Consider the following 57,259-nt stretch of genomic DNA (forward strand, 5'->3'; position numbering starts at 1 on the left):
ATTATGCTTCATTTACCTTGCTGCGATCCGAGGCGGCCCGCCTCGTCGTGCTTCGCGCAAACAAAGCAAGCTCAAGGGCCTGGGTGCGACGGTGAAGTGGTTGTGAGGTGCTCCGGCCTGCATGACAACATGACGGAGGCAACCCATGGCGGTTCTCGACAGCGCATCCACGGGCAGCAGCGCGCCCCAACGCGGCATCACCAGGGAGGAGCGCAAGGTCATCTTCGCCTCGTCCCTGGGCACGGTGTTCGAATGGTACGACTTCTACCTGTACGGCTCCCTGGCGGCAATCATCGCCAAGCACTTCTTTGCCGGGGTCAATGAAACCACTTCGTTCATCTTCGCCTTGCTGGCCTTTGCCGCCGGCTTTGCCGTCCGACCGTTCGGCGCCATCGTGTTCGGTCGCCTGGGCGACATGATCGGGCGCAAGCACACCTTCCTCATCACCATCGTCATCATGGGCCTGTCTACGGCATTGGTGGGCCTGCTACCCAGCTACAATGTGATCGGCGTGGCTGCGCCGATCATCCTGATCACCTTGCGTTTGCTGCAGGGCCTGGCCTTGGGTGGCGAATATGGCGGCGCGGCCACGTATGTGGCTGAACATGCACCCAAGGGCCGACGCGGCTTTTTCACCGCCTGGATCCAGACCACTGCCACGTTGGGGCTGTTTCTGTCTTTGCTGGTGATCATGGCATGCCGCACGGCCATGGGCACGGAAGTGTTCGAAGCCTGGGGCTGGAGGGTGCCGTTCCTGCTGTCCATCCTGTTGCTGGCGATTTCGGTGTACATCCGCATGCAGCTCAATGAGTCGCCGGTGTTCATGAAGATGAAGGCCGAAGGCAAGGCATCCAAGGCCCCGCTGACTGAGTCGTTTGCCCGCTGGGACAACCTCAAAGTGGTGATCATGTCGCTGTTGGGCGGTACCGCAGGGCAGGCCGTGGTGTGGTACACCGGGCAGTTCTATGCGTTGTTCTTCCTGTTGCAGATGCTCAAGATCGATCCGCAGACCGCCAACCTGCTGATTGCCGGCTCGCTGCTGATCGGCACGCCGTTCTTCATCATTTTCGGTAGCCTGTCCGACCGGATTGGCCGCAAGAAAATCATCATGGCCGGCTGCATCATCGCCGCACTGACCTATTTCCCGATCTTCAAGGCGCTGACCGAGTACGGCAACCCGGATGTATTCGTTGCCCAGGAGCAGAACCCGGTGGTGGTGGTGGCCGACCCGGGCCAATGTGCGTTCCAGTTCGACCCGGTGGGCAAGGCCAAATTCACCAGCTCCTGCGACATTGCCAAGAGCCTGCTGGCCAAGCGCGCCATCCCCTATACCAATGAAGCGGCGGAGCCCGGCAGCGTGGCACAGATCCGCATTGGCGAACGGGTATTGCCGAGCTTTGATGGCAGCAGCCTGGCGGCGGCCGACTTCAAGGTGCAAAGCGAAGCGTTTACCGCAACCCTGAGTGGTGCATTGAAAGAGGCGGGCTACCCGGAAAAGGCCGACCCGGCGAAGATCCACTACCCGATGGTGCTGTTGCTGCTGACCATTCTGGTGATCTACGTGACCATGGTCTACGGGCCGATTGCCGCTTGGCTGGTGGAGCTGTTCCCGGCGCGCATCCGCTACACCTCGATGTCGCTGCCTTACCACATCGGGAATGGCTGGTTCGGTGGCTTCCTGCCGACCGTGGCGTTTGCCATGGTGGCAGCGACCGGGGATATCTATTACGGCTTGTGGTACCCGATCGTGATTGCCGTGATGACGGCGGTGTTGGGGATCTTCTTCCTGCCGGAGACCAAGGATCGGGATATCACTCACACCTGAAGGTCGAGTTTGCCTGTGCTGGCCCCTTCGCTGTAGGAGCGGGTTCACCCGCGAAAGGATCAGCACAGGCCTCGAATGCAGTGTAGGAGCGGGTTCACCCGCGAAGAGGCCGGCACAGGCGATCAATCAGTCGAAGTAGCCACGAAGCCCGAATGCATACCCGGTATCCACAGCTGTCGCCTCACCCCGGCTCCAGCGCTTCTTCAGCACGAACTCGAATGCCGGCTCGTACAACCCGTCGCGCACCAGTGCCCCCGCCAGCACCTCCACGTCGTACCAGCCATTGTCCAGTTCGATGATCGGCCGCCCTGGCACCTGGTAACGTGCCATCAGGTCACCCAGGGTCTTGGGCGTGAAGTGCTGCAGGATGCGCCAGGTGTACAGCATCAGCGCACCGTGCTCGACCCGCAGTACATAGCCATTGCGCCGGTGCTTCAGGCGGCTGCCGGCCTCGCGCAGGGCCGGGGTGTGGTTATCGAGGGTGAACAGGATGCGGTAGGGCAGGTTGTCGACACCGGCCAGCGGCAGCACGATGCCTTCGCGCACCGCCTGGTCGCCGCTGTCACCGTGGGTGAACGCACCGGCCAGGTCGTCGGGCAGTTGATGGTCTTGCTTGAAGCGCTCGAGCAACTGGATATCGCCGAGCAGAAAGTAGTCGACCAGGTCGTTGAGCACTTCGCTGAATTCGTGGCGCATCTTTTTTCCTTGTGGGTGCGCATTGGGGTAAGGGCAACCGGCTAGTGCTTCTGGGCAATCTGGATCAAGTTGCCGCACGTGTCATCGAACACCGCCACGGTAACCGGCCCCATTGGGGTTGGTGGCCGGATGAACTGCACACCGGCTGCACAGAGCCGGGTGTATTCGGCCTGGATATCGCGCACGCCGAACGAGGTGGCGGGGATGCCATCCTGCTTGAGCGCGGCCTTGTATACCTTGGCCGCCGGGTGCGCGTCGGGTTCCAGCAGCAGTTCGACGCCATTGGGGTCGTTGGGCGAAGTCAGGGTCAACCAGCGGTGCCGGCCCATGGGGATGTCGTGTCTTGGCTCGAAACCGAGTACGTAGTGGTAGAAAGCCAGGGCCTTGGCCTGGTCGTCGACGAGGATGCTGGTGACCACGATCTTCATAAGCACACACCGTTTACCTGGGGCCGATGACTATCAGTAAAGACGTTCGGGCGTTTTTGACCAGTGGTTGCAGTGCCACGGGGGCCCGTTACAGGTGCAAGCGTGGTGCGGCGCCGGTTTGCGCAGGCCTGTGAGACGAGGTACTGGCAGACCCTACAAAAAACCTGTTCAAGGCATAGGTAAATCCTTCAGCGCTCAGCGCCCGCAGAGCGGCAGCCAAGGGTAAAGTGTGAGGCATGATCCCAGCCTGCCAAGACCCGCGTCAGAGAGGTACCCTGTGGCTGCCTATACCTTGCGACAACTGAAGTACTTCGTCACCACCGTGGAAGCGGGCAGTGTGGCCGAAGCGTCACGCCAGCTGTACATCGCCCAGCCGTCCATCTCCACGGCCATCAAGAGCCTGGAGGAAAGTTTCGGTGTGCAGCTGTTCATCCGCCACCACGCCCAGGGCGTGTCATTGACACCCAGCGGCAAACGCTTCTACGCCAAGACCAAGTCGCTGCTGCAGATGGCCCATGAGTTCGAACAGAATGCCCTGGCCGACAACGATACCGTCGCCGGGCAAATCGACATTGGCTGTTTCGAAACCGTGGCGCCACTCTACCTGCCGCGCCTGATCGCCGGTTTTCGTCAGCGCTACCCGGGTGTGGACATTCGCCTGCGCGACGGTGAACAGCAGGACCTGATCCAGGGCCTGACCGCTGGAACATTCGACCTGGCATTTCTCTATGACCACGACCTGGATGGCACCATCGAGGCCGAGCCGCTGATGCCGCCGCAGAAGCCCTATGTGCTGCTACCCGAGAACCACCGCTTTGCCGGCCAGGCCCAGGTCTCGCTGCGCGACCTGTGCCCGGAGCCGATGATCCTGCTGGACGTGGCCCCTAGCCGCACCTACTTCGTCAGCTTGTTCAACGAGATGGGCCTGGCACCGAACATTGTCTTCAGTTCGCCGTCGATCGAGATGGTGCGCGGCATGGTCGGTCAGGGTTTCGGTTTTTCGTTGCTGGTAACCCGTCCGCACTCGGAATACACCTATGACGGCCAGCGCCTGGCAATGCTCGACATTGCCGAGCCGGTGGCGCTGTCGGGGCTGGCTGCGGCGTGGTTGAAGCGAGTCCAGCTAACCAAGCCGGCGCAGCTGTTCGTGGAGTTTTGCCGGGAAGAGCTGGCGAAGTTCCTGAACTGAGCACGCCATGCTGCCCCGGCAGGAGGCGCATGGCGTGGCATTGCTCAGGGGCTGACCTGATAGCCGCGCCCCTGCAGGCAACCGCTGTAGGCACTGGCATGGGCCTGGGTTTTTGCCTCGTCCTGGCCGCGCCGGTCCTGGCGCCGGTCCTGACGCTGGCGCATGCCACCGACCGCGGCCCCGGCGGCGGCCACTTCGCCGGCACGGTTCTGCCGGTATTGCTGCTTGGCATCGTCACCCACCCGGTCGTACAACGCGTCATGCTGGTTGCCGCGCACCTGCGCGCCTACAGCACCGGCGGCGGCACCCGCAGCTGCACCGCGAACCCGGCCACCGACATGGGGGTCGCTGGACGTCGCCGTGCCGTTTGCGGCATTGGTGGCGACGGTATTGCAATCGTTGATATCCAGTTGCATCTGCTGGCTGCTCTGGCCCTTGAGCGGCACCACCGACTGCGCCTGGGCGGCCGATGCTGCGCACAGCAGCATCAACAGGTAACTCCACGTGAACGTACGCATGGCACACCTCCACCGGGCAGAAAGCCCGCCTCACAGGATAGTTCGCCTTTGAGGTCGTGATGGAAGTTTTGCCCAGATGGTCTACACCGGATATCAGACGCCGTTCCGATTAGCCTCTTGGCCTGATCCAAGGCTACCTGCGGGCAAACCATGAGCCAGACGCAAGATCTGATCATCTGTGAGTATTGCGACACGGTGTACCACCGCGCACCGCTGCTCAAACATCAACGAGCCCTTTGCCCGCGCTGTGGCGGCGTGCTGTACCGGCACAGGTCACTGACCATCGAGCAGCGGCTGGCATTGAGTGTGACTGGCGGTGTCCTGCTGGTGTTCGCCAACTATTACCCGGTGATGACCATCGGCATGCAGGGGCTGACCCACTCGGCCACATTGTGGGACGCCGTGCAGATCCTCAGTCACGGCAGTATCACCTTCATCGCCCTGGTCATGGCGCTGTCGATCATTTTTGCGCCGCTGCTGCAAATTGCCCTGTTGTGCTGGGTGTTGAGTTTTGCCCTTGCCGGTCAGCGTGCCCCCGGCTTTGCCCTGTGCATGCGTGGCCTGGAAAGCCTGCGGCCCTGGAGCATGCTGGAGGTGTGTCTGCTGGGGGCGATGGTGGCGGTGATCAAGCTGGCGGGGCTGCTCGATGTGATCCCCGGTATCGGCCTGCTGGCCCTGGCCGCACTGAGCATGTTGATCATCCACATTGCCGGCAAGGACATCCGCGATTTGTGGGAACAGGTATGACTGTCCCAGCCATGGCGCACGACCTTGGCTTGTGTCTGTGCCATGGCTGTGGCCAGGCATGCGACACGCGCAGTGGCGCGCACACCTGCAACCGTTGCGGCGCCGTCATTCACCGGCGCAAGGCCAATGCCATCAGCCGTGGCTGGGCGTTTCTGCTGGCCGCACTGATTTTCTACATCCCCGCCAACCTGCTGCCGGTGATGCACACCGAAATGCTCGGCAGTGGTACAGAAAGCACCATTGGCGGTGGCGTGCTGGAGTTCTGGGAAGCCGGGGCCTGGGACATCGCGCTGATCATTTTCATTGCCAGCGTGGGTGTGCCCGCCATCAAGTTCTTTTCCCTTGGCCTGCTGCTGTTCACTGCCCAGCGTGGTTCTTCCTGGGCCTGCCGGCAGCGTTCGCAGTTGTACCGCTTCGTCGAGCTGATCGGCTATTGGTCCATGCTCGATGTGATGGTAGTGGCGTTGGTGGCTGCGCTGGTGCAACTGCGCGGGCTGGGCACCATCGAGCCGCGTGTGGGCATTCTGTTTTTTGGCATGGTGGTAGTGCTGACCATGTTCTCTGCGATGAGCTTTGATCCACGCTTGATCTGGGATAGCCATGCCAACGAGGGGAGGCCGCATTGATGGGGCAACAGACTGACAAGCGCGAGGGCCCTGGGCAGGTTGAAGTGCGCACCCGACGTTGGAGTGTGTCGCTGGTATGGATCGTGCCGATCCTGGCGATCCTGATCGGCGCTTCGCTGGTGGTGCGCAACTGGATGCAGCAAGGGCCGGTGATCACCATTTCTTTCCACAGCGGCGAGGGATTGGTGGCGCACAAGACCCAGGTAAAATACCGCAGCGTGGTGATCGGCGAAGTGACCACGGTGGACTTGGCCGACGACAATAAGAGCGTGGTGGCCAAGGTTCAGCTCTCCAACGATGCCCGTTCGTTTGCCACCCAGGGGGCGCGCTTCTGGGTGGTGCGACCGCGCATCGGCGTGGGCGGGGTTTCCGGGGTGGACACGCTGTTTTCGGGCAGTTTCATCGGGGCCGATTCCGGCGAGTCGAAGGTGCCGGAAAAGTCCTTTGTCGGCCTGGAGCTGCCACCGCCGATCACCTATGACGAAAAGGGCAAGCGTTTCGTTCTTGTCGCCAGCGACCTGGGCTCGCTGGATATCGGTTCTTCGATCTACTACCGCAAGATCCCGGTGGGCGAAGTGGTGTCCTTTGCGCTCCAGAGTGATGGCAAGGGGGTAGAGATTGGCGTGTTCGTGCAGGCGCCCTACGACACATTCGTCACTGATGACACGCGCTTCTGGAATGCCAGTGGCATCGACATGCAGATCGGTGCCAATGGCCTGAAGGTCGATACCGAATCGCTGTCGTCGATTCTGGTGGGCGGGCTGGCCTTCGGCTCGCCCGATTTCGCCGCGCAAGCCGAGCCTGCTGCCGATCAGGCCCACTTCCAGCTATTCGCCGACCGCGACATGGCGCTGTCGCCTCCGCATGGCCAGGCGCAGTACCTGCAGTTGCGCTTCGACCAGGCCATGCGGGGCCTGTCGGTGGGGGCGCCAGTGGAGTTCAAGGGTGTGGAATTTGGCCGGGTCACCTCGATCCAGCTCGATTACGATGCTACGCGGCAAACCTTCCCGGTAGTGGTCGATGCGGTGATCTACCCCCAGCGGCTAGGGCCGGTGCACCGCAAGATGCTGGCGGTGTTCAAGCACACCGAGGGCGATTTTGAAGGTGCGCGGAAACTGATTGGCACGTTTGTCGAACATGGGCTGCGGGCCCAGGCGCGTAGTGGCAACCTGATCACCGGGCAGATGTTCATTTCGCTGGACTTCTACCCGGATGCCCCCAAGGTGACCTTCGACATGGCTGCCAACCCCATCATGATCCCGACGCTGCCCGGCAGCCTTGAGCAGTTGCAGGAACAGCTGCAGCGGGTGATGGAGCGCATTGCCAAGCTGCCGCTGGAAAGCATCGCCGGTAACCTGGACGGTAGCTTGCGTGAGCTGCGCGCCAGCCTCAGGCAGTTCAATGGCCAGACGCTGCCGGAGGTGAAGGTGGCGCTGGACGAGGTGCACAAGACCCTGCGCACGGCCAACTCGGCCATTTCCGAAGATTCGCCGCAGCGCGAGCGAATGGGCGAAACACTGGACGAGCTGGAGCGCATGTCGCGGTCGCTACGTGACCTTGCCGACTACCTGGGCCGCCACCCCGAGTCGCTCATTCGTGGCCGGCCGAAAGCGGCCGGGCCCGCAGACCTTGAACCCTGAGGAGACAGCCGATGCAACGACTGCGCAATGTATGTGTGGCCAGCCTGCTGGTGTGGCTCGGGGGCTGCAGCAGTACGCCGAACAACTACCACACGTTGGTACCGAGCGACCCGGTACGTGACAGCGGCCAACGCATCCAGGTGGTCAGGGTGGCTGTGCCGCCCCAGGTCGACCGCCCACAGTTGGTGGTGCGGCAAGGGCAGAGCGGCCTGGCCATCCTGGAGACGGAGTGGTGGGGCGCCAACCTGGTGGATGAATTCCGCAGCGCCCTGCAGGACCTGTTGGGCGGCCCGGCGGGCGGTGGCAAGGCGTCGCTGCGGGTGGATGTGCAGCGCTTCGACACGGTACCAGGGCGCTATGCCTCGCTGGAGGCGGTGTGGCGCCTGAAGCAGCAAGGGCAGGCCGAGCTGACCTGCCGAACGTCCGTGCAGACTGCCGCGGACAACAGCATCACCAGCCTGGTGAATGCACACCAGGCCAACCTGCGCAAGTTGGCCGAGGCGGTGCGGGGGAGTGCCCTGCAGGGTAGCTGCCGGGCATGAACCGGCCTTATTACTGCCGGGTGCTGGCTGTTTCCTGTGCCCCGTCGGCCTTGTCCTGCGGCAGCTGATCGAACTCGCGCAAGCCATCCTTGCGGTACGGATCGCCGATCCAGCGTGGTGCTGCCACGAACTGTGGGCTCACCAGGCTCTTCGCCGGTTCATAGCGGTCGTAGCTCAATCCGGCCAGGTCTGACAGGGTATGGATCAGATGCGAACTGCTGTAGGGGCGGTTGGCCATTGCCTGCAAGTCACGCGGGTGTTCGGCCTGCCAGCTAGGCGAGGTCCACAGCAGGAACGGGATGGTGTACATCGGCCGGGTCGGTGCGCCTTCATTGCGCCCCAGGCGGTCGTGGTCACCGGAGCTGTACACGTCTTCACCATGATCGGACAGGTACATCAGGAACCCGTTGGGGTTGCCTGCCGCATAACGCCTGATCAGGGTCGACACCACATAGTCGTTGTAGCGCACCGCGTTGTCATAGAAGTTGTAGGTTTCTACCTGGTCCGCCGTCAGCTTGGCTGGCACACCTTGCTTGTCGTTGAAGTGCGCATAGTCGTCCGGGTAGCGGTAGCGGTAGTCCATGTGCGTGCCCAGCAGGTGCACGATGATGAACTTGTTGGGCGCAGGGTCTTGCAGGGCTTTTTCGAACGGTGCCAGCACCACGTCATCGTATTGGCTGGCATTCTGGTTGCGCTGGTTGTTCAGGTACACCGGCGCGTCTGTTTGCTGCGAGAAGGTGGTGAGCATGGTGTTGCGCTTGGTCAAGGTCTGCTGGTTGGTGATCCAGAAGGTCTTGTAGCCTGCCTGTTTCAGCAGGTTGATCAGCGACGGGTCGCTGAGGAAGCGGTCCGGGTTCTGCTCGTCGCCGAACGTGAGAATCTGCTGCATCACTTCGATGGTGTACGGGCGCGGCGATACCACGTCGCGGAACACGGTCAGGCCCTTGTCGCTGGCGGCCAGCGCGTCGAGGTTGGGCGTGGTATCGCGGTTATAGCCATACAGGTGCATGTGCTCGCGGGTGGTCGACTCGCCGAGCACCAATACCAGAGTGCGAGGCGCTGTACCACTGCTGTCTCGCAGGTTTTGCAGCGGTGGCAGTGCGGCATTCTGGGCCAGCAGTTTCTGCATGTTGTCCAGTTGCTGGCGGTACTGTCGGTAGCCGACCAGCAACTGCCAAGGGACGGCCGGCTCCATTCGCTGCTGCACTTTTTCGAGCGCATCGGCGAAGTTTCGCTCCTGGGTGACCATCTGCTTGTAGAACGGCATGACCAGGTTGGCCACCAGCAATAGCACGACCACCGGCAGGCGGCTGCGCAGCGGCAGGCTGACCGGGCGCACGCGCCGCCACAGCATTACCGCGACCAGCGTGTACAGCACCAGTGCCAGGCCCAGCCCCACGCTGAAGTATTGGCTGAAGTACTCACCAGCCTCGGCGGTGTTGGACTCGAACATCACAAAGATGACGCTTTGCGAAAATTCCTGGCGATAGATGCCGAAGTAGCTCAGGCCCACCAGCGATGCAGCCCACAGCACCAGACCAATGATTGCCGCGGTGGCGCGGGTGAAGCGCGGCAGCAACAGGACGGGCGCCAGCCATAGGCTGCTGAGGAATAACGCATCGCGAAAACCGGCGAAGCCGGTCGTCCCGCTGAACAGCAGCAGCGCCTGGGTTACACCGGAAAAATACCAGAAGAACAGCAAGAGCCAGCCGAGGCCGGCCCAGTCTACGCGCTTGTGCGCGGCGGGGGATGTAGTGTTTGACACGTATGCCTCGTCGTACCTTGGCGGCCAGCGGTTGTGCGCGTGACCGGAAAGGGCGTGACGCTAATCTGCGGACTGTGAAAAATACGTCAACGCGTTGAATCCTGTGACCTGCGTGGCCGTAGCAGGCATAAGCTGGGCTGTTCACTGCGTTTTCCCAGGCTGCCGGGGTATGATGGCGGCAGCGAAACGTCCTGAAAGGCCCCGTAGACTATGAACCGTCGTAAGAAGATCAAGCAGCTATTGCAGGCGCATGCCAAAAAGGCCAGTGCCAAACTGGCGCCACGCAAGCCCAAGTACATCTGCAAGGCGGACCGCTTGAAGATGGAGGCAGAGGCGGCGGGGGAGGCTCCGCAGCTGGCCGACTGACACTGCCCCTAAAACCGATTGCTTGGGCTTCAACGGCGGTAGTAATGATGCGCGTCATGATGACGCTGGCGCATGGCGCGCTCATGGCGGCGCTCCCAATCACGGCGCCGTTCCCAGTCGCGCCGCCGCTCCCAGTCCCGGCGGGCTTGTTCACGCCGCCACTGTTCGCGGCGCCAGTCGCTTCGGTGGTCGTGCCAGCGATCGTCATCATGCGCCAGGAGGGTGGCTGGCTGTTCAACGGCCACGCTGGCCACGCTCGACCAAGGGTTGCCGGCTGGCTTTAACGGTGACTGGACAGCCGGTGAAACCGGTTCGGCGGCTTTCATTTGCGTTGCCGATGCCGTGCCCACCGCCGCGAGCGAGAACAGGCCGAGCAGCACCAACCTTGCGACATGTATTTTCATGAGCGTAGCCAACCTCTGATAACGAATGAGCCATCTGGCCAGCAGGTGTGGGGCGAACCCTGTCTCGCGTTCCGCTACCTTCTGTGCCTCACACATAGACAGGGAATCAAGAAAAAGTTCGCTACAGCAACAACTTGAAGAACTTTGCCGGGGTGGTTGGCTCTGTGCAGTAGCCGCCGTGAGTGCCCCACTGGTCAGTCATAGGCCTGCAAACACCTCACGCAAATGCCGCCGGTAACTGTCGAACGCAGCAATCGCCCCTTTCACCACCTCTGCTTCTTCCTGCTCCCCCAGCACCAGGCTGTCCAGCCTGGCAACAAATGCGCGCCAATGCAGCGCTCGGCCATCCGGGTGAGGGGCCAGGTGGCGGGCGCCCTTGTCACCCTCCAGCCCAAGACGTTGCGTGTGCTTGTAGAGAAACGCCGCCCCCAGGTTGGAGCCTTCACTGCAATACAGCCATCCCAAGGCCTGGGCCGAGCTGACACAGACCGGTTGGGTGGACGTTGGCAGCGACAGGCCCAGGTCGCGCAGGTCGGCCTCAACTGCTGCAAAACGTGACAGCGCCGCCAGCCCCGGCAGTTGCTGGTTGAGCTGTTCATCCTGATACAACGCCAGCAGGCTGCCATGAAAGCGGTGCTGCACCTGCAGGAAGCGACCATAACGCTCGCGGTTCTCGAAGGGCCGCGCTGCCATTACCAGTTGATCGACGCTGTCATGATCCCTGCTGCTGGCCGCTTTCAGGCGTTTGCAGCGGCTGGGTTCGGTGAAGGGGGAAGTTACAGCGGTCATCGGCGTATCCGTGGCAATAGAGCAAGGTCCCCATGATGCTTGCCATCCTTGGCAAGCATCAAGCGTCACACGCCCGACCTGACCGAGTTCGCAATGATGGAGCGCAAGGTCGAGGCTCATTTATCATGGCGGCTGTCTTTACCATTGCCAAGGATACTTGCCATGAGCGCCCTTCAGTTCCGCACCCCCGTTCCCGCCGATGCCGAGCGTTGCTACGCCATCGAAATTGGCGCCTATGAAGGGGATGAGGCGGCCACGCTGGAGAAAATCCGCACGCGTATCACGCAGTACCCACAAGGCTTCCTGGTGCTGGAAAGCGACGGCGAGATTGTTGGTTTCATCAACAGTGGCTGCGCCCACGAGGTCGTGATGTCCGACGAGGCCTTCAAGGAGCTGGTCGGCCATGACCCGGCGGCCGCGAACGTGGTGATCATGTCGGTGGTTGTAGACCCGGCCCACCAGGGCAAAGGCTACGCCAAACTGTTGATGAACGAATTCATCGGGCGCATGCACGCGGCGGGCAAGCAGACCATTCACCTGATGTGCAAGGAGCAGCATGTGGCCCTGTACCAGAAGCTGGGCTACCGATACGTGAAACCGTCGCCGTCGGACCACGGCGGTATGGCCTGGCATGAGATGGTCATGGACCTTTGAGTGGACATGACATCGTAGTGCGCGCTACCCGCAGCTTTTCTACATGACAGCGCAGCCCAGAGGGCTGCGCATGACCTTCATTCAACCCGGCGATGCCGAGCTGATGCCTGGCCTCAAGTGCCACTGACCAGCTGATGGGCCAGCTGGTTGTGGCGTTCCAGTACGCGCGGCAGGTCGACGGTGGCCAGCTGGCCGTCTTTCACCACGACGCGGCCGTTGATCACGCTGGTATGCACCTGGGTCGGGGTGCAGAACACCAGTGCCGCCAATGGGTCATGGTGGCCGCCGGCATACGCCACATGGCCCAGGTCGAAGGCGACGAAATCGGCGACCATGCCCGGGGCCAGGGCGCCGATATCATTGCGGTTGAGCACTTTCGCGCCACCCAGTGTGGCTATCTCCAGCGCTTCGCGTGCGGTCATCGCGTCAGGGCCGAAGCCCACCCGTTGCAGCAGCAGGGCCTGGCGCACTTCACCGATCATGCTGGCGCCGTCGTTGGAGGCAGAGCCATCGACCCCCAGGCCCACCGGTACGCCGTGGTCGCGCATCTTGCGTACCGGGGCGATGCCCGAGGCCAGCCGCATGTTCGAGCATGGGCAGTGGGCGACGCCGGTGCCGGTGCGGGCGAACAGCTCAATGCCGTGCTGGTCGAGCTGCACGCAGTGGGCATGCCATACATCATGGCCGACCCAGTCAAGGTCTTCGGCGTACTCGGCAGGGGTCATGCCGAACTTCTCGCGGCTGTAGGCGATGTCGTTGACGTTCTCGGCCAGGTGGGTGTGCAGCGACACCCCATACTGGCGCGCCAGCACGGCAGCTTCGCGCATCAGGTCGCGGCTGACCGAGAACGGCGAGCATGGCGCGACCACGATACGGCGCATCGAGCCGTGGCTGGCATCGTGGTAGTCCTCGATCAGGCGTTGCGATTCCTTGAGGATGTCGGCTTCCTTTTCCACCACCGCGTCAGGTGGCAGGCCGCCTTGGCTCTGCCCCACGCTCATGCTGCCGCGCGCGGCGTGGAAGCGCATGCCGATCTCGGCCGCCGCGTGGATGCTGTCGTCGAGCTTGCAGCCGTTGGGGTAGATATACAGATGGTCGCTGGAGGTGGTGCAGCCGGACAGGATCAGCTCGGCCATGGCGGTCTGGGTCGACACCGCGATCATCTCGGGGGTCAGGCGCGCCCAGATCGGGTACAGGTTGGTCAACCAGTTGAACAGCTCGCCGTCCTGAGCTGCCGGTACCACGCGGGTGAGGCTCTGGTACATGTGGTGGTGGGTGTTGACCAGGCCTGGGATGACCACCTTGCCGGCCATGTCCAGAACCACATCGGCGTGCTGCGGGAGGGTATCGCTGGGGCCGACTTGCTTGATCAGGTTGCCTTCGATGAACAGGCCTCCGTTCTTGATTTCGCGGCGTTCGCCGTCCATGGTGACCAGCAGTGCGGCGTTTTTGACGAGGAGCGTTTTTGCAGGGTTTGTAGATGACATGGTGCAAGCCTGCGCAATACGCATCGGCGATTACCGATGTCATAGGCGCTCGGTATTGTAAGCAAGCTTTTTACTGATTGTATACAGCTCGAAGCGCCAGTGCCGGCCTCTTGGCGGCTATAGCCGCGAAGAGGCCGGCACGGGTTGCAGCCATGAAAGATCACACCGCCTCGCGGCTGCTCACACCCTCCAGCAACCGGGCAATCCCCAGCGGGTTAGCGTTTTTCAACGCATCCGGCAGCAGTGCGTCCGGGTAGTTCTGGAAGCACACCGGGCGCAGGAAGCGGTCGATGGCCAAGGTGCCGACCGAAGTGCCGCGGGCGTCGGAGGTGGCCGGGTAGGGGCCGCCATGCACCATGGCATCGGAAACCTCCACGCCGGTCGGGTAGCCATTGAGCAGCAAGCGCCCGGCCTTGCGTTCCAGCAACGGCACCAGTGAGGCAAAGGCGCGCAAGTCGTCAGGTTCGGCAATCAGGGTGGCGGTCAGCTGACCTTGCAGGTGACGCAATGCTTCGGCCAGTTGCTGGGCATCGGCCACTTCAACCACCACGGTGCAAGGGCCGAACACTTCTTCCTGCAACAGCGGGTCGCCATTGAGCAGCAGGCTCACGTCGGCCTTGAACAACTGCGGCTGAGCCTGGTTACCCGTTTGCGGTTGGCCGGCCAGATGCTGGATACCCGGGTGCGCCAGCAAGTGCTGCACAGCGTTCTGGTAGCTGCGCAGGGTGCCCGCGTTGAGCATGGTCTGCGGGCCTTGGTCGGCCATGCGTGCCACCAGCGTTTGCAGGAAATGCTCGAAGTGTGGCGACCGGATACCCACCACCAGGCCCGGGTTGGTGCAGAACTGCCCGCAGCCCAGCACCACCGAGGCGGCCAGCTCGGTTGCCACCTGTTCACCGCGAGCCTGCAGAGCCTGCGGCAGCACGATCACCGGGTTGATACTGCTCATTTCGGCGAACACCGGGATCGGCTGCGGGCGCGCTGCGGCCATGTCGCACAGGGCGCGGCCACCGCGCAGCGAGCCGGTAAAGCCGACTGCCTGGATGGCTGGGTGCTTGACCAGCGCTTCGCCCACACCGGCACCGTAGATCATGTTGAAAACGCCTGCCGGCATACCGCTGCCGGTCACTGCTCGGTCGATGGCCGCGGCCACATGGGCCGCAGTGAGCATGTGCCCGCTGTGTGCCTTGAACACCACCGGGCAGCCGGCGGCCAGCGCCGAAGCGGTGTCACCGCCAGCGGTGGAGAAGGCCAGAGGGAAGTTGCTGGCGCCGAACACGGCCACCGGGCCCACGCCGATGCGGTACTGGCGCAGGTCCGGGCGCGGCAGCGGGGTGCGCTGGGGCAGGGCGCGGTCGATGCGTGCAGCGTAAAAGTCGCCACGCCGTACCACTTCGGCAAACAGGCGCAGCTGGTTGCTGGTGCGGCTGCGTTCGCCGCGGATGCGCGCTTCAGGCAGTGCGGTTTCGCGCATCACGTCCTGGATGAAGTCATCACCCAACGCGTCCAGTTCGCTGGCGATCGCGTCGAGAAAAGCGGCGCGTTGGTCCGGGCGGGTGCTGCGGTAGCTCGGGTAGGCCACCTCGGCGGCCTGGGCGGCGGCCTCGACTTCATCGCCGGTCGCCTGGTGGAAGGCGTAGGGCAGTGCTTCACCGGTGTGGGCGTCGAGGCTGTGCAGCAGCACGTCACCGTGGCCACTGAGCTGGCCGGCGATGTGGTTCAGGCGGTGTTCGATGGACATTTCGTTTCCCGTTGGCAATGACAATCGTGGGTCAGGACTGTAGGGGGCGAACGGGGGGCTGAATAATGATTAATCCGGATCGGGTGATAACGAGCAGTTATCACCCGGGTTCTCGCGATGCCCTGCAGGAGCGGTCACGCAAGGCGTCAGGGCTCACTCGGCCATCTGCAACTCTGGCAGCTTCACGCGCAACGCCCGGGTCAGCCCCAGTAGCACCAACAGGCCCAGGCCCATCCAGCACAGGCCGATGGTGAACGACAGGCTGGTCAGGCTGCTCCATAGCCACAGCGTGCTGAGAAAGCCCAGGCCAGGAATGGCGCCGTACAGCAGGCAGTTGCGGCAACCGCGCAGTTTCTGGTCAACCAGGTAGTGCTTGACCACCGCCAGGTTCACCGCCGAAAAGGCGAACAGTGCGCCAAAGCTGATCATGTTCGCCACGGTATCCAGGGTGATCACCAGGGCGATCAGCGACAGCAGGCTGACCACCAGGATGGCAGTGGCCGGCACGCGCTTTTTCGTCACCAGCTGGCCGAATGCCCGCGGCAATGCGCCGTCACGGCCCATGGCGAACAGTACGCGCGACACGCTGGCCTGGGACACCATGGCCGAGGCGAAGCAGCCGGCCACGTAGGTCGCGGTGAAGGCGGTTACCAGCAGCTCGCCGCCCACCCGGCGCATCACGTCGACCGACGCCGAATCCGGATCGGCGAAGCTGCCCCAATCGGGGAACACCATCTGTGCGCAATAAGACACCACCAGAAACAGCAGGCCGCCGATCAACGACACCGCCAGAATCGCCACGGGAATGCGGTAGGTCGGGTTACTGGTTTCCTCAGCCATGGTCGATACCGCATCGAAGCCGAGGAACGACAGGCACAGCACGGCGGCGCCGGTCATGATCAACGGCACGCTGAAGCCTTCGTGGTGCAAGGGGGCCAGCAGCGACACCGGCTCCGCCTGTCCGCTGAGCTTGAGAATGGACAGGGCGACGAAGACGATGATGAACACCAATTGCACCACCACCAGGATCCAGTTGACTCGGGTGATCGACTCGATGCCGATCAGGTTGAGGAAGGTGACCAGGGCAATGGAGCCCGCCACCCACACCCAGGCATGGATGGTCGGGAAGTATTCCGACATGTAGATGCCGATCAGCAGGTAGCTGAGCAGCGGCAGAAAGATGTAATCGAGCAGCAGTGTCCAACCGGTGATGAAGCCGATATGGCTGCCGAAGGCCTTGCGCGTGTAGGTGTAGACCGAGCCGGAGTAGGGGTGGGCCTGGACCATGCGGCCGTAACTGTAGGCGGTCAGCAGCATGGCGGCGAGCGTGAGCAGGTAGGCGGTGGGCAGGTGCCCTTTGGTCATCTGGGTGACCAGCCCGTAGGTGGTGAATACGGCCAGGGGCACCATGTAGGCCAGGCCAAACAGCACCAGGGCGGTCATGCTCATGGACTTGCGGAAGCGGCCGGTGCTGGTGCCGGGTTGCGAGGGTGCATGCGGGGCGGGGCTATGGGCTGTACTTGTTGTTGTATGCATTGCTAACTCCTGAAAAGGGATGCAGGACACCGCGGCAGGCGAGCAGGCTCGCGACCGTTAGGTGCTGTGCAAGGAGGTCGAGCGGAAAGCTCGCAGCGCTGGGGCGGGTTGATGCTCCCACACCCTGTAGGCACCCGGAATCACCCTTTGGGGTGAGCGGCCACTGCCCTTGCCCGGCTCACCCCAAAGGGTGATTCCGGTGCCTGCGGCCCCGTGGGAGTATCTGCTCAACGACGCACCGCACTGGCGGCGGTGCCACTGAGAAGAAACGGCAGGCTTACAGTGACTAATCAATTGCTTTCAGCACAATGGTTCGAGCACCAGGCCAAGGTCACCGAGGCGATCGGCCGGCCGGGCTTTGCCGCCAGCCTGTTTGCTGCATTGAGTGTGATACGGCCGATCCAGGCGACCACGGTGTACCTGTACCCGCACGACGGCATGCCCTGTGCGCTGTTCGAGCAGGATGACAAGGCACCTTGGCAGCCCGAAGGCAATGTCAGCCGCTACCTGTCGGGCTTCTACCTGCTTGACCCGTTCTACGGTGCTTGTGTGGAACAGGTCGAATCCGGCTGCTACGGCCTGTTCGAAGTGGCGCCCGATCACTTCGAGGTCAGCGAATACTACCAATCGTTCTACCGCCACTCGCACCTGGAGGACGAACTCAACTACATCCTGCAGGTGGCGCCCGGGCAAAGCCTGGCGGTGTCGCTGGCCTTCACCGACAAGCTGGATGGGCAAAGCCGCACGCGGTTCGGGCTCATCACGCCTTGGGTGCTGGCGGTACTCGGCAAGCATTTTGCCGGGCTGGACAGCCGCGCAGGCCGCTTCGAGAACATCCTCGAGCAACGTATCCATGCCGCGCTGAACAACTTCGGCAGCTCGCTGCTGACCGAGCGTGAATGCCGTATCGCCCAGCTGATCCTGCGTGGTCACTCGACCAGGTCGCTGGCCGAGCGGCTGGGGGTGTCGGAAGACACCATCAAGTCGCACCGCAAGAACGTCTACGTCAAGCTCGACATCGGCACCCAGTCCGAACTGTTCTCCCTGTTCATCGACGCACTGGCCAATGCCCAGGGCGTGCTGGGCAAGGACCCGCTGGAAAGCTACATGGGCAAGCTGCGCTGAGCGCCAGCTGCCCTGCAACCCCACCGCAAAGGAAAACCAACAATGAACGCGCCTTTCGCCCCGCAACGCCAGACCCGTGACTACCAGGCAGCCGATGCCGCCCACCACATTCATGCCTTCCTCGACCAGAAGGCGCTGAACGCCGAAGGGCCGCGGGTGATCGTCGGGGGCGAACGCCTGCACCTGTGGGACAGCGAGGGCAAGCGTTACCTGGATGGCATGTCCGGCCTGTGGTGCACCCAGCTCGGTTATGGCCGTCGTGACCTGACGGCCGCCGCAGCCACGCAGATGGATCAGCTGGCCTACTACAACATGTTCTTCCACACCACCCACCCGGCGGTGATCGAACTGTCCGAGTTGCTGTTCAGCCTGCTGCCGGGGCACTACAGCCACGCGATCTACACCAACTCCGGCTCCGAGGCCAACGAGGTACTGATCCGCACCGTGCGCCGCTACTGGCAGGTGGTTGGCCAGCCAGGCAAGAAGGTCATGATCGGCCGCTGGAACGGCTACCACGGCTCGACCCTGGCGGCCACGGCGCTGGGCGGGATGAAGTTCATGCACGACATGGGCGGGCTGATTCCGGATGTGGCACACATCGACGAACCTTACTGGTACGCCGAGGGCGGTGAACTGACCCCGGCCGAGTTCGGCCGCCGCTGCGCCCTGCAGCTGGAGGAAAAGATCCTCGAACTGGGTGCCGAGAACGTTGCCGGCTTCATTGCCGAACCCTTCCAGGGGGCCGGCGGCATGATCTTCCCGCCGGAAAGCTACTGGCCGGAAATCCAGCGTATCTGCCGCCAGTACGACGTGCTGCTGTGCGCCGATGAGGTGATCGGTGGCTTTGGCCGCACCGGCGAATGGTTCGCCCATGAATACTTCGGCTTCGAGCCCGACACCCTGTCGATTGCCAAGGGCCTGACCAGCGGCTATGTGCCCATGGGCGGCCTGGTGCTGAGCAAGCGCATTGCCGAGGCGTTGGTGGAGCGCGGCGGGGTATTTGCCCACGGCCTGACCTATTCCGGCCACCCGGTGGCGGCGGCAGTGGCCATCGCCAACCTGAAGGCGCTGCGTGACGAAGGCATCGTGCGCCAGGTGAAGGACGACACGGGGCCGTACCTGCAGCGCATTCTGCGCGAAGTGTTTGCCGATCACCCATTGATCGGCCAGGTGCAAGGGGCCGGGCTGGTGGCGGCGCTGCAGTTTGCCGAGCACAAGCCGACGCGCAAGCGCTTTGCCAACGAGAACGACCTGGCCTGGCAGTGCCGCACCTTTGGTTTCGAGGAAGGGGTGATCATTCGCTCGACCCTGGGCCGGATGATCATGGCCCCGGCCTTGATCGCCAACCACAGCGAGCTGGATGAGCTGGTGGAGAAGACCCGGATAGCCGTAGACCGCACGGCGAGGCTGGTCGGCAAGCTCTAAGCCTTCTGGGGGCGCTTCGCGCCCCGACCGCGACGCAAGGCCGCTCCCACAGCAATCGCGTCGCTTGCAGGGGCAACGCTGTTCTTGTGGGAGCGGCCTTGTGTCGCGATTGGGCTGCAAAGCAGCCCCGGCGATTCATCCGTGGGACGACGCCCCCATCCAAAAGATTGCTCCCATGTTTACCAGGAGTACACATGTATACCCTCGAATTCTGGCAACAGCGCGCTTCGGATCTGTACCTGCCATCCCAGGCGCTTATCAGCGGCAAACCCGTCAACGCACAGGATGGCGCCACCTTCGCAGCCATCAACCCCGCCACCCACAACTTAATGGCACAGGTTACCGCCTGCGGCCAGGCCGAGGTCGACCTGGCTGTCGCCAGCGCCCGTCGAGCCTTCGAGCAAGGCCCCTGGCCGCGCATGGCGCCGGGCGAGCGCAAGAAGGTGCTGCTGCGCCTGGCCGAGCTGATCATGGCCCATCGTGAAGAACTGGCATTGCTGGACTCGCTGAACATGGGCAAGCCGGTGATGGACGCCTACACCATCGACGTGCCGGGCTCTGCACATGTGTTCGGCTGGTACGGCGAAGCGCTGGACAAGCTGTACGACCAAGTGGCGCCCACGGCGCCCACGGCGCTGGCCACCATCACCCGCGAAGCACTCGGTGTGGTCGCGGCTGTGGTGCCGTGGAATTTCCCCCTCGACATGGCCGCCTGGAAGCTGGCCCCGGCGCTGGCTGCCGGTAACAGCGTGGTACTCAAGCCCGCCGAGCAATCACCGTTTTCGGCCCTGCGCCTGGCCCAACTGGCGCTGGAAGCGGGGTTGCCGGAAGGCGTACTGAACGTGGTGCCGGGCCTGGGCGAGCAGGCCGGGCAGGCGCTGGGCCTGCACCCGGATGTGGACTGCCTGGTATTCACCGGCTCCACCCAGGTGGGCAAGTACTTCATGCAGTATTCGGCGCAGTCCAACCTCAAGCAGGTGTGGCTGGAGTGCGGCGGCAAGAGCCCAAACCTGGTGTTCGACAACTGCCAGGACCTGGACCTGGCGGCGGAAAAGGCCGCCTTCGGCATTTTCTTCAACCAGGGCGAGGTGTGTTCGGCCAACTCGCGGCTGTACGTGCAGCGTGCCATCCACGATGAGTTCATCGAGCGCCTGCAGGCCAAGGCTCGCCAGTGGCTGCCCGGTAACCCGCTGGATCCGGCGAGCCGCGCCGGGGCCATTGTCGATGCCGAGCAGACCGGCCGCATCGAGGCCGCCATCGTGCGTGCCGGGCAAGAGGGCGCGCGATTGGTGTGTGGCGGCCGACGCCTGACCGTCGAAGGTTCGGACAACTACATCGAGCCGACCATTTTTGCCGGTGTCGACGGCCGCATGAGCCTGGCGCGGGAGGAGGTGTTCGGCCCGGTGCTGGCGGTCAGCGCCTTCGACACCGAAGAAGAAGCGGTGCGCCTGGCCAACGACAGCATCTATGGCCTGGCAGCCTCGGTGTGGAGCGACGACTTCAACCAGGTGCACCGGGTAGCGCGGGCGTTGAAAGCCGGTACCGTATCGGTGAACACGGTCGATGCGCTGGATGTGACGGTGCCGTTCGGTGGGGGCAAGCAGTCGGGGTTTGGCCGTGATCTGTCACTGCATTCGTTCGACAAGTATTCGCAGCTCAAGACCACCTGGTACCAGTTGCGCGACTGATTTCCTGATCATGGCCCACGTCGCCTGCGTCGCGGTACAAAGCCTTGCACGATCGTCTGTAAACGTGTTGCCGACCCGGCAGAACGCTCACATGCACTCTACACTGCTGCAGACATCAGCCAAGGCAATGTGCCGCACATGGAGTACCTGGGATGGGCTGCGTGTCGACGGGGCGTGTCGTTGGCAATAGAGGACGTGGTATTTCACTGCAGTGGCTGGTGGCGCTGGCCATCGTGCTGGGCATGCTGCTGCTCGGCGCTGCCCTGGCCTGGCAGGGGTACCGCGGTATTCGCCAAACCCTTGTGGCTGCTGCTGGCGATGCCGCCCAGCAGGTTGCCAAGACGATCGACGAGCGCGCCAGGCGCCTGATCGAGCCTGCGCAAAGCAGCATTCGCCTGCTTGCCCACAACCCGACTGTGCACACCCAGGCACAGCGCCTGGATCGGCTGCCACAACTGGTGGAAATGCTGGACGCCAACCGCATGCTCAGCGCCGCCTATCTGGGTTACCCCAGCGGCGAGTTCCTGCTGGTGCGTCGCCTGCATGACCCGCAGCTGATGCAGCGTTTCGCCGCTCCACCGGGCACGGCATTTCTGGTGCAGAGCGTCAGCCATGGCGAGGGCGCCAAGGTGCAGGGAGAGTGGCGTTTTTATGATCGGGCGCTGAACCTGTTGCAGGCCCAGGCCAAACCTGACTATCGCTACGATCCACGCCTGCGCCCCTGGTTCGCTGAAGCCACGGTACAACCCGCTACTGTACTGACCCGCCCTTATGTGTTCTTCACCACCCGCGAGGTCGGCTTGACCATGGCCCAACGTAGCGTCGACGGTGGCGCCGTGATCGGCCTGGATGTCTCGGTCAACGACTTGGCCAGCGAGGCTCAGGACCTGCGCATGACCCCGGGTACCGAGATCGTGGTGGTCGATGACCAGGGCAACGTTGTGGCCTATCCGGACCCGCAGCGGGCAATCGTGCACGAAGGGCAAGGCGTGCGCCTGTCGCGTGTCGCCGAGCTGGGCGCTCCCAGCCTGGCGCGGCTATACGCTGACCTGCCCAAGGGCAACCAGCCTCAGCCTTATCAGGTGGATGGCCAGACCTGGTATGGCATTCGTGTGCATCTGACCACCCTGGCCGGGCACGACTTGTACGTGCTGATTGCCGTACCCGGCCACGAGTTACTGGTGGGGGCGCGCAAAGTCTTGTACGAGCAGTTGCTCTGGACCGTGGCGCTGATGGCCGTGCTGCTGGTGCTCGGCGGTGTGCTTGGCCGGCGCATTGGCCGCCCGCTGCGGCTGTTGCGCGAGCAGGTTCAAGGCTTGGCCAGTTTTGATTTCAGCCGTGAGGTGGGCGTGCACTCGCGGGTTTCCGAGGTGCGTGAGCTGAGCCGCGTGCTGAGCCGCATGTCCGGTACCATTCGTCACTTTCAGGCGATTACCCTTACGCTCAGCCGTGAGCGAAACCTGGAGCGCATGCTCGACGGCGTGCTGAACCATCTGGTAGAAGCTGCCGGGGGCGACGCCGGCGGGGTTTACCTGTATGACGCTGAACAGGCTTTGCTGCGCCTGGCCGCCTCGTGCCGCGGTGAACACTACCCAAGCGAGCTGGCAGTGGATGAGGGCGCCCGGCAGCACTTGGCTGTAACAGTGACCCAGGCCCTCGGCCTGCATGAGCGCAGTCTGGCCGTGGTGCTGAATGACCGTAGCCAGGCACTGTTGGGCATCCTGGTCCTGCAAATGGACGAAGAGCAGGCGCAGGAGCGGGTGGGCGAGGCATTCCGGCGCTTTGTCGAGGAATTGTCCGGAGTGGCTGCGGTGGCTATCGAAACCCGCCAGTTGGTCGAAGCCCAGCAACGCCTGCTGGACGCCATGATCAAGCTGCTGGCAGACGCCATCGATGCCAAGAGCCCCTATACCGGTGGCCACTGCGAGCGGGTGCCTCAGCTGGCGCAGATGCTGCTGGATCAGGCAGTGGCAGCCGACAGCGGCCCGTTCGCCAGCTTCAGCATGACCGAGGCAGAACGGTACGAGTTCCGTGTGGCAGCGTGGCTGCACGATTGTGGCAAGGTCACCAGCCCCGAGTACGTGGTGGACAAGGCGACCAAGCTGGAGACCCTGTACAACCGCATCCACGAAGTCCGCATGCGTTTCGAAGTGCTGTGGCGCGATGCGGAGCTGGCCTACTGGCAAGGCCTGGCCAGTGGCGCCGACCAGCAGGTGCTGAAAGCCGCACTGCAGCGAAGCCAGGCCGAGCTGCAGGACGACTTCGCTTTCGTCGCCCAGGCCAACATCGGCGGCGAGTTCATGCAGGACACCGATATCCAGCGTTTGCAGGTGATCGGCAAGCGCCGCTGGCTGCGCCATTTCGATAACCGCCTGGGCATCTCCCGTGACGAGGCGGAACGCCTTGTCGGCGTGCCGCAGCCTGCACTGCCGACAGAGGAGGCATTGCTGGCTGATCGCCCCGAGCACTGCGTGCACTGGGGCACCCGCACGCCGCCGGTGGTCAAGGATGACCCGCGTAATATCTGGGGGTTCGACATGCACCTGCCAGGCCACGCCAGCAACTACGGCGAGTTGTACAACCTGTCGATCCGCCGTGGCACGCTGACTGACGAAGAACGCTTCAAGATCAACGAACACATCGTGCAGACCATCATCATGCTCAGTGCGCTGCCGCTCCCGCGCCAGCTCAAGCGGGTACCCGACATCGCCGGCAACCACCACGAAAAGATGAACGGCAGCGGCTATCCGCGCCGCCTGGGCGGGCAGGACCTGGGCATCGCCGAGCGGGTGATGGCGATTGCCGACATCTTCGAAGCACTGACGGCAGCAGACCGGCCTTACAAACCCCCGAAGACGCTGTCCGAATCGGTGAAGATCCTGGTGGCCATGGCCCGCGAGGGGCACGTCGACGGGCAACTGCTACAACTGTTCCTCAGCAGTGGGGTATACCGTCAATATGCCGAGCGCTTCCTGCGCACCGAGCAGATCGACGAGGTGGATGTGGCCTACTGGCTGGCGCAGATTCAGGAGCGCAGCGCAGCGAGACCAGTGAGCTGAGGGACGACAGCGCTGAAAAATCAGACCGCGTGGCGCTCGATTCAAGCGCCACGGCCTTTCCCTGCGTCCTCCTGCAGAGTGCCGACCACCCGGGTATTGTGGGTCAGTTCACTCATACCCCTGCACCCCGGCAATGTGCCGCCCGGCGACATAGCCAAAGGTCAGCGCCGGCCCCAGGTTGATGCCACCCGACGGGTACCAGCCACCAAACACGCTGGCCATGTCGGTACCTGCTGCATACAGGCCTGCAATCGGTTGCCCGGCCTCATCCAGTACACGGGCATTGCCGTCGGTGCGCAACCCGGCAAAGGTGCCAAAACAGCCGGGCTTTACTTTCACCGCATAGAACGGCCCGTGCTCGATGGGCGCCACGCACGGGTTAGGGCCCTTGTGCTGTGGGTCACCCTGCTTGCGGTTGAACGGCGTGGAACCGCGGCCAAACGCCGGGTCCTGGCCGTTACGGGCATGGCTATTGAAATCAGTGACCGTGGCGCGCAGCCCAGACGGGTCAATGCCGCAGGCCTGGGCGAGCTGCTCGAGCGTGGCGCCGCGTTTCAGGTAGCCGTTGCGCACATGCGGCCCTACCGGCAGCGGTGCCGGGCGGGCATGCCCCAGGCCATAGCGGCGCAAGAAGCGATGATCGCAAACCAGCCACGAGCACACCTCCTGGCCCTGCGGCACTGCAGCGACCATGGCCGACACATAGTCGTAATAGCCATGCGCTTCGTTGACGAAACGCTTGCCGTTGGCCAGCACACCGATAACGCCCGGTTTGCCGCGCTCGATAATGTGCGGGAAGTGGCCGACGCTGCCGTCGCGATACGGCACCTGTGAAACCGGTGCCCAGGCCACCGGCGACTTCAGGTCGGTGGCAACCACACCGCCGGCGGATTCGCCCAGGCGCAGGCCATCGCCAGAACACCCCTTGGGCGGCAGCGCCAGGTTGTCGTGGCCGCTGGCATCGCGCGGGAACAGTTGCTGGCGCCGGGCGTTGTCATTGGGGAAACCACCTGCCGCCAGCACCACGGCCTTGGCGCGGATCAGCTGCTCGCCCTGTGGCGTCGCGACCCACGCCCCGCGTACCTGGCCATTCTCGATCAGCAGGCGTTTGGCCGGCGCCGACGCTTGCAGGCGCACACCCAGGTCCTGTGCCGATTTAGCCAGGCGCGCCACCAGTGCCACACCGTTGACCAGGTGCATGGCCCGACCATGGCGGGCCAGGTGGTACAGGTGGCGGCCAAAGCGCTTGCACACGTGCAGCAGGGCTTTGGGCGAGCGGGTCATGTTGAGGAAGGCGGCAAGGTCGGCACCGGCCATGATTGGCATGCCCATGAACGAGGTTTCGCGCATGGTCTTGCGCAAGCGTGGCAGCAGGGCGCCAACCTCGCGGGCATCGTAGGGCGCGGCGATCACCTGGTGGCCGCCAAGGGCTGCCCCCGGCGTATCGCCATGCATGTCCGGGATGCCGTTGCCGTCGGCAAACTGCAACGCCGTGTACTTCTCGAAAAACGCCACCATGTGCGGGCACGCCTCAAGGAAGGCATCGACGCGCTCGGCATTGTAGTTCGCCCCCAGCTCATGGCGCAGATAAGTCCGCGGCTGCTCGATGTCTTCCTCGATGCCGGCCCTGCGCGCCAGCGGGTTGCGTGGCACCCAGGCCCAGCCGCCGGACCAGGCGGTGGCACCGCCAAACACCGGTTCTTTCTCCGCCACGATCACCTTCTGCCCATGCCAGGCAGCCGTGACAGCCGCCGCCAGCCCGGCGGCGCCAGAACCTATGACCAGTACATCGCATTCGGTTTCGAGAGGAGCGGAAGGCATTGCGGGTTTCCTGTGCTTTTATTAGAACAATGTTCCACATTCTTATCGGCAGCGGGTGGTCCTGCAAGGTCAGGTTGGTCATGTCAGGCAAGAACTGGGCGATCATCGGACATTCGAGGTGGCCCGAGCTGCGCTGGCTAGCGACGATGTGGAATCATCTTCTAGAATCCGCAAAAAAATCAGGGACCTGTGACATGGCTGGTAGTCAGATCGAACGCGCCTTCAGTCTTGTAGAAAGCCTTACCGGTGAACCCCAAGGGCTGCCGTTACAAACCCTGGCCGAGCGCCTGGACATTCCCAAAAGCGCTGCCCACCGCATGCTCACGGAGCTGGTGCGGCTGGGCTACGTGCGCCAGAACCGGGAAAACAGCCGCTATCAGCTGTCGGCCAAGCTGGTAGCGCTGGGCTTTCGTTACCTCGCCAGCAACGGTGCCGACATCATCCAGCCGATTCTTGACCGCCTGGCCCAGGACAGCGGTGAGCTGGTGCGCCTTGGGGTGATCGACGGTGCCCGGCAAACCTGGATCGCCAAGTCTCAGGGCGCCCGCTCCGGGCTGCGCTACGACCCGGATATGGGGCGCGACGCGCCGCTGTTCTATACCGCCTCCGGGCATGCCTGGTTGGCCAGCCTGGACGATGAGCAGGCGCTGCAGATGGTGTTGCGCCAAGGTATTGCCGACCCCGACCAGTTCGGCCCGAACGCGCCACGCTCCACCGACGAGCTGCTCGCCTACCTGCACCGCGCCCGCGAGCGTGGGTATGCCTGGGTCGAGGAGACCTCCGCCATCGGCACCTCAGCCCTGGCCGCAGTGGTACGCCGCCCGCAAAGTGACGAGGTGATCGGCGTGCTGAGCATCGCGGGGCCCAGCGCGCGGCTGGCACAAAGCCGCCTTACCGCGCTGGCACCGCTATTGCTGTCGGCGGCAGAAGAGCTGTCGGCGGCCAGTCCCGCCAGCGAGCTGTTTGCCTGAGAGGATATTCCGGTCGATTACCGCACAGTCTGTTGCGCCCGTTCTTCTGAAAAGCTGAACTTGGTTCTAAATTGTCGAGTATGAATTTCGGAACCCGGTTTCAAAATTTCATAACAACAATGACAAGAGGACAGGCTGTTGAACGCACCCCTTCGTATTGCCTTGATTGGCGCCGGCATTATGGGCCGGCAGCATTACCAGCACTTGCGCAATGTGCCGCAAGCCCAACTGTGTGCGGTAGCCGACCCCGGCCCGCAGGCCGAGGCCTTCGCTGCCGAGTGTGGTGTGCCCTGCTTTGCCGACCACCGGCAAATGTTGGCGCATGCGCGCCCCGAGGCAGTGATCGTCGCTAACCCCAACAACCTGCATGTCGCCACCGCCCTGGATTGTGTCGAGGCCGGAGTGCCTGTGCTGGTAGAGAAACCGGTGGGCGTGAACCTGGATGAAGTGCGTGCACTGGTGGAAGCCTCACGCCGCCGAGGTGTGCCGGTGCTTGTAGGGCACCATCGCCGACACAATCCGCTGATCGCCAAGGCGCACCAGGTGATCAACGAAGGCAAGCTGGGCCGTTTGATCAACGTCACCGCGCTGTGGCAACTGCAAAAGCCCGACAGCTATTTCGAAACGCCCTGGCGTCGCGAGCCAGGGGCCGGTTTCTTGCTGACCAACCTGATCCATGACCTTGACCTGTTGCGTTACCTGTGCGGCGAGGTGGTGCAGGTGCAGGCCTTCACCCGCAACGATGTCCGCGGTTTTGCCAACGAAGACAGCGCCGCGGTGCTGCTGCAGTTTGCCAACGGTGCCCTGGGCAGCCTGACCGGGTCCGACGCGGTGGCTGCACCGTGGAGCTGGGAGCTGGACGCTGGCGAAAGCCCTGTGTACCCGCGCCAGGATGGCCAGCCGTGCTATCTGCTGGCCGGTACCCAAGGAGCACTGAGCATTCCCGAGCTCAAGCGCTGGCATTACGCCGAGGCAGGCTCGGGCTGGCATACGCCCCTGTTGCAAAGCTCGGAGAGCATCCCCGCCGGCGAGGCATTGACCCTGCAATTGCAGCATTTTGTGCGGGTTGCCCGGGGTGAACAGGCGCCGCTGATCGACGCTGCCGACGGGGGGCGCACACTGGCGCTGATCGAAGCGATAAGGCAGGCAGCCCAAAGCGGTCGGGCTTGCGCGCCCGAGCACATTGGCTGATACAACCTTACTATTGCGGGTGATGATAAATGACTGATCGAATTTTTTCCCTCGCGGCCCTGACGGTGCTCGAGCTGTCTCCACCGGACATGGTCGAGGCCGCCGCCCGAGCGGGTTACAGCCATGTCGGTCTACGGCTGGTGCCAGCCACCGAACAGGAGCGGCATTTCCCGTTGGTCGCCGATGCCGAACTGCGCCGGCAAACCCAGGCGCGCTTGCGCGACACGGGTATCAAGGTGCTTGACCTGGAGATCCTGCGTCTTGAACCGGCCACCTGTGTGGCCGATTTCGAAGCGATCCTGGCGGTGGGCGCCGGGTTGGGTGGCACTGAATTGCTGGTAGCGGGCAACGACCCTGACGAAGCGCGCCTGACCGAACGCTTTGCCGCATTGTGCGAGCTGGCGGCGCAATACGGCATTCACCCTCACCTGGAGTTCATGCCCTGGACCGACGTACGTGACCTGCGCCAGGCCATGCGGGTGGTGGCCAACGCCGACCGCGTCAATGGCTGCGTACTGGTGGATGCCTTCCACTTCAACCGCTCCGGCTCTTCGCTGGACGACCTGGCGCAGCTGAAGCCGCAGCGCATGCGCTATGCCCAACTGTGTGACGTTGCTGGCCCGGTACCGGCTGACATGGACGAGATCCTGCGCCAGGCGCGTAACGAGCGACGCTTCCCGGGTGATGGCGACGCCGACCTGGTTGGCCTGTTGCGCGCCTTGCCGCCGAGCGTGCCGCTGAGCCTGGAAATCCCCACGCGGCAATTGCTGGAGCAGGGCATCAGCGGCGAACAGCGCGCGCGCATGGCGCTGGAGAAAGCCAAGGCGGTGTTGGCCACCGTCTGATCGAGCGAACGTGGCGCCTGTCACCGGCTGCGTCACGTTCGTGAGTGAACCCGCTCCCACGCCGAACATTGCCTTGTCGTTGTTTGCTTCTCAAGAAACACCAGGCCAAAAAAAGGGCCCGCAAGGGCCCCGTAGAGGTAAGTAGCTAGCGCTCTCAGGCGCTCTCGACCTTGCGCGGTGCCATGAAATACATCCACACCAGCGCCAGGAAGTACATGGCGGGGATCATGGTAAACAGCACGGCATAGTTGTTGTTGGTAGCGGTCAGCACGCTGCCGACAATCTGCGTCATGAACATCCCGCCAATTGCCGCGCACATGCTGCCGAAGCCGAATACGGTGCTCACCAGATGCTTGGGTGTGTAGTCCATCACCAGGCTCCAGATATTCGCCGTCCACGCCTGGTGCGCGCCCACCGCGATCGAGATGGCCGCCACCGCGACCCACAATCCACTGGCGTTGGCGGCAAAGATGACGCTGAGCATGGTGCAGGCAAAGATCAGCATGGACACCAGCCGCGCTGTCGTGGCACGCACGCCACGGCCGATCAGCCACGACGACAGAATGCCACCCCCGATGCTACCGAAGTCTGCCGTCAGCCAGATGATGATCAACGGGATCCCCATCTGGGTCACGTTGATGCCCAGGCTGTATTGCTGGTTCAGGAACGGCGGCAGCCAGTACAGGTAGAACCAGAACACCGGTGCGGTAATCGCATAGGCCACTGCAAAAGCCCAGGTGCCACGCAGGCGCAGGATCCGGCTGAATGGCACGCGGGTTGGCTCGGGCTCGTCATCCTGCTGGATGTACTGCACCTCGCTCTGGCGTACGCGGGGGTGGTCTTCAGGGTTGTAGTACTTCAATACCCACAGCACGACCCACACCAGGCCCAGGCTGCCCATGGCGATGAACGCAGCCTGCCAGCCCCACACAGCCAGGATCAGCGGCAACAGCGCGGGGGTGACCATGGCGCCAACATTGGTACCGGCGTTGAACAGCCCCGTTGCAATGGCCCGCTCACCCGCCGGGAACCACAGGCGCACGGTCTTGACGCAGGCCGGGTAGTTGGCGGCCTCGGTCAGGCCGAGGATGAAGCGGCAAACCATGAAACCTGCCGCCGAGGTGGCCAGGCCGTGGGCCCCCGTGGCCAGGCTCCACAGCAGTACAGCGAAGAAGAAGGCCCGTTTGACCCCGACCTTGTCGATCAGTCGGCCTTGCAGCAGAAAGCCGATGGCATAGCCGACCTGGAACCAGAAATTGATGTTGGCGTAGTCCATCGCCGTCCAGCTCATTTCCTTGGCCAGCACGGGCTGCATGATGCCGAGGGCGGCGCGGTCGATGTAGTTCAGGGTGGTGGCGAAGAACACCAGGGCGAGCATGCCCCAACGGGTCTTGCCGACGCCGAAGGCGCCGCGGAGCTTGTCGCCGATCGAGCCCTGGGACATCCGGGGCGCGGCGGGGGGGATCTTGGAGTGGTTCATAGACTGCTCGTTTCTTGAAATTGTATTCAGCTGCGGTGCTACGGGTACGTGACCGTTTCCCAGGCAGGGGGGGCACGCAAGGCCGGTGCATGGTGAGCAGTGAAGACGGCAGCGTCAATTCAAGAGACGGGCTACTGTTCGGTTATCGAACGGTTGCGTTGGCCTGCGGGCGCGGCAGGTATTCACGTCACTGAAGGGTAGAAGGCTTTGGCCCTGGTTGCCTGATGGGCGCAACACCGACATCAATGATGTGCACGGCCCCCGCTCAACGCTCTACCGGCCAGATACCCGAAGGTCATCCCAGGGCCAAGGGTAATGCCGCCGCTCGGGTAGTACCCACCCATCACGCTGTGCATGTCGTTACCCACTGCAAACAACCCGGGTATCGGCTGCCCTGCGTGGTCCAGTACGCGGGCTGAGGCGTCTGTGTCCAGGCCGGCGAAGGTGCCAAGGCTGCCTGGCAGCAGTTTCACCGCATGGAACGGCCCCTTCAGCAACGGCCGAAGCGACGGGTTAGGTGCCTGCTGCGGGTCGCCTTGGGCCCGGTTGTAGGCCGACGCGCCACGTAGAAAGGTAGGGTCTTCACCTTGTGCCGCATGATGGTTGAAGCCCGCCACCGTGCGCTGCAACTGCTCGGCGTCGATCCCGCAGCGCTGCGCCAGTTGCGCCAGGGTAGCGCCGCTGTGCAAATAGCCACTGCGCTGATAGAAGCGGGTAGGGAAGGGAAAGGGCTTGGCCCAACCGATGCCATAGCGTCGTTGCGCAGCATGGTCGCAGATCAGCCAGGCCTCCGGCTGCTCAGTCTGCGGCGTGGCGGCGAACAGCGCGTTCATGAAGTCGTGGTAGCAATCGGCTTCGTTGACGAAGCGCCGACCATCGCGGCGCACGGCGATGAAACCGGGCTTGGCACGGTCGATCAGGTGTGGGAAATGGCCGAAATGGCCATTGCGGCGCGGTACCTGCGATACCGGCGCCCAGGCGCCCCCGTGGGCGCCTGCCGCAGACACCCGCCCACCCGCCTGTTCGCCCAGGCGCAAACCATCACCGCTATTCTCCCTGGGCGCAGCGGAGTAATGCTGGTCACCGTCCGGCGCGTGCGGTATCAGTTGCGAGATACGCTGGCGATCATGTGGGAAGCCACCGCAGGCCAGCACCACACCACGCCGTGCGTAGATCGTTTGGCCATCGGCAAACAGCGCGCCGTTGACCCGTTCTTCGCACAACAACAGACGGCTGGCCGCTTTCTCGGTCAGCAATGTCACGCCACGATCAAGGGCGCTGCGCAGCAGGCGCGCCACCAGCGCGTTGCCATTGACCAGATGCAGGCCGCGACGGTGCAGCAGCAGGTCTCGGCCATGGCGCAACAGGCGCTTGCCAACATGCAGCGCTGCCTTCGGCGAGCGTGTGGCGTTGAAGAAGGCAGCCATGTCGGCACCTCCGGCAATGCCCATGCCGGCCAGGCTGACGATGTCCAGCGGTGGGCGTAACGTGTGCAGCCAAGGCCCTAGCCGTCGCCCGTCGTAAGGTAATGCACACAGCGAGCGACCACCGCGTGCACTGCCATCGCCTTCACGCATGTCGGGCATACGGCTGCCGCACTGGAACTGCACGGCAGTGTGTTGCTGGAAGAACGCCACCATTTCCGGACCATGGCGCAGGAAGGCGCGTTGACGCGGGTCCAGCTCGCGGGTGTGGGTTTGCGCACGCAAATAGCGCTCCGGGGCATCGTCGGCTTCGACGATGCCTTCGGCGATGGCCAGAGGGTTGCGCGGTATCCACAACCAGCCCCCCGACCAGGCACTGGTGCCGCCCAGCTGGCTGGCTTTTTCCGCGACGACCACTGTCAGGCCATGATGCGCGGCGGTTACGGCGGCAGCCAGGCCAGAGGCGCCGGAGCCGATGACGAGTACGTCACATTCAAGAGGGGGCATGGAAGGGGTCCGCTCGGCTGTTGGAAGAGGTGGCGTGTGGCTTACTGCAGCGGTGAGAAACCGGTCGGGCGCAGCAGCCGCGATTGCAGGTGCAGTACCGCGCCCAGCTCGCGGTTGCGTCGCGAGAATTCCGCCCAGCGTGAGTCTGCCGCCATGGCTGCGCGGCGCGCCATGCGGTCGTCGAGGCTGGCATAGCCCCAGATGTGCACCACTTGGTTGACGTCGCCGAACTCGCTGGTGAAAAAGCCCACCAGGTTGCCCAGGTGTTCGCTCTGCACCTCGAGTGCGTGGCTTTGGTACAGGGCCAGCCAATCGGCCATTTTCAATGGGTCGAGGGTGTAGGTTCTCAGTTCGTAGTACATGCCGGTTTCTCCGTAGGGGTAGCCGGCGCCTGCAGGCGCGCGGTGATGTGGTTGGCAGCAAGCCAGCCGAAGGTGAGGGCAGGGCCCAGGGTGATGCCGGGGCCGGGGTAGGTGCCCTTCATCAGTGAGTTCATGTCGTTACCGACCGCATACAGCCCGGGAATGGGCAAACCGCTGCGGTTCAGCACGTTGGCATCGGCGTTGGTCACCAGGCCACGGGCTGAACCGAGGTCGCCGGTGTGAATGCGGATGGCATAGAACGGCCCCTTGGTCAGGGGGGCCAAGCATGGGTTGGGCGTATGTTGCGGGTCGCCCATGTAGCGGTTGTAACTGTTGCCGCCTTTGCCAAATGCGCGGTCGATGCCATTGCTGGCATCGCTGTTGAACTGTGCAAGTGTTTGCGCAAACACCTGTGGATCGACGCCGATGGCCAGGGCCAGTGCCTGCGATGTGGTGGCCCGATACAGGTAGCCTGCGTCGATCAACGCCTGGTTGTTGACGGGCTTGGGCCGCGCCAGGCCAAGCCCGTACCGGTTCATTGCCTCGGCATCGCAGACCAGCCAGCAGCTGGCAATGCCGTTGGCGAACATGGTGTGCACGAAGTGGTGGTAGGAGTCGGACTCGTTGACGAAGCGCCGCCCGGCTTGGTCTACCGCAATCACGCCCGGCTTGGCGCGGTCGGTGACCAGGTGCGGGAAGCGCTCACGTTCACCATCGGCATGACGTAGTTCGGAAACCGGTGCCCAGAAAAAGTTGGCCGCCAGGCTCTCGCCCTCGGCTGCTGCCACGGCCTGGGCAAGGCGCAGGGCGGCTCCGTCGTTGGCCGGTGGTGACATGGTCAGGTGCGGCGCCTTTTGAGCAGGGCGGTAGCCGGCGGCCATTGCGCCTGCTGCGAATCCGCCCATGGCGCACACCACGCCACCACGGGCCATTACCCGCTCACGGCGGCCCTCGCGCTGTACGACCACGCCCGTGATCACGCCGTGCTCGGCGATCAGCTCCACGGCTTCGCTGCGCAACCACAACTGCGTGCCGTGGGCGAAGGCGCTGGTGGCCAGGCGGGCGATCAATGCGTTGCCGGTGGTAAGCCGGGTGCCGCGTGGGTGCTGCAGGCGGTCGCGCGCGTAACGCGCCATCAGCTTCAGGCAATGCCACAGCGACTTGGGTGAGCGGCGAATGCTGAGGAAATGCTGGATATCCACCCGGTTGACCATCATGCCGCCGAACAGCAGCATGCCGGGCGGTGGCATCTGCAGGTCCTTGAAGCGTGTGCCCAGGTGCTTGCCGTCGTATTCGACCATTTCCAGCGCCCGGCCGAACTGAGTGGCGCCGGGTGCATCCGGGTAATAGTCGGGCGAGAGTGGGCGCAGGGCATAACGCAGTTCGGTGTTCTGCTCCAGCCAGCGCAGCGCTTGGTGGCCATGCTCGATGAAGGCATCGCCCAAGGCGGGATCGTAGCCGTCGCCGATGACCTGCTTGAGGTAGGTGCGCATTGCCTCGGGGGAGTCCTTGGCGCCGGCGTCACGGGCTTGGTCGGTGCCGTACAGCCACACCGCGCCGCCAGAAATCGCCGAGGTGCCGCCAAAGCGTTCGGCCTTTTCCACCACCAGCACCTTCAGCCCGCGGCGGGCCGCGGTGGCGGCAGCGGCAAAACCACCGGCACCGCTGCCCAGCACAACCAGGTCGAAGCTGTTGTGTGTGTGCTCCAGAGTCGTCATGGCTTCAGATCTCCAACGGTGTGACGCCCATGAAGGCGCCAAGGTGGCCCAGTTGGGCGAAGGCCATTTCCGGGCCAGTCTGGATCCTGCAACCTACTTGCCGCGCGCGGTTCAGCAGCGGGGTTATCTCGGGTGAGGTGACCACGTCGGCGACCAGGGTGTCTGGCTGCAGGGTCGCCAGCAGGGCGGCGGACAGCGGCAGCTCTGCGCGGGTGCCCATGCCGACTGGGGACGCGTTGGCCACCAGGTCGAAGTCTTCCAGCCCATTGAACTGTGTGCTGACCGTGAGCCCGGGGAAGCCGTTGCCGAGCAGTTCGCATACAGCACCCATGCGTGCTGTGCTGGGGTCGCTGAGGGTAATGCTGGCGATCCCTGCCTCAGCCAGTGCATAGGCAATGGCACTGCCAACACCGCCGCAACCGATCACCAGCGCCCGTTTGCCCGCCGGCTCGAAGCCATGCTTGTGCGCAGCGCCGAGGAAGCCGGCGCCGTCCACGTTGTCGCCCAGCAGGCGTCCGTCGCGCTCGCGACGTATCACATTGACCGAACCCAGGGCAGCTGCGCGCTCGCTCAGGCCGTCCACGCGGTTGGCCAGCGCCTGCTTGTAAGGCACGGTGACCACGCAACCGCGCAGGTTCTGCCAGCCACGCAGGGTATCCGCAAAGCTGTCCAGCGCCGCCTCGTGCAGGTCGAAGGGCAGCATGGCGAGGTTGCAGTTGTTGTGGTTGAACCAGGTGTTGAAGTTTTCCGGAGACTTCACCTGGGCGATGGGCGAACCGACGATGGCGACCAGTTCAGTGGAACCTCGAATCATGCTGACCTCCTTATTGGCGTTGTTATGGAGGCAAGGGTGAGGCAGAGGGACGCGTGCAACAATGCGTCAAACGGCCACTTAATGCGATAATCGCAGTCATGATCCGGTTATCGCAGTAATCGGCTGTTTTAATTCCTCTGGTAGCGAGTCGAATGCATGAACACACCCGCCATCCATCCCCGTGACTTGATCGCGGGCTTGCAGAAAGGCCTGGCGCTGATGCAACTGTTCAGCGCCGAGCAGCCGCGCCTGAGTGTGCCGCAGGCGGCCAGGTTATCTGGCCTTACGCCCAGTGCGGTGCGGCGGTTTCTGCTGACCTTGGTGCACGAGGGCTTTGCCGAAACTGACAGCCGGGAGTACTGGCTGACCCCCAAGGCCTTGCGCATCGGCCAGGCCTATGTGGACTCGGCGCAACTGCCGCGCATGCTGCGGCCGATTGTTGAACAGGTGGCGCGGCAGACCCAGGAGCACGTATCGGTGGGTACCCGCGATGGCGATGAGATCATCCATCTGGTGCGTAGCCGGTATAGCCATGTGGCGTCTTTGTCGATCAGGCCGGGCTCGCGGGTACCCATGTATTGCACGGCCGGCGGGCGGGTCTGGCTGGCCTGGCTGGATGAGGGGGAGCGGGACGAATACTTTGCCCGTCAGCCGCTGCGGGCGTTGACGCCTTACACACTGACCGACCGGGCGCAGCTGGACGCTGAGCTGTTGCGCGTGAAGGGGCAGGGGTTCTGTATCGTTGATCAGGAATATGAAATCGGTATGCGGGTGCTGGGGGTGCCATTGCTGGGACGGGCCGGTCAGTTGAAAGCGACGCTGACCATCACGACTCATGCTTCGCGGTTGAGTATTGATGAGATACGGTTGCGGTATTTACCGACCCTGTATGAGGCACAGGCGTTGCTTCGGCCAGTGCTGGATTGACGCAGACATGGCGCAGTCTGCGGGCATGGCGCCATGCGTGTGAGAACGGGTCACCCAGAAAGGTGGCTTTGCTCGCCATTTGGGCCGCTGGACGGCCCAAACCTGTTGACTGGCAGGCTTCAGCATCCGGCTCGGTGGCCGGTAGTGGCTTTCAATCAATGAGCCAACCCTGGTCCCCCTCGATCAACGTCCCTCCATGACTGGTAGTGTCACCCTCCCTTGCTGCGGGGTGGCCCTCGATGATTGTGCAGGCAGCGCCGGTTTCGATAACGGCGCCACAACTGATGCGATCGCCCACACGAGCGACGGCCTTGCCATCCACGAATGTTGCATTTGCGCCGGTTTCCACAGTGCCTTCGCCATGGAGCGGGCAGCTATGACGATGGCCTACCAATACGATGGGTTTCATTTGCGCTTCCTTTTGCCGGGTTGAACGGGGGCTTCTTCGAAGGCTGCTGGTGGCGGTGGCGCGGCTCGGACGTTGAACAGGCGGCAGATGCCATACCAGCAGAGTGCGACGGAGAGGTTGTAGGGAAACAGCACGGCCCAGAACGGCAATTGCCAGTTCTTTTTGCCCTGCATTTCACCGGGCTCGCCGGTTCGCCAGGGGGCGTAGTGGCGCCAGGCTTCTGCCGGGGTCAGGCAGATGGCGTGCAGTGGCTTGTGCCACCAGTTGGGTTCACCGGGCGGAGGGAGTTTGTCTGGGCCGTGGTCCATGAAGTGGCGGAGGTATTCCCATACCTCGGCGACATGCTTGACGCCGGGCTCGGTGGGTTCGTTGCTGTCGATCCAGAGGCAGTCTTTTTGATGCAGGCTGCCGTCTTCGCGGCGGGGGGCGAAGGCGAGGGCATAGCTGGTGGTGAAGGAGGAGCCGCCGAATTCTGTGCGTTTGAAAATACCGCCTCTTGTGTTATTCCAATCAATAACCATGAGTGTGTTTATGCGTTTGTAATAGATTTTTTTGGTGGCTCTATTGAGGTATATTTCAGAAAGTTTTTTTATTAAGAAAACACGGTAAGCTAAGAATGGAGTAAAAATAAATGGCCCGAGGAGCTGTATTGCAATAAATACATATGTCCCTTCCTGTTGGTAATTGATTGAGTGGGTGAAAAATCCTGTGTAGGATACAATCGCGATGGCTAAAATCGTGGCGGTATACATCTTGGCCATGAAGACTGAGTCGGAAACCCATGGATTTCTGAGCTGCGCTAATGTAGTGGTTATTTTGCTGATCTGTCCGTGGATTTTTGGTTGGATATAAGTGTTTTGGTGTGGACTAAATAACCATGTTGTGGCCACAGTGCTACCTCTCGACATGAAGGGTTGAGGTTGAATGAGTATTGGCGGATAAACCTTGGTTTGGTAGAAGATTTATAAATAGAGTGCCGCTTTTTGCTCTGGCTCTATCGATTCTGTAATGTAAAACAAGGCCTGCGCAAGTTAAGTGGCAGGTCGGCTCAGTCTTTGAGGGAGTTGCCTTGCTGTCGAAGTCCAAGGTGCTTAAGGTGCCATGCCATAAGCTCTGCCCTATAATGAAGTCTTTTAGGAGTACGGTTAGTTCAATGGTGGCCATGCCCTCGTCTACATGGCTATGGATGATTGTTGCCCAATCTGGTGTTGGCCACTGATTGTTGATAATCAATCGTGTAGTAAGCCCTTCAAGATTTAGCCGTGCTGTTTGTTCAGCAGTCAGAGCAATGGGAGCGTAGATCTGAGTATGCCAGGCTTCAAGCTCTTCGTTGATATTGGTGAAGCTGGGGAGAAGTTTCTGGTGGTCTAACTTAATCCCAGAACGGATTTCGCCATCGTTCTCTCTTGTGCCAAAAATACTTCTGCTTGCCCAAAGCTCTATCGGAGTATGGAGGCGCTCATGTGCTTTAGCGTGTAGGTAAAGCCCACCGACAAGCACGATAGCACCGACAAGCACGAGACCCGCAGCAGCCCAGCCTGCGAAGGGGATTAAAGATGTTGGGCCAGAAATCGCGAGGCTAGCTTCCAGTATAAGAGCGGATCCAGCGGCAGATGTGAATCCACCAGCAGCAGTATACGCACCTGATAGAGCCCCCCCATTTCGGGACTGTCGATACCCTTTTAATATGTCTGAGGTTAGTCCAAGGATAATCGCCGGGTAGCCAGAGGCGCGGGCGAATAAATTGCTACTTAAGTGCTTTACTATGCCATTTCCAAACGCCATTCCTGGCGCCGTAGAACTGAACTTGATGACTACGGCTTTATGCGTGGCCCGCACGCTAACCAGCGTCACTACCGCCGCGCCGATCACCCCGAAGACTGATGAAGCAAACCCCATCGTGTATTCCGGTGCGTCACTCTGCTGCAGGTTGCTGTACGCCGTCTTCAGCGAGATCACATTGAACCACAGCATCCCCGCGTTTAAACCACCCCCACCGCCGGAAGTGAGCAACCCAAGGAAGTTAGGTTTCGCACGCGCAGTGGTGGTCAGCTCGATGGATACCGTGCGGCTACCCGAAATGCGCAACGCTTTCATCTCTTCAACCTGCGCCATGCCGCTCTTCAAATACCGCTGCACCTCCTGGCTAAAGGGATTTTCCGTAATGGCCTGCTCGGTGATGCGATAGCGCGCCGCCAACAACCCCAGCGCTTTCTCGGCATTGGCCTCGCGCGCTGCCAGCAACACTTGCTGGCGCAGGCCATGGCTGGCATCCCAACGGGTCTGGCCACGCAGGCGCTTGAGCACCACGGCATTGACCGACTGGGCGGTGAGGTCGGTGATGTTAGCCATGGCCGGGAAGTCGCGGGTGCCTGGCACGTTGGTGTAGTGCACCGTCAGGATGGGGACGCGTGAACTGCAGACAGGGCCTGGAGGTAGCGCTGCTGACGGAGGTGTCGCTCATGTACGCTTCCTTTTTTGGGTTGAATGCGCTGGGGCCTCCTCAAATGCTTCGGGTGGCGGTGGCGCTGCTCGGACGTTGAACAGGCGGCAGATGCCATACCAGCAGAGTGCGACGGAGAGGTTGTAGGGAAACAGCACGGCCCAGAACGGCAATTGCCAGTTCTTTTTGCCCTGCATTTCACCGGGCTCGCCGGTTCGCCAAGGGGCATAGTGGCGCCAGGCTTCTGCCGGGGTCAGGCAGATGGCGTGGAGTGGCTTGTGCCACCAGTTGGGTTCACCGGGCGGGGGGAGTTTGTCCGGGCCGTGGTCCATGAAGTGGCGCAGGTATTCCCACACTTCGGCGACATGTTTGACGCCGGGTTCGGTGGGTTCGTTACTGTCGACCCAGAGGCAGTCTTTTTTGTGGAGGCTACCGTCCTTCCTAGGCGGGGCAAAGGCAAGTGCATAGCTAGTGCTGAAGGATGAACCACCGAACTCTGTGCGCTTAAATACCCCTCCCTTGATATTGGTCCAATCGAATGAGATAAGCTTTTTGTTACGTTGATATAGAATTTTTCCAGTTGCGCGATTGAGGTAGATGTTTGAAAGGTTTTTTATGAAGAATATCCTGTAGGTGATGAATGGTGTAAATATTAGTGGTGCAATAATGTATTGTGCGAGTGAGTGAAGGTCCGCTAGCGCTGACTTTCTAAAATCTGCATCTATGATCTCCGGGTAGATATAGGCTGCTAACCCTAATGTCATGGCGGTATATAGTTTTCCCATGAATACGGAGTCGGATACCCATGGGTTCACGAGGGATAAGTGATGTTTGTTTATGGTTGATAGTTGGCTTGAGATATGTGGAGTGAACTGAGAGCGTGCGGAGGGTGTGAAAATCCATGAAATGGCCATTATCGTTCCCCAAGCTTGAAGGTCTGGGAGGAGCCTGCTTGTTCATCTAAGCCTAGATTTGGCAGATATTTGATGTTCAGTTTAATGTGGCGGTGGTTTCGAATTTGATTCTTGAAGTGGAGTATCAGTCCTCCCCTGATTTCATAGCAGTCTGGTGTGGCTGGGAATACAGATATGCCATTGTTCTCGAGTTGGCTACTAAGGCTGGCTTGCCATTCGCTCTGGCCCAATAGAAACCCTCGTAGGAGGACTGTAAATTCAGCAGTGGGGGGGATGCTAGAAACTTGATTGTGTGTGATAGCAGTCCAGTTCGGAGTAGTCCATGTGTTTAAGTCAGTCCATTTGCTGTCTAGATGCCCTAGGTCAAACAGTTTTGTCTCTTTTTTTGAAAGCAGCGAGGGTGAGTAAAATACCTGATGCCAAGCGTTGATTTCGTCTTTAATGTTGACGAAGTTTGGAAGTTTCTTGTCGGTATCTAAAATTATGTCTGGTCGGCTTTCGCCGTCATTGAGACGGTTCCCAAATATACTTCGACTGGCCCATAGCTCTATAGGGTTGTGAAGGTGTTCGGTGGCTTTCGCATGGAGGTAGATGCCTCCAGCTATGATCGCAGCACCTAATAGGACTACTGCAGCTGCAGTCCACCCTGCAAAAGGGATAAGTGTTGTGGCGCCTGCAATAGCTAATCCACCTTCTAATACCAAGACGGAGCCTATTGCGACCGCGCCCCCACCATAGAAAGTTAAATCAGAAGCGGCAGTATTACCGTGCATCTTCTGCCTTTGGGATTTTTTATAGTCAGAGGCGAATCCTAGGAAAATAGCCGGGTAGCCGGACAACCTTGCGAACAAATTGCTTCCTAGGAGCTTGATTAGACCGTTACCAAAGGCCATGCCCGGCGCTGTGGCACTTAATCTCAGCATGACGGCCTTATGCGTTGCCCGCACGCTGACCAATGTCGCCGCCGCTGCACCAATCACCCCGAAAACAGATGAAGCGAACCCCATGGTGTATTCCGGTGCGTCGCTCTTTTGCAGGCTGTTGTAAGCCGTCTTGAGCGATAAGATGTTGAACCACAGCATCCCCGCGTTTAAACCGCCACCACCGCCGGAGGTGAGCAACCCCAGAAAGTTGGGTTTCACCCGCGCAGTGGTGGTCAGCTCGATGGACACCGTGCGGCTACCCGAAATGCGCAACGCTTTCATCTCTTCAACCTGCGCCATGCCGCTCTTCAAATACCGCTGCACCTCCTGGCTAAAGGGATATTCCGTAACGGCCTGCTCGGTGATGCGATAGCGCGCCGCCAATAACCCCAGCGCTTTCTCGGCATTGGCCTCACGCGCTGCCAGCAACACTTGCTGGCGCAGGCCATGGCTGGCATCCCAACGGGTTTGGCCACGCAGGCGCTTGAGCACCACGGCATTGACCGACTGGGCGGTGAGGTCGGTGATGTCCGCCATGGCCGGGAAGCGACCGGCGAGCCCTTCGATCACGTTGTCGCTGGCGCCGAACATGGCGCCGATCGAATCGGCTTTATCCTTGAACGGGTTGAACGGCGCCAAGGCGGTGTAAAGCGGGCTGTCGTGCTGGTCCAGCCATTGCTCCAGGCGTTTGAAGCGTCGGTCATGATCTTCGGTGCCAGGTGTCGGCTGGCCCATCGGGTGGATCAGCAACGCCAGTGAGATTTCCAGACCGCGGGCGGAGGTGCGTTCGTCGCGGTCGTAACAGGCCAGTGCCGCAGCCAGGCTGTAGGGGTTATCAATGTGTTGGGGTTCGGCCGTCGCCAGCCAGGCGTCATGATCGTTGCTGGCTTGCAAGGCCAGGTTGCGCAGGGCGGCAATCCGCCGTTCCAGTGCGTCGCGTTCGGCGAGGAAGCGCCGGTATTTGTCGACATCGAGGCGCTGTGCCAGGCGCGCGCCATTAGGGGAGTAATCTTCATGGGTGAGGGCCTGGAAATGTGACTCGGCCGGCGACAGGGCAGGCCCCCGGCGTGACGTGCCCAGCCTGAACGCGGCCAGTTCCGGTGAAGGTGCATCTGCCGGGTACAGGCTTTCCAGCGTCTTGTTCAGCAGCATGGCGACCAGGTTGCGATGGTGAAAGTCGCGGCTCTGCGGGCTGAGCTGTTCGGCATCCAGCCGGTAGCATGCCGGCACGCGCTCCTGCTCGGGAGGTTGGGCGGGTCTTGTGTGCTCCAGTTGCTCGGCCGGCATCAGGTCACGCAGTTGATGCTGGTAGGCCGAGACCGACAGGCTCAGGTCCAGGGCCATGCCTTCGGCGTCGGCGAGCGCCACCACCACTGGCACTTTCGGCTGGGTCCAGGGGTAATGGCGGGCGATGGCATTGAGGTTGCCGATGGGCAAGGTTTCGGTGACCGGGTCGCTGCTCCAGGTCAGCGGCATGCGCCGCTCGGTTGGCTTGAAGTCTTCGACCCAGGTTTGCAGGGCACTGACCGGCAACACATGGGGCTGGGTGGACGGCGCCGGGTTGCCGCTCACCAGCTCGGCCATGTCCAGCTGGCGCATGTGCCGTTTGCGCAGGGCTGCCGAACCGGTGATACGGGCGGTGATGGCGTTGGTCCACAGGTGCGGGCTGTAGCCGATCCACACTTCCTTGGCCGTGTCCTGGCAGGTGTCGGCCCATACCCAGCCGATGCTCTGGCCAGACAGGTAGCGCTCACGGCGGTGGTAGTCCTCCAGCCCTTGGTAGCGCATCTCCTTGTAGAGGCCCGCGCCGACGTGCTCATGAATGACCAGTTTTTCGCCCAGAGTGCCTTTCATGAACACGTAGACATAGCCTGGGCGCAAAGCGCGGAGGGTGTAGGCCGAGTGCTGCAGCGGGGCGAAGCCTTGTTCCAGGTTGAAGCCTGCATCGGCATAGCGGCAGGCGGGGGCGTCGCCGGTGCGGGGTACGATGGCGTAGCGCACTGGCAGGATGGGCACGCGTGCGCTGCAGGCAGGGCCGGAGGTGGCGCTGCTGACGGAGGCATTGGTCATGCGAGCTCCTTGCTCAGAGAGACAGTCTTTTCGAACCAGAGACGCACTGCGGCAACTTTCAGTACTGACAATACTGAAATGCCGTTATTCATACTGTGCTGGATTTCAGGCCCGACTCTATGCTGTAAGAAGTTTCCTACTTACTTGCTGAGATGAGCGGGCGATCAAGTATCTGGAGTTCAAGTGAAAGACAATGCCTCGGTCGCTGCTTTTGGGTCGAGGCTGAAAGTGTAAGATTTTATTTGAATGTATAAGTATTGTGTTTGCGCAATGTCGTGTGAAAAGTTGCAGTGTTTTTGTAGGAGGTTTCGTACTTTAAGGTTGTTATATGTTCAGTTTTTGCACTTGGCCATCACTACCTGGCAAGTCCTGGGCGTGCCTCCCGAGCGGCTGGCATAACGCACGCAGTTATTCAGGGATTTCTGTCGCGCAATGCTCAATGTATTGCCCCAGGCCAGGCCGCCTTCCCCGGTAGTGGGGACGGCCTTGGCAAAGCAGTTGGAGCCCACTGCAGGCGTGGCGTAGCGTGCCTTGCTGGTGTTGCTGGAGCAGCCGGCGAGAGCCAGGCTGAGGCCGAGCAGGGTGGCCAGGGCCCAGTACGCGTTTGGTCTGCTCATGTATTCCCCTTCTGCGCTTGGCAGCAAATGCCTTGCAGGATATTTCATTACAGCGAAGCGGTGAACTATCGGGGCGTCAAGGGGCTCCTTTGCTAAGCGCACCCCGCGCTTACCTGATGGCGCAAGACCATCAGCCCTGGGTCACTGAATGAAAAGGAGGCACCGTGACCGCACCTGATCAAACCCTTTACCGCTGTACGCCCAGCCCGCTGCATGCCCTGCTGCTGGCGGGCAGCGTACCGCTGTTCCTTGGTGCGCTGCTGAGCGATATCGCCTACTACAACAGCTACCAGATTCAGTGGAGCAACTTCGCCGCCTGGTTGATCGCCGGTGCCTTGGTGTTCTGTGGGCTGGCTCTGTTGTTCGCGCTGGCCAACCTGATCCGCGCCGAGCGCAAGGGCGGGCGCGCTACGCTGTACTTCGTGCTGCTGCTGGTGACTTGGGGGCTTGGGCTGATCAATGCCTTTGAGCATGCCAAGGACGCCTGGGCGGTGATGCCTTCTGGGTTGGTGTTGTCGGTCATCGTGACAGTGCTCGCGGTGGTGGCCGCCTGGACCGGTTTGAGCAACCTGCGTTCAGGAGGTGTGGCATGAAGCCTTTGCATGCATTTAGCCTGTTGGGCGTGGCGCTATTGCTGAGTGCCTGTGGTGGCGACGGCGAGCCGACCCAGGCCCATGGCCCGGACCCGAAACTGCCGGAGCCTCAGCGCGGCTTGCTGCCGAGCATGAAGATTGCGCAACCGGCTGCCTGGGGCGATCTGAAACCGACCGTGCCGGAGGGCTTCAGTGTCACCGCCATTGCCACCGGCCTGAAAATCCCGCGCCAGAGCCTGGTGCTGCCCAATGGCGACATTCTGGTGGCTGAGGGCCGGGGAGGCAGCGCGGCCAAGCTCAAGCCCAAGGATGTGATCGCCAGCCAGATCAAGGCCAAGGGCAATACCCAGGTCAAGGGTGGCAACCGCCTGACCTTGCTGCGCGATGCTGATGGCGATGGCAACTACGAGGTACAGGCCGTGTTTGCGGATAACCTCAACGCACCGTACGGCCTGGCCTATGCCAACGGCAAGCTGTATGTAGCCAACCAGGATGCGCTGGTGCGCTTTGACTACAAGGAAGGCCAGACCCAGGCCGACGGCCCGCCAACCAAGGTCACCGACCTGCCGGCCGAAATCAACCACCATTGGACCAAGGCGCTGACCATCAGCCTGGATGGCCGCTTCTTGTATGTGGGTATCGGCTCGAACAGCAATATCACCGAGCGCGGCCTGGAGGTGGAGATCGATCGGGCCATGGTCTGGCAGGTCGATGCCGAGACCGGCGCACACCGGCCCTATGCCACCGGCTTGCGTAACCCGACAGCATTGACCATCCAGCCGCAGACCGGGCAGTTGTGGACGGTGGTCAACGAGCGGGATGAGCTGGGCCCCGACCTGGTGCCGGACTACCTCACTTCGGTACGTGAAGGGGGCTTCTATGGTTGGCCTTACAGCTACTGGGGCCAGCATGTGGATGAGCGGGTGCGGCCGCAGAACCCGGACAAGGTGGCGGCGGCGATCAAGCCGGATTACAGCCTGGGTTCGCATGTGGCTGCACTGGGTGTGGACTTCTCGTCCTCGGCAATGGGCGAGCGCTTTGCAGACGGTGTGTTCGTGGGCGAGCACGGCAGCTGGAACCGGCCCAACCCGGTGGGGTACAAGGTGATTTTCGTGCCGTTCAGCAATGGCAAGCCTGCTGGGGAACCCATCGACTTTGCCACGGGCTTTCGCGGTGAGGATGGCAAGACCCGGGGGCGACCGGTTGGGGTGACGGTGGACCCGCGAGGAGCGTTGATCATTGCCGATGACCTGGCGAATACGTTGTGGCGGGTGACGCGGAATCGCTGAATGCTATCTGATCAAATCGTCAAAGCTTGCTGGCGATGGGCCGCAGAGCGGCCCAATTGCTGACTGACAGGCATTGCGCGTGGGTCAGAAGCGGTAGTTGAAGCTGGCTTCCAGTGTGCGCGGTGCCCCTGGGGTGATCAGGTCGACCGAGCCATGTGCCGAGGCATAGTAGTCACGGTCGAACACGTTCTTCAGGCGCAGCGCGGCATCCCACTGCGGCACGCTGTACAGCAGCGCGGCGTCGAAGGTGGTATAGCCTGGCATCACCACCACATTGTCGAGCGCTGTGTAGCGTTCGTCGACGTAGTTGGCTCCGGCGGCAACACGCCACTCTGGTGTCAGGGTACGTACCAGCCAGACGTTGGCGCTGTTGCGCGGCGTCAGGGTAGGGGTCTGGCCTTCGTTCGCCACGCCATTGGTCTTGCTGTTGGACTTGGTGATTTCGGCGTCCAGGTAAGCGTAACCGGCATAGATCTGCCACTTGTCGGTGAGATGCCCGCTGACGGTGGCTTCAAAGCCATCGGTACGCTGTTCGCCAGCCAATACGGTCAGGTTGGGGTTGGCCGGGTCGGCAGTCTTCATGTTGGTGCGCTCAAGGCGGAACACTGCGGCGGTCAGTGACAGGCGGCTGTCGAGCAGGTCCCATTTGGCGCCGATTTCATAGTTGGTGGTTTCTTCCGGCTCCAGGTGCTGGTTGCTCGGGCTCACCGCGAACACTTCGCCCGAAGGCTGATAGCTGCGGCTGACCGACACGTAGTAGGACTGGATGGCGTCTGGCTGGTAGACCAGACCCGCACGCGGGCTCCAGGTCTTGTCGGTACGATCCAGGTCGATGTTTTGCACGCGGTCGTCGTCGTACTCCTGGCCAAAGATGTCATAACGCACACCGACCAATGCCTTCCAGTGCGCGTTCAGCTCGATCATGTCCTGCACGTACAGACCGGTGGTCTGCTGGAAGTTGGTGCCCTTGGACGACAGGTTGGCGGCATGTTCCGGTACCGGCACCAAGGCATCACGGTACACCGGTACCTGGGCCACGTTGGTCTGGCTCAGCACGCGCTGGTACTTGTCCTGAAAGCCTGCTTCCACGCCGTACAACAGGTTGTGCTGCATGCCGGCCAGTTGCGCTTGTTGCTTGAGCTCCGTCTGGTTGAACACACCGTACTCATCGCGGGCGACGTTGCCGCGGTTGAGCTTGATCAGCAGTTCACCGTCGGGCGCGGTGACGAAGCGCGTCGGGCTGCTGTCGGCCAAGGTGTTGTTGCGGTCCAGGTCGTAGCGGTAGTAACGGCTGGTGTTGGTCAGGGTGAAGTTGTCGTTGATGCGGTAGTCCAGGCTGGCTGTAAGCGAGAACACCTCGCTGCGGGCGTAATCCTGGTCCGCATCGCCAGAGCCAAAGCGCTTGTCGCGGTCCACGTCCACCGGGCGGTTGCCCAGGGCCGGGATGCCGAAGTCGATCAGGCGCTTGTCGTACAGGTAGGTGGCGCCCAGGTTCAGTTCCAGGTCGTCCGAGAGACGGAAGTAGGCCGACGGTGCGATGGCCTTGCGGTCGATGTAGCCATCATCGCGGAAGGTGTCGCTGTCTTCGAAGGCACCGGTCACGCGGTAGGCCTGGTTGCTTTGCGGGTCGGCCCAGCCGGTGTCGAACTGGGTTCGGCGTTTGCCTTCGCTGTCGACGTTCATGCCGACTTCGCGCTTGGGCGTGAAGCTTGGTTTTTTGCTGATGCTGTTGATCAGCCCGCCCGAGGAGCCACGGCCATACAGCACCGCGGCCGGGCCCTTGATCACCTCGACACGCTCGATGTTGGACAGGTCGCGAAAGTACAGGGCGTCGTCACGCACGCCGTCTATGTACATGTCGCCAATGGCGCTGAAGCCACGGATGGTCACCTGATCGCGTTGGCCATCGCCGTTGGACAGGCCGATGCCGGGCACGTTCTTCAGCACGTCTTCCATGGACTGTGCGCCTTGGTCCTTGATCACGCTTTCGGGAACGACGTTGACGGTTTGCGGGATATCGCGCAGCGGCGCGTCGATCTTCATGGCGCTGCGGCTTTCACTGGCCTTGTAGCTTTGCTGCTCATAGACGCTGGTGACGGCGGTGGCAGGCAGCGCGAGGCTACTTTGCGTATCGGTTTGGGCGGCAGCGTGGACAGCAGGCACAACGAGCAGGCCCAGCATGGAAATGGATGCTGGGGCAACAGACCTTTTTGCCATTACAGGCGACTCTTTGTTGTTATCGGGGTCACGAATAGTAATGATTTGCAAATGTAAAGCAAGTGTAAAGAGTTCGTATTAGCTATAACAGTGATTTCTGCGACGAAATGTGTCGCCACCCGGGAGGGCCGGCAAGGCGGCAGGTAATGGCTATGCTTGTTAGCGCGTGAGCCTTTCACGCGCCTATTCGGACTTGATCACAGGGAAGCACGCCTATGAACCCCATTCGTACTCTCGCTCGTGCTGTAGCCCTTGCCACGCTGGCCTCTGCTGCCAGCTTCACGGTACAGGCTGCCGGTATCCCCATCGGGAGCGAGGCGCTGGAAAGCCATGTCACCACACAGGTAACGGCTATCGACCTGGCCACCCGACAAGTCACGGTGAAAGGCCCTGACGAGAAGAAGGATGTGACGTTCCAGCTGACCGAAAAGGCCAAGGCGCTGCCCAACCTGAAAGTCGGTGACCAAGTCGACATCTACGTGACACGCGCCGTGGCCTATGTGCTCAATCCGGAAGTGGGTGGGGCGCCGAAAGCGACTGAAGAGTCCGGTACCATTCGTGCAACCGAGCAAAACCCCAACCCGGGCGGCGAGGCGTTCCGCCAGGTCAAGGTTACCTCTCAGATCAAGAAGATCGACCTCAAGACGCATGAGGTGAGCTTGTTGCCACCGGAGGGCAAGCTGCAGGTGGTCAAGGTCGAGAACCCAGACCTGCAGAAACGCATGAAGAACCTCAAGGTTGGCCAGACTGTCGACGCGATCTACACCGAAGTACTGCGCGTCGAAACCTCGCGCTGACCTCAGCCGTTGCTGACCTCGGTTGCCCCCGGGGTCGCATGCGGGGCGCGGGTGCGTGCGGTCAACAAGCGAATCAGCGGCGATGCGATGAAGGTACTGATGATGGCCATGATTACCAGCAGCGTGAAGTACTCCTTGGGCAGCACGCCCAGGTCATAGCCAACGTTCAGTACCACCAACTCCATCAGCGCCCTGGTGTTCATGCATACACCGATCAATGCCGAATCGCGGCGATTTTCGCCCAGAAGGCGGCTAGCCCCATAAGCACCGAAGAATTTGCTGGCGAAGGCCACCAGGCAGATCAACAGGCAGTTCCACAGAGCGGTGTTGCCCTCAAGGGCGCCAATATCGGTGCGCAGGCCCGTATAGGCAAAGAAGATCGGCAGGAAGAACGCATTGACCACGCCGCTGACCTTGGCATTCCACTGTTCGACGAAGGTGCGCTGGGTATGCAGCGCTACGCCAAGTATGAAACCGCCGATGATCGAAAATACCCCGATCAGGTTGGTCACTGTCGCACTGGTCAACAGAATGATCAGCATCAGCGATATCCCTTGGGTCGACAACGGCCGGCGCTGCAGGTCGCCGATTATCCAGCGCAGGACCAGTGGCCGTACCAGGGCGATCACGACGACGAAGAACAACGCTAGCGCCAGCAACCTCGCCAGAGAGGTCCAGGGGTTGAACTGCGAGGCGATCAACGAAGTGACGCCGCCCAGGATCAGCCAGCCGCATACATCGTCGATTGCTGCCGCGCCAATGGTGAGCGTGGCGACCCGAGAGCGGGATAGGCCAAGCTCCATGAATATCCGTCCCAGGATGGGCAGTGCGGTGATCGACAGTGCCGTTGCAAAGAACAACTGGAAGGCTAGCAGTGAGGGTTTGTCCCCGCTGATCTGCTGCCAGAAGTACTCGGCAGTGAGCATGCCGCTGGCAAATGGCACCAGCAGCCCTCCCATGCTGATGACGATGACCGAACGCTTGCGGCCCTTGAGGTGTGTGCCGAACTCGAACTCAAGGCCGACCTGGAACATCAGCAGGATCAGGCCGATCTGCGCGGTGACCACGAAGGCGGTGGCCGTTTGCGGTACGAACAGCGCGGCCAGTTGCTCGGGGAAGAAATACCCCAGCAGGCTCGGACCGAGCACCAGCCCGGCAAGGATTTCGCCGGCGACCGGCGTCTGGCCCAGGCTGCGGGTGCTGAACCAGGCGATCAGCCGCGAGACGCTGAAGATCACGATGAGTTGCAGCAGAAACATCAGGGTCAGGTGCTCCGCCTGGGAACCTACGGCTGACTGGGCCTGGGGTGCCGGCGTGAGTTGCACGGTACTGGCATGAATGGCGTTGGACATGATGAAGTCCCGAAAATAAAGAGTCAGATAGGCGGTGCGAGCCAGCCACCGAATGCATGTTCCAGGGCCAGGGCTGCGTTCAGCAGCCGGTGCTCTTGCCCTAGGCCGGCGACCAGTTGCACGGAAACCGGGCAACCTTGGTCAAGGCGTCCCATGGGGACCGTCAGCGCTGGCAGCCCGAGTACGTTGAACAATGCGGTGTAGCCGATATCGCCCGGATAGCGCAGGGCATGGCCATGTTTGGGGGAGATGCCGGGGAGCACCGGTAGTGCCAGCAAGCTGTTGCCCGCCAGGCGTTCGGCCAATGCCTGTTGCAGGGCATCTCGTTTCGACAGCTGACGCGTAAGCCCGGGGCTGCCCAGGAATTCGCCCAGGCTGTCGAGTACGGTAGCCAGCCAGGGCCCGGTGGCATGCAAGGGTTTACCGGCCAGGGCCAGGCAGGCCTGGGTCAGGTGCGCCACAGGTTGGCCATCGCCGAGGATATCGGCCAGGCGAGCGCCGGCTTCCTTCTTCAGCACGGCCAGCCAGATGGCGAATGCGTCGTCCAGTGCCTGAGGGTACCAGCGTTCGACCTGGGTGCCTTGTAATTGAAAGTGGTGCGCCAGGTCCTCCAGTGCCTGGGTCACTGCCGGGGATACCCGGCTGCCCCAGCTCAGGCGGTCTGGCTGGCACAGGTATAGGTGCTGCAATGCACCGGGCGCCTGGCAATGCTGGTAGTGGTCGACAATGTTGCGATCGCGCTGGTCGGGGCCAGCGATGATTTCCAGCAGAACGGGCAGGTCTTCGGCATGTCGGCATAACGGGCCCACGGTGAAATGCCGGGCGATACCCATTGCATGCGGCTGCCCCAGACCGCGCTCGTCAAGGGGCAGATGCCCGGTCAATGGCACCAGCCCCCGTGATGGCTTGAGGCCGAAGATGCCATTGCAGGCCGCCGGGATACGCACCGAGCCGCCACCATCGGTGCCCAGCGCGAAAGGTACGCAAGCACTGGACACCAGCACGGCATCACCACCACTGCTGCCACCGGCGCTGCGCCCCTGCCGGTAAGGGCTGCCGGTGCAACCATAGACCGGGTTATCAGTTTCAGGCCAGAGCGCCATCTCGGCCTGGTTGCCCAGTGCCACCGGAATGGCGCCAGCCTCGATCAGGCGCTGCGCGGCAGTGGCGGTAAAACGCGCAACCTGTTGCTGGCGAAGGCGCGAGCCGCAGGTTTTCGGTGCACCGGCCAGCCCCAGGCCTTCCTTGAAACTGAAGGGCACGCCATGCAGGCGGCCCAGCGTAACCCCTTGGTCACGTTGGCGCTCGGCAACCTCGGCGGCCCGCCGTGCCTGGTCGTACAACGCCACTGCCACGGCGTTGCAGCGTTGTTGTATGGCCTGGCAGCGGCCGATGCTGTCCTCGACCAGGGCGACCGGTGACAGCGTGCCATCGCGCACCCCCGCAGCCAGGCGCACACCGCTCTGGGCGAGCAGTTCGTGGTCGGCCGTCATCTTGGGCAAGGCCATCAGTGTTTGGCCAGGTCGAGGAAACCACCGTCGCTGCCGAATGGCGATTTGAGCAGTTCGGGGGCTTCGCCGTACTTGTAGAACAACGAGGGCATCAGCCTTAGGCTGGTTGCCCGGCCGAGGTCCTGCAGGGTGCCCAGGCTGTGCCGCGCCAGCAACTTCAGGTGGCGTGGTGCCAAGCTCCAGCGCACCATGCGCATCAGGCGCAGGCGCAGCATTGCCGAGCGCAGGAAGTAGCTGGCGGCGTAACGCGGGCGAGCCTGGTTGTCGGCCTTGTACAGGGCGAAGTTGATGGTGCGCGAGTACAGGTTGGGGATCATCTGTGGGCTAATGCCCGGGTTGGAGCGGCGCACTTCGCGCAGCAGGCAGGCGAATGGCAGCGGCGATGGCTGTAAGTCACGTGTGTAGCGTGGCAGCAGGTCGGCGAACTGCTGCGCCTGGTGGCCGTCGAGGAAGTCGCCACTGACGTACATCGGCAGCACCACATGGAAGTACGCCATGTTGGCGAACAACAGCGTCCAGCCCATCAGGAACGGGTCGTCCATCACCTCGTACCATTTGCTCCAGGTGTCCTGCAGTGCGAGCTGCGCCTGGATGTGCGACTCCAGGCAACTGACGTAGCCCGGGGTGAGGGTACCCTGGATATCCTTTTCGATCATCGCAGCCACCTGCGGGATCTGCTGGGCCACGTAGGCCAGCCCTGCGCTGTTGGCTGGGTCGAAGGTGAATGCCGCGTCACCGATCAGGAACCAGCCATCGGTGGAGTAGTACTGGTTGGCTTCGTACATGTAGTTGTACATGGCGTGCTGGTCGACCACTTCGCCCGAGGCCATCAACTCGGTGATCACCGGATGATCGGCCATGACCCGCTCCTTGAACGCCTCCAAAGTGCCGATCCGCTCGTTGACCATGTCGGGCCGGTAGGTGATGCCGATGCTGATCATGTCGGCACCGTCGTCACTGCGCATGGGGATGAGCCAGATCCAGTAGCCTTTGCCGTAGAAATGGTGGGTGACGTAGTAGGGGTCGTAGCAGTGATGCTTGTCCTTGTGGGTGTTGATGTTGTGCAGAATGCTGCGGTCGAACTGGCGCAGGCGGAACCAGAAGGTACTGCGCTGGTAGGTTGGCTCCTTGTGCAGCTTGAGCTTCTTTGCCATGAAGCGATTGCGGCCTGTGGCATCCACCACCCAGTCGGCATCCAGCTGCCAGCTCTGCGCCTCGTTGCGCAGGGTCAGGCGATGGCGGGTGTGCTCACCTTCATGCAGGTCCACCGCAGCCACGTCAGCCTCTATCAGTTGCACCTGCTGCCCGGCGACGATGGCACGCAGGTCTTTGTCGAAACTGAACCGGTTAAGGTTGTAGGCTGGCATGCGGATAACCCCGGGGGCCTCGTGGACCACGTAGTTGCGGCATTCCGGGTTGTTGCGTAGCTTCAGGTAATAGGTCAGGCCGTACTTGTGGTAGTGCTTCTCTTCGAGCAGGCTGCCCAGGCCTATGCCTTTGAAAAAGTGCGTAGTGAGTTCGACCGTCGACTCGCCGACGATCGGCCGCTTGCGGTCCGGACGGCCGATTAGCGTCACTTCCACGCCCGGCAGCCGTTTGCGCAGGTACAGGGCAGCCAGGTGGCCGGCCACGCCGGCACCCATGATAGCAATACGTTTCATGTCATCTGTCCGTGATGAGGTGAGGCACCGGGCAGGCCGGTGCCGGGGAGTGAGTCCTAGTGGCTGGCGGCTTCGATCAAGGCCTGCGGTTCGGCACGTTCGGAGTAGTCGACATTGACGAATGCATGGCGAATGCGGCCATCCTGGCCGATGATGAAAGCGCTGGCCATCGGCAGGCTGAGATCGTCGCAGTCGTTCAGTGCCTTGAGGTCGGCGCCGAGTGCCCGATACACCGCTTCCAGCTCTGGCTCCAGCTCGAAGACGATGCCGTACTGGCGCGCCAGCTGGTTGCCCGGGTCGCTCAGCAGTTGGTAGCGCACGCCCAGGGATTCGCGGGTTTTCAGGGTGGCAGCGCGGCTCTGGGCAGAGACGGCGACCAGCGTGGCACCGCTGGCGGCCAGATCGCTTGCCATCTGCTGGTATTCGCTGAGCGTTACATTGCAGAACGGGCACCACAGGCCGCGGTAAAACACCAGTACCAATGGACCGCGTGCCAGCAGGGCCCGCAGGTCCACGGCCTTGCCATCGGCATCCTCCAGCACGGCCAGCGGGGCGTTGTCGCCGGCTTTGAGCACGTGCTCCTCAGGGTGTCTTGCGATAAGGGCTTGCAACGAGGCGCCAAATTTTTCCAGCACCTCGGTGGGCAGTTGGGCCATCTGCTGTTTGACAGCGTTGAGTTTTTCCTTGAGTGACATGCTTGTTTCCTTGTGGTGGTTCACTGGGGCAGGCTTCGGGTAGCCCGGGTCTGGATGCGCTGCGAGGCCTTGCAGGCCGGGGGATGGCGCTGAAACAGCTGAAGTACCCAGTCGGGGCGGGTCTTGCTGGCATCGTTGAGCCAATTGGCGACCGAGTCCTGGGCGTATTTCTCGGCTTCGGCCAGTAGCGGTACCAGTAACGGCTCGGCCACTTCTGGTTGTTGCTTGAGCGCGGTAATGTGCTCGCACCAAACGCCGCGCGGGCGCAGGATCTCGATGCAGAACCGACGGACCAGTGGGTCTGCATCGCCCGTATGGCGGCCGAGTAGCGCCAGGGCCGCTTCAAGGTGCTGGGCCAGGCGCGGTCGCAGGGCGATCCAGGCCCATTCACGCACACCGAAGTGCTCATCGCGGGCAAAGCGAAACTGCGCCAGCAGGGCATCTTCCGCTGGCAGCGAGCGTGACAGGAACGCCTGGGCAAACGCCGCCCAGCTGCGCACGGTATCGGATGGGTGCGTGCAGCATTGCTCGAACACCTGCTGGCGCAAAGACTCGGGGGCCTGCTCCAGCCACTTGCCCAACGCCAGGCCAATGGCCGCCACTTTTTTTGACAGGCCCAGTGCCTGGGCCTGGTCCGCACTGGCAGCGAGGTGCTCTACCAACGTTGAGGGCAGTTGGCCTGTCAAGGCGTTGACCAGGGCGGCTTGATCCACCGCCAGGCATTCGGCCAGGTTGCGGGTTGGCAGTTGGCCAAGGTCGATCAGGGATTTTCGGTCGCTCATTGCAGAGGTTCCATGGCGGAGGAATGGCATCCGGTGGCCGGGGCTGGTGGGCAGTAACGCCCTGGTGCGAGCAGGTGCTGCGGGTCCAGGGCGTGCTTGAGGCGCTGCCCAAGCTGCCAGGCAGGCGCCTGCGTATCGGTCAGCAGGTGCATGAAGGCCAGAGGCAGGCGATAGGGCAGTACACCTTGCTGTTTGCCGCTGTTGAACAAGTCCCGGTAACAGTCCTCTGCGCGGGCCGTGGCCTTTTCATCGTTGCGATCGAAGAGCAGTGGCAAGGTGCAGTCGATTGCCCGGCCAGACAACGTGGTGAGGGTGACCGGGCAGGGGAGGCGGTGGGTCTGGCACACATGCTCCATGTGCCTGACGAATGTTGCCACCTGCTGGCTACGCAAAGGCAGGATCGGTGCGTACCAGATCAGGCCGCAGTTGTCCCGTGCCGGGTCGAGCAGGGCGCCTGCCTGCGGCCGTGCTCCGGCGACATAGGCCAGCGGCAGCGCCACCTGATTGGGTCGGCCTTCCATCAGTTCCATACCCAAGTGCAGTTTGTCCAGCATGACCCGCCAGCGCCTGGACCAGGCACCTGGCAGCAGACGCAGGGCTTGGCTTGCCCATGCCAGCTGGCGCTGGCTGCGGAACAGATAGCGGCTGCTGAAACGACGCAGTTCGGTACGGATAATGCCCTTCAGCGAGGCCAGTTGCGCCTGTTCGCAGTAAATCGAGCCCACCCCCATCCAGGCAGGCAGGGCCAGCGACCTCGCAGCGGTGTCGCGCTCAGCCTGGTTTAGCTGGGTCAGGGGGCGCGCGTCATAGGCCATGCTCAGCAGGCGAGTGCTGTTCATCAGGTTGATGCCGCCCACCTGGCTGCCGCAACGGTCAAGAATGCGTTTCACCCCGTCCAGTGCTGCAGGTAACTGTGCCGCGGAGTCGACCCAGAAATAGAACGGTTGCACGACTTGCGGGCGTCGGACCAAGGCAATCGACATTTGCGTCACCACGCCTAGGCCGCTCTGGCCGAACAGGCCATCAAGGTAAGGCCCGACTCCCCACTTGAAACACGGGGTGGTGCCAGGCGCCCACATGGGCGAGCGGTAGCGCTGACCATCGGGCAGGATGGCCTCAAGGCCCATCACGGCCTGCCAGTGGTCTGTTACCGGCGTGATGCCGAACCCTCGCTCCAGCGCATTGGCCAGCACACTGCACGTGGGCCCGGCGCCGGTGACCGGGGTGAGGAAGGGCAGGTCGCGGCTGGCCAGGTAGTCGGCCAGTGCCGCCTGGGTCACGCCAGGCTCGAGGGTGACCACAGCCAGCGCTTCGTCAAAGGCGAGAATCTTGTCCATGCGCGACAGGTCGAGTTGGACGCAGTGGCTATTCGTAGTCGCCATGCCACCGTAGCCCCAGTTGTTGCCGGTGCTGGCAGGTTGCAGCGCAACGTTGTGCTGGCGGGCAATGGCCAGGCAGGCCGCCACCTCTTCGCTGTTGGCGGGCCTGAGACGGGCGCAGGCATGGGCGGGCGAGCGCATTGTGTCCTGGCGCAACCTGGCGAGCGTCGCGGCATCCGTCTGCACGTGGACGTCGCCCAGCAATGTGCGCCACGCCGCCAGGGCGGCTTGCAGGCGCTGCGGCTCAGAACGCACTCGCCATCCCCCCCATGCCGAGGAACAGGCGCAACTGATCGACATCAGCCTGGCGGCTACGCGGCAAGCAGCGGTAGCGGCGGCGGAACTCGTCCTTCATTGCCGCCACGCAGCGCCGCTTGGGAGTGCGGACAACCATCATCAATGGGCTGACGGCGGTGCTGTAGACCTTGGCACATGGGCCCAGATAGCTGGCGGCAAGGGTCTGGAACTCTTCCCGTGAGAACGCCGCCAGCAGCGAGTTGCGGTAGTCGAGCAGGGTAGCCTGGTCGGCACCGTCGCTGGCGCGGCTGACGAAGTAGTCCACCGATTCCACCGACTTGAGCCTGCCGAAATCATTCAGGTAGATGGCCCGATCATTGCGCAGCACGCGCGCGATGTTGCGGAACGTCGCTTCCAGCTGAGAGAGGTCTGCCAGGTGATGCAGGGCCATGGACGAAATCACTACATCGACGCTACGGTCGGCGATACCGGCCAGGCGCGTCATGTCTTCTTCGCGCAGTTCGACGTTGTCGATGCCCTGCTGGCGGATCGATTCACGGCCCACCTCGAGCATGCTGGCGGACAGGTCGGCACCGATGAACTCGGCCCGCGGGTTCAGCCGGGCCAACTGCAGCAATAGGCTGGCAGGGCCACAACCGATATCCAGTACGACATCACCGGGTTTGATCAGGGCGCACATCTGTGCGCAGTGGTACAAGTAGGTGCCGGACAGCGCCTGGCCCTGGCCGGCACTGTCGGCGTAGGCACTGACGCAAGTTTCGTCGACCATCACCAGGTCGGGCTCAGGTGTACGTACAAACGGTTGCCTGAGGGTGATTTCCCTGTAGATCGCGCGCAGCAATCCTGTGTCCATGAACTTGTCCTCCATGAAAGTCGTGTGGGTTTGGAACGCGGGGCGGGCTGCTCAGTCCAGTTGCAGAGCCCGTCGCACCCGCGGCGAAAGGTGGTGCGGCGAGGTGCCACAACGTGCCATGTGGGTGAGGACGTCGTCGGCACTCCAGCGAGCCTGTGCGGCGGGCAGCTGGATATGTGGGTAATG

The 57,259-nt window shown here is 62.3% G+C and carries 49 protein-coding genes (1 of these 49 only partly in view); 19 read left to right on the top strand and 30 right to left on the bottom strand.

The genetic code is table 11. The annotated features are described in order from the left end of the window. Positions 1-145: 145 nt before the first annotated feature. Complete coding sequence (locus BJQ17_RS05720; protein ID WP_060544792.1) at positions 146-1,825, top strand: MFS transporter; 1,680 nt, start codon at positions 146-148, stop codon at positions 1,823-1,825. Positions 1,826-1,951: 126 nt separating this feature from the next. Here the strand turns inward: BJQ17_RS05720 and BJQ17_RS05725 are convergent, their stop codons facing one another. Both BJQ17_RS05725 and BJQ17_RS05730 read right to left on the bottom strand, forming a co-directional pair. Continuing rightward, positions 1,952-2,521: a hypothetical protein gene (locus tag BJQ17_RS05725; protein ID WP_003250813.1), complete on the bottom strand. Its 570-nt coding sequence runs from the start codon at positions 2,519-2,521 to the stop codon at positions 1,952-1,954. Positions 2,522-2,562: 41 nt separating this feature from the next. Beyond that, positions 2,563-2,949, bottom strand: a complete 387-nt coding sequence (locus tag BJQ17_RS05730) for a VOC family protein (protein ID WP_003250815.1) — start codon at positions 2,947-2,949, stop codon at positions 2,563-2,565. Between the two features lie 277 nt (positions 2,950-3,226). On the opposite strand from BJQ17_RS05730, the gene BJQ17_RS05735 reads away from it, so the two are divergent. Then, entirely contained in the window at positions 3,227-4,138 is a 912-nt protein-coding gene (locus tag BJQ17_RS05735; RefSeq protein WP_004575413.1) for a LysR family transcriptional regulator, read from the top strand. A 44-nt stretch (positions 4,139-4,182) separates the two neighbouring features. Here the strand turns inward: BJQ17_RS05735 and BJQ17_RS05740 are convergent, their stop codons facing one another. Then, positions 4,183-4,656, bottom strand: a complete 474-nt coding sequence (locus BJQ17_RS05740; protein WP_003250819.1) for a YMGG-like glycine zipper-containing protein — start codon at positions 4,654-4,656, stop codon at positions 4,183-4,185. Between the two features lie 150 nt (positions 4,657-4,806). Between BJQ17_RS05740 and BJQ17_RS05745 the strand changes: the two genes are divergently transcribed. The 4 genes from BJQ17_RS05745 to BJQ17_RS05760 are packed head-to-tail and all read left to right on the top strand — an operon-like array spanning position 4,807 to position 8,211. After that, positions 4,807-5,403, top strand: a complete 597-nt coding sequence (locus BJQ17_RS05745; protein ID WP_003250821.1) for a paraquat-inducible protein A — start codon at positions 4,807-4,809, stop codon at positions 5,401-5,403. Next, positions 5,400-6,029, top strand: a complete 630-nt coding sequence (locus BJQ17_RS05750; RefSeq protein ID WP_012052818.1) for a paraquat-inducible protein A — start codon at positions 5,400-5,402, stop codon at positions 6,027-6,029. The genes BJQ17_RS05745 and BJQ17_RS05750 overlap by 4 nt, the downstream gene beginning before the upstream one ends. Beyond that, a complete protein-coding gene (locus BJQ17_RS05755) occupies positions 6,029-7,669 on the top strand; it encodes an intermembrane transport protein PqiB (protein WP_003250825.1) in 1,641 nt (546 codons plus the stop codon). The genes BJQ17_RS05750 and BJQ17_RS05755 overlap by 1 nt, the downstream gene beginning before the upstream one ends. Positions 7,670-7,680: 11 nt before the next feature. Next, positions 7,681-8,211 (top strand): membrane integrity-associated transporter subunit PqiC, encoded by a 531-nt coding sequence (locus BJQ17_RS05760; RefSeq protein ID WP_003250828.1) that lies wholly within the window; start codon positions 7,681-7,683, stop codon positions 8,209-8,211. A 10-nt stretch (positions 8,212-8,221) separates the two neighbouring features. Here BJQ17_RS05760 and BJQ17_RS05765 read toward each other — a convergent pair whose 3' ends face one another. Then, positions 8,222-9,976 carry a phosphoethanolamine transferase CptA gene (locus BJQ17_RS05765; RefSeq protein WP_003250829.1) on the bottom strand — a complete coding sequence of 585 codons (1,755 nt, stop codon included), beginning with the start codon at positions 9,974-9,976 and terminating at the stop codon, positions 8,222-8,224. A 210-nt stretch (positions 9,977-10,186) separates the two neighbouring features. Here BJQ17_RS05765 and BJQ17_RS05770 point away from each other — a divergent pair, with 210 nt between their 5' ends. Beyond that, positions 10,187-10,342: a DUF2986 domain-containing protein gene (locus BJQ17_RS05770; RefSeq protein ID WP_003250831.1), complete on the top strand. Its 156-nt coding sequence runs from the start codon at positions 10,187-10,189 to the stop codon at positions 10,340-10,342. Positions 10,343-10,371: 29 nt separating this feature from the next. On the opposite strand, the gene BJQ17_RS05775 is transcribed toward BJQ17_RS05770, so the two are convergent. Together BJQ17_RS05775 and BJQ17_RS05780 are read right to left on the bottom strand one after the other, a co-directional pair. Beyond that, positions 10,372-10,746 carry a hypothetical protein gene (locus BJQ17_RS05775; RefSeq protein WP_014860835.1) on the bottom strand — a complete coding sequence of 125 codons (375 nt, stop codon included), beginning with the start codon at positions 10,744-10,746 and terminating at the stop codon, positions 10,372-10,374. Positions 10,747-10,944: 198 nt separating this feature from the next. Next, positions 10,945-11,535 (bottom strand): biliverdin-producing heme oxygenase, encoded by a 591-nt coding sequence (locus tag BJQ17_RS05780; RefSeq protein ID WP_070095728.1) that lies wholly within the window; start codon positions 11,533-11,535, stop codon positions 10,945-10,947. A 162-nt stretch (positions 11,536-11,697) separates the two neighbouring features. Here BJQ17_RS05780 and BJQ17_RS05785 point away from each other — a divergent pair, with 162 nt between their 5' ends. Further along, positions 11,698-12,189 carry a GNAT family N-acetyltransferase gene (locus tag BJQ17_RS05785; protein WP_047603929.1) on the top strand — a complete coding sequence of 164 codons (492 nt, stop codon included), beginning with the start codon at positions 11,698-11,700 and terminating at the stop codon, positions 12,187-12,189. 113 nt (positions 12,190-12,302) lie between these two features. Here the strand turns inward: BJQ17_RS05785 and BJQ17_RS05790 are convergent, their stop codons facing one another. From BJQ17_RS05790 to BJQ17_RS05800, 3 genes are all read right to left on the bottom strand, one after another. Further along, positions 12,303-13,676 carry an 8-oxoguanine deaminase gene (locus tag BJQ17_RS05790; protein ID WP_070095729.1) on the bottom strand — a complete coding sequence of 458 codons (1,374 nt, stop codon included), beginning with the start codon at positions 13,674-13,676 and terminating at the stop codon, positions 12,303-12,305. A gap of 160 nt (positions 13,677-13,836) precedes the next feature. After that, positions 13,837-15,417 (bottom strand): aldehyde dehydrogenase (NADP(+)), encoded by a 1,581-nt coding sequence (locus tag BJQ17_RS05795; protein ID WP_070095730.1) that lies wholly within the window; start codon positions 15,415-15,417, stop codon positions 13,837-13,839. A 153-nt stretch (positions 15,418-15,570) separates the two neighbouring features. After that, on the bottom strand, positions 15,571-16,953 hold the full coding sequence (locus BJQ17_RS05800) for an APC family permease (protein ID WP_012052810.1): 1,383 nt from the start codon (positions 16,951-16,953) through the stop codon (positions 15,571-15,573). 282 nt (positions 16,954-17,235) lie between these two features. On the opposite strand from BJQ17_RS05800, the gene BJQ17_RS05805 reads away from it, so the two are divergent. The 4 genes from BJQ17_RS05805 (at position 17,236) to BJQ17_RS05820 (ending at position 24,250) form a co-directional block, all read left to right on the top strand. Further along, the gene (locus tag BJQ17_RS05805; RefSeq protein ID WP_014859221.1) at positions 17,236-18,078 is read left to right on the top strand and encodes a helix-turn-helix transcriptional regulator; all 843 of its coding nucleotides are present in this window, start codon (positions 17,236-17,238) and stop codon (positions 18,076-18,078) included. Between the two features lie 42 nt (positions 18,079-18,120). Beyond that, positions 18,121-19,503 (top strand): aspartate aminotransferase family protein, encoded by a 1,383-nt coding sequence (locus BJQ17_RS05810; protein ID WP_004575424.1) that lies wholly within the window; start codon positions 18,121-18,123, stop codon positions 19,501-19,503. 194 nt (positions 19,504-19,697) lie between these two features. Further along, positions 19,698-21,191: an aldehyde dehydrogenase gene (locus BJQ17_RS05815; protein ID WP_070095731.1), complete on the top strand. Its 1,494-nt coding sequence runs from the start codon at positions 19,698-19,700 to the stop codon at positions 21,189-21,191. 152 nt (positions 21,192-21,343) lie between these two features. Then, a complete protein-coding gene (locus BJQ17_RS05820) occupies positions 21,344-24,250 on the top strand; it encodes an HD domain-containing phosphohydrolase (RefSeq protein ID WP_070095732.1) in 2,907 nt (968 codons plus the stop codon). A 108-nt stretch (positions 24,251-24,358) separates the two neighbouring features. On the opposite strand, the gene BJQ17_RS05825 is transcribed toward BJQ17_RS05820, so the two are convergent. Then, entirely contained in the window at positions 24,359-26,071 is a 1,713-nt protein-coding gene (locus BJQ17_RS05825; RefSeq protein WP_070095733.1) for an FAD-dependent oxidoreductase, read from the bottom strand. Between the two features lie 194 nt (positions 26,072-26,265). On the opposite strand from BJQ17_RS05825, the gene BJQ17_RS05830 reads away from it, so the two are divergent. The 3 genes from BJQ17_RS05830 (at position 26,266) to BJQ17_RS05840 (ending at position 29,078) form a co-directional block, all read left to right on the top strand. Further along, a complete protein-coding gene (locus tag BJQ17_RS05830; RefSeq protein ID WP_003250853.1) occupies positions 26,266-27,042 on the top strand; it encodes an IclR family transcriptional regulator in 777 nt (258 codons plus the stop codon). A 138-nt stretch (positions 27,043-27,180) separates the two neighbouring features. Beyond that, on the top strand, positions 27,181-28,233 hold the full coding sequence (locus tag BJQ17_RS05835; RefSeq protein WP_083285018.1) for a Gfo/Idh/MocA family protein: 1,053 nt from the start codon (positions 27,181-27,183) through the stop codon (positions 28,231-28,233). Positions 28,234-28,262: 29 nt separating this feature from the next. Continuing rightward, positions 28,263-29,078, top strand: a complete 816-nt coding sequence (locus BJQ17_RS05840) for a sugar phosphate isomerase/epimerase (RefSeq protein WP_070095734.1) — start codon at positions 28,263-28,265, stop codon at positions 29,076-29,078. Positions 29,079-29,232: 154 nt separating this feature from the next. Here the strand turns inward: BJQ17_RS05840 and BJQ17_RS05845 are convergent, their stop codons facing one another. The 5 genes from BJQ17_RS05845 to BJQ17_RS05865 form a co-directional block, all read right to left on the bottom strand. Then, positions 29,233-30,558 (bottom strand): MFS transporter, encoded by a 1,326-nt coding sequence (locus tag BJQ17_RS05845; protein ID WP_003250858.1) that lies wholly within the window; start codon positions 30,556-30,558, stop codon positions 29,233-29,235. A gap of 242 nt (positions 30,559-30,800) precedes the next feature. Then, on the bottom strand, positions 30,801-32,489 hold the full coding sequence (locus tag BJQ17_RS05850) for an FAD-dependent oxidoreductase (RefSeq protein WP_070095735.1): 1,689 nt from the start codon (positions 32,487-32,489) through the stop codon (positions 30,801-30,803). 41 nt (positions 32,490-32,530) lie between these two features. Further along, a complete protein-coding gene (locus tag BJQ17_RS05855; protein WP_070095736.1) occupies positions 32,531-32,851 on the bottom strand; it encodes an NIPSNAP family protein in 321 nt (106 codons plus the stop codon). Next, positions 32,836-34,569, bottom strand: coding sequence for an FAD-dependent oxidoreductase (locus tag BJQ17_RS05860; protein ID WP_003250865.1), 1,734 nt, complete (start codon positions 34,567-34,569; stop codon positions 32,836-32,838). The genes BJQ17_RS05855 and BJQ17_RS05860 overlap by 16 nt, the downstream gene beginning before the upstream one ends. 4 nt (positions 34,570-34,573) lie before the next feature. Next, the gene (locus BJQ17_RS05865) at positions 34,574-35,383 is read right to left on the bottom strand and encodes a shikimate dehydrogenase (protein ID WP_070095737.1); all 810 of its coding nucleotides are present in this window, start codon (positions 35,381-35,383) and stop codon (positions 34,574-34,576) included. Positions 35,384-35,539: 156 nt separating this feature from the next. Between BJQ17_RS05865 and BJQ17_RS05870 the strand changes: the two genes are divergently transcribed. Next, positions 35,540-36,310, top strand: coding sequence for an IclR family transcriptional regulator (locus BJQ17_RS05870; protein ID WP_003250869.1), 771 nt, complete (start codon positions 35,540-35,542; stop codon positions 36,308-36,310). Between the two features lie 151 nt (positions 36,311-36,461). Here BJQ17_RS05870 and BJQ17_RS05875 read toward each other — a convergent pair whose 3' ends face one another. The 6 genes from BJQ17_RS05875 to BJQ17_RS05900 form a co-directional block, all read right to left on the bottom strand. Further along, positions 36,462-36,719, bottom strand: coding sequence for a PAAR domain-containing protein (locus tag BJQ17_RS05875; protein WP_003250871.1), 258 nt, complete (start codon positions 36,717-36,719; stop codon positions 36,462-36,464). After that, complete coding sequence (locus BJQ17_RS05880) at positions 36,716-37,609, bottom strand: DUF6708 domain-containing protein (RefSeq protein WP_070095752.1); 894 nt, start codon at positions 37,607-37,609, stop codon at positions 36,716-36,718. Before BJQ17_RS05880 ends, BJQ17_RS05875 begins: the two co-directional genes overlap by 4 nt. A gap of 4 nt (positions 37,610-37,613) precedes the next feature. Then, on the bottom strand, positions 37,614-39,071 hold the full coding sequence (locus tag BJQ17_RS05885; protein ID WP_003250876.1) for a hypothetical protein: 1,458 nt from the start codon (positions 39,069-39,071) through the stop codon (positions 37,614-37,616). 108 nt (positions 39,072-39,179) lie between these two features. Continuing rightward, entirely contained in the window at positions 39,180-40,076 is an 897-nt protein-coding gene (locus tag BJQ17_RS05890; RefSeq protein WP_070095738.1) for a DUF6708 domain-containing protein, read from the bottom strand. Continuing rightward, positions 40,076-43,069 (bottom strand): T6SS effector BTH_I2691 family protein, encoded by a 2,994-nt coding sequence (locus BJQ17_RS05895; RefSeq protein WP_070095739.1) that lies wholly within the window; start codon positions 43,067-43,069, stop codon positions 40,076-40,078. The genes BJQ17_RS05890 and BJQ17_RS05895 overlap by 1 nt, the downstream gene beginning before the upstream one ends. Before the next feature lie 332 nt (positions 43,070-43,401). After that, on the bottom strand, positions 43,402-43,686 hold the full coding sequence (locus BJQ17_RS05900) for a hypothetical protein (RefSeq protein ID WP_070095740.1): 285 nt from the start codon (positions 43,684-43,686) through the stop codon (positions 43,402-43,404). A gap of 164 nt (positions 43,687-43,850) precedes the next feature. Here BJQ17_RS05900 and BJQ17_RS05905 point away from each other — a divergent pair, with 164 nt between their 5' ends. Together BJQ17_RS05905 and BJQ17_RS05910 are read left to right on the top strand one after the other, a co-directional pair. After that, positions 43,851-44,279, top strand: a complete 429-nt coding sequence (locus BJQ17_RS05905) for a DUF2231 domain-containing protein (protein ID WP_003247665.1) — start codon at positions 43,851-43,853, stop codon at positions 44,277-44,279. Continuing rightward, positions 44,276-45,568, top strand: coding sequence for a sorbosone dehydrogenase family protein (locus BJQ17_RS05910; RefSeq protein ID WP_070095741.1), 1,293 nt, complete (start codon positions 44,276-44,278; stop codon positions 45,566-45,568). The genes BJQ17_RS05905 and BJQ17_RS05910 overlap by 4 nt, the downstream gene beginning before the upstream one ends. An 84-nt stretch (positions 45,569-45,652) precedes the next feature. Here BJQ17_RS05910 and BJQ17_RS05915 read toward each other — a convergent pair whose 3' ends face one another. Then, the gene (locus tag BJQ17_RS05915) at positions 45,653-47,785 is read right to left on the bottom strand and encodes a TonB-dependent siderophore receptor (RefSeq protein ID WP_014861625.1); all 2,133 of its coding nucleotides are present in this window, start codon (positions 47,783-47,785) and stop codon (positions 45,653-45,655) included. A gap of 215 nt (positions 47,786-48,000) precedes the next feature. On the opposite strand from BJQ17_RS05915, the gene BJQ17_RS05920 reads away from it, so the two are divergent. After that, positions 48,001-48,582: a hypothetical protein gene (locus tag BJQ17_RS05920; RefSeq protein WP_003247673.1), complete on the top strand. Its 582-nt coding sequence runs from the start codon at positions 48,001-48,003 to the stop codon at positions 48,580-48,582. Positions 48,583-48,584: 2 nt separating this feature from the next. Here the strand turns inward: BJQ17_RS05920 and BJQ17_RS05925 are convergent, their stop codons facing one another. The 8 genes in view from BJQ17_RS05925 to BJQ17_RS05960 are tightly spaced (at most 56 nt apart) and all read right to left on the bottom strand, a layout consistent with a single transcriptional unit that may run on beyond the window. Next, positions 48,585-49,934, bottom strand: coding sequence for a cation:proton antiporter (locus BJQ17_RS05925; RefSeq protein ID WP_047603914.1), 1,350 nt, complete (start codon positions 49,932-49,934; stop codon positions 48,585-48,587). Positions 49,935-49,957: 23 nt separating this feature from the next. Next, positions 49,958-51,442: an amidase gene (locus tag BJQ17_RS05930; RefSeq protein WP_070095742.1), complete on the bottom strand. Its 1,485-nt coding sequence runs from the start codon at positions 51,440-51,442 to the stop codon at positions 49,958-49,960. Beyond that, positions 51,442-53,106 (bottom strand): NAD(P)/FAD-dependent oxidoreductase, encoded by a 1,665-nt coding sequence (locus BJQ17_RS05935; protein ID WP_047603911.1) that lies wholly within the window; start codon positions 53,104-53,106, stop codon positions 51,442-51,444. The genes BJQ17_RS05930 and BJQ17_RS05935 overlap by 1 nt, the downstream gene beginning before the upstream one ends. 56 nt (positions 53,107-53,162) lie before the next feature. Further along, a complete protein-coding gene (locus BJQ17_RS05940; RefSeq protein ID WP_019751887.1) occupies positions 53,163-53,801 on the bottom strand; it encodes a peroxiredoxin-like family protein in 639 nt (212 codons plus the stop codon). A 20-nt stretch (positions 53,802-53,821) separates the two neighbouring features. Continuing rightward, positions 53,822-54,583, bottom strand: a complete 762-nt coding sequence (locus BJQ17_RS05945) for a hypothetical protein (protein WP_070095743.1) — start codon at positions 54,581-54,583, stop codon at positions 53,822-53,824. Then, the gene (locus BJQ17_RS05950; protein ID WP_047603907.1) at positions 54,580-56,217 is read right to left on the bottom strand and encodes an FAD-binding oxidoreductase; all 1,638 of its coding nucleotides are present in this window, start codon (positions 56,215-56,217) and stop codon (positions 54,580-54,582) included. Before BJQ17_RS05950 ends, BJQ17_RS05945 begins: the two co-directional genes overlap by 4 nt. Further along, positions 56,207-57,073 carry a class I SAM-dependent methyltransferase gene (locus tag BJQ17_RS05955; RefSeq protein ID WP_070095744.1) on the bottom strand — a complete coding sequence of 289 codons (867 nt, stop codon included), beginning with the start codon at positions 57,071-57,073 and terminating at the stop codon, positions 56,207-56,209. Before BJQ17_RS05955 ends, BJQ17_RS05950 begins: the two co-directional genes overlap by 11 nt. A gap of 51 nt (positions 57,074-57,124) precedes the next feature. Then, a protein-coding gene (locus BJQ17_RS05960; protein ID WP_070095745.1) for a GNAT family N-acetyltransferase crosses the window boundary here: on the bottom strand, positions 57,125-57,259 show its final stretch. It continues 789 nt past the right edge of the window; the window shows 135 of its 924 coding nt (coding positions 790-924); the start codon falls outside the window, past its right edge — the gene reads right to left on this strand; its stop codon occupies positions 57,125-57,127.

The sequence above is a fragment of the Pseudomonas sp. NBRC 111139 genome, assembly GCF_001753955.1.
Lineage (GTDB): Bacteria > Pseudomonadota > Gammaproteobacteria > Pseudomonadales > Pseudomonadaceae > Aquipseudomonas > Aquipseudomonas alloputida.

Bases quoted from the DNA above. Each gene is read 5' to 3' on its own strand.
- BJQ17_RS05780 (WP_070095728.1), bottom strand. From the start codon at position 11,535: ATGACCGCTGTAACTTCCCCCTTCACCGAACCCAGCCGCTGCAAACGC.
- BJQ17_RS05815 (WP_070095731.1), top strand. From the start codon at position 19,698: ATGTATACCCTCGAATTCTGGCAACAGCGCGCTTCGGATCTGTACCTG.
- BJQ17_RS05845 (WP_003250858.1), bottom strand. From the start codon at position 30,558: ATGAACCACTCCAAGATCCCCCCCGCCGCGCCCCGGATGTCCCAGGGC.
- BJQ17_RS05915 (WP_014861625.1), bottom strand. From the start codon at position 47,785: ATGGCAAAAAGGTCTGTTGCCCCAGCATCCATTTCCATGCTGGGCCTG.
- BJQ17_RS05800 (WP_012052810.1), bottom strand. From the start codon at position 16,953: ATGCATACAACAACAAGTACAGCCCATAGCCCCGCCCCGCATGCACCC.
- BJQ17_RS05725 (WP_003250813.1), bottom strand. From the start codon at position 2,521: ATGCGCCACGAATTCAGCGAAGTGCTCAACGACCTGGTCGACTACTTT.
- BJQ17_RS05785 (WP_047603929.1), top strand. From the start codon at position 11,698: ATGAGCGCCCTTCAGTTCCGCACCCCCGTTCCCGCCGATGCCGAGCGT.
- BJQ17_RS05795 (WP_070095730.1), bottom strand. From the start codon at position 15,417: ATGTCCATCGAACACCGCCTGAACCACATCGCCGGCCAGCTCAGTGGC.
- BJQ17_RS05775 (WP_014860835.1), bottom strand. From the start codon at position 10,746: ATGAAAATACATGTCGCAAGGTTGGTGCTGCTCGGCCTGTTCTCGCTC.
- BJQ17_RS05955 (WP_070095744.1), bottom strand. From the start codon at position 57,073: ATGGACACAGGATTGCTGCGCGCGATCTACAGGGAAATCACCCTCAGG.
- BJQ17_RS05745 (WP_003250821.1), top strand. From the start codon at position 4,807: ATGAGCCAGACGCAAGATCTGATCATCTGTGAGTATTGCGACACGGTG.
- BJQ17_RS05935 (WP_047603911.1), bottom strand. From the start codon at position 53,106: ATGAAACGTATTGCTATCATGGGTGCCGGCGTGGCCGGCCACCTGGCT.
- BJQ17_RS05885 (WP_003250876.1), bottom strand. From the start codon at position 39,071: ATGGCTAACATCACCGACCTCACCGCCCAGTCGGTCAATGCCGTGGTG.
- BJQ17_RS05810 (WP_004575424.1), top strand. From the start codon at position 18,121: ATGAACGCGCCTTTCGCCCCGCAACGCCAGACCCGTGACTACCAGGCA.
- BJQ17_RS05850 (WP_070095735.1), bottom strand. From the start codon at position 32,489: ATGCCCCCTCTTGAATGTGACGTACTCGTCATCGGCTCCGGCGCCTCT.
- BJQ17_RS05820 (WP_070095732.1), top strand. From the start codon at position 21,344: ATGGGCTGCGTGTCGACGGGGCGTGTCGTTGGCAATAGAGGACGTGGT.
- BJQ17_RS05900 (WP_070095740.1), bottom strand. From the start codon at position 43,686: ATGAGCAGACCAAACGCGTACTGGGCCCTGGCCACCCTGCTCGGCCTC.
- BJQ17_RS05930 (WP_070095742.1), bottom strand. From the start codon at position 51,442: ATGGCCTTGCCCAAGATGACGGCCGACCACGAACTGCTCGCCCAGAGC.
- BJQ17_RS05750 (WP_012052818.1), top strand. From the start codon at position 5,400: ATGACTGTCCCAGCCATGGCGCACGACCTTGGCTTGTGTCTGTGCCAT.
- BJQ17_RS05945 (WP_070095743.1), bottom strand. From the start codon at position 54,583: ATGAGCGACCGAAAATCCCTGATCGACCTTGGCCAACTGCCAACCCGC.
- BJQ17_RS05910 (WP_070095741.1), top strand. From the start codon at position 44,276: ATGAAGCCTTTGCATGCATTTAGCCTGTTGGGCGTGGCGCTATTGCTG.
- BJQ17_RS05825 (WP_070095733.1), bottom strand. From the start codon at position 26,071: ATGCCTTCCGCTCCTCTCGAAACCGAATGCGATGTACTGGTCATAGGT.
- BJQ17_RS05865 (WP_070095737.1), bottom strand. From the start codon at position 35,383: ATGATTCGAGGTTCCACTGAACTGGTCGCCATCGTCGGTTCGCCCATC.
- BJQ17_RS05860 (WP_003250865.1), bottom strand. From the start codon at position 34,569: ATGACGACTCTGGAGCACACACACAACAGCTTCGACCTGGTTGTGCTG.
- BJQ17_RS05895 (WP_070095739.1), bottom strand. From the start codon at position 43,069: ATGACCAATGCCTCCGTCAGCAGCGCCACCTCCGGCCCTGCCTGCAGC.
- BJQ17_RS05830 (WP_003250853.1), top strand. From the start codon at position 26,266: ATGGCTGGTAGTCAGATCGAACGCGCCTTCAGTCTTGTAGAAAGCCTT.
- BJQ17_RS05755 (WP_003250825.1), top strand. From the start codon at position 6,029: ATGGGGCAACAGACTGACAAGCGCGAGGGCCCTGGGCAGGTTGAAGTG.
- BJQ17_RS05875 (WP_003250871.1), bottom strand. From the start codon at position 36,719: ATGAAACCCATCGTATTGGTAGGCCATCGTCATAGCTGCCCGCTCCAT.
- BJQ17_RS05790 (WP_070095729.1), bottom strand. From the start codon at position 13,676: ATGTCATCTACAAACCCTGCAAAAACGCTCCTCGTCAAAAACGCCGCA.
- BJQ17_RS05940 (WP_019751887.1), bottom strand. From the start codon at position 53,801: ATGTCACTCAAGGAAAAACTCAACGCTGTCAAACAGCAGATGGCCCAA.
- BJQ17_RS05770 (WP_003250831.1), top strand. From the start codon at position 10,187: ATGAACCGTCGTAAGAAGATCAAGCAGCTATTGCAGGCGCATGCCAAA.
- BJQ17_RS05720 (WP_060544792.1), top strand. From the start codon at position 146: ATGGCGGTTCTCGACAGCGCATCCACGGGCAGCAGCGCGCCCCAACGC.
- BJQ17_RS05760 (WP_003250828.1), top strand. From the start codon at position 7,681: ATGCAACGACTGCGCAATGTATGTGTGGCCAGCCTGCTGGTGTGGCTC.
- BJQ17_RS05870 (WP_003250869.1), top strand. From the start codon at position 35,540: ATGAACACACCCGCCATCCATCCCCGTGACTTGATCGCGGGCTTGCAG.
- BJQ17_RS05840 (WP_070095734.1), top strand. From the start codon at position 28,263: ATGACTGATCGAATTTTTTCCCTCGCGGCCCTGACGGTGCTCGAGCTG.
- BJQ17_RS05890 (WP_070095738.1), bottom strand. From the start codon at position 40,076: ATGGCCATTTCATGGATTTTCACACCCTCCGCACGCTCTCAGTTCACT.
- BJQ17_RS05920 (WP_003247673.1), top strand. From the start codon at position 48,001: ATGAACCCCATTCGTACTCTCGCTCGTGCTGTAGCCCTTGCCACGCTG.
- BJQ17_RS05925 (WP_047603914.1), bottom strand. From the start codon at position 49,934: ATGTCCAACGCCATTCATGCCAGTACCGTGCAACTCACGCCGGCACCC.
- BJQ17_RS05855 (WP_070095736.1), bottom strand. From the start codon at position 32,851: ATGTACTACGAACTGAGAACCTACACCCTCGACCCATTGAAAATGGCC.
- BJQ17_RS05730 (WP_003250815.1), bottom strand. From the start codon at position 2,949: ATGAAGATCGTGGTCACCAGCATCCTCGTCGACGACCAGGCCAAGGCC.
- BJQ17_RS05740 (WP_003250819.1), bottom strand. From the start codon at position 4,656: ATGCGTACGTTCACGTGGAGTTACCTGTTGATGCTGCTGTGCGCAGCA.